This window comes from Edaphobacter sp. FHG110511_03 (genome assembly GCF_059115365.1).
The window spans coordinates 288,358-346,028 of the sequence record NZ_JBZYWL010000001.1 but is presented as its reverse complement, the minus strand read 5'-3'; the positions used below and the strand labels follow the sequence as shown (position 1 = coordinate 346,028).

At 58.4% G+C, this 57,671-nt stretch carries 49 protein-coding genes (2 of these 49 only partly in view); 29 read left to right on the top strand and 20 right to left on the bottom strand.

Annotated features, from left to right (window positions below):
- A protein-coding gene (gene amaB / locus AC5S26_RS01285; RefSeq protein ID WP_494183033.1) for an L-piperidine-6-carboxylate dehydrogenase crosses the window boundary here: on the bottom strand, positions 1-244 show its beginning. It extends 1,265 nt beyond the left edge of the window; only the first 244 of its 1,509 coding nucleotides appear in the window; its start codon is at positions 242-244; the stop codon falls past the left edge of the window.
- A 61-nt stretch (positions 245-305) separates the two neighbouring features.
- On the bottom strand, positions 306-986 hold the full coding sequence (locus AC5S26_RS01280) for an NAD-dependent epimerase/dehydratase family protein (protein WP_494183032.1): 681 nt from the start codon (positions 984-986) through the stop codon (positions 306-308).
- A gap of 144 nt (positions 987-1,130) precedes the next feature.
- Between AC5S26_RS01280 and frr the strand changes: the two genes are divergently transcribed.
- Both frr and AC5S26_RS01270 read left to right on the top strand, forming a co-directional pair.
- A complete protein-coding gene (gene frr / locus AC5S26_RS01275) occupies positions 1,131-1,715 on the top strand; it encodes a ribosome recycling factor (RefSeq protein WP_494183031.1) in 585 nt (194 codons plus the stop codon).
- 99 nt (positions 1,716-1,814) lie between these two features.
- Positions 1,815-2,219 (top strand): PilZ domain-containing protein, encoded by a 405-nt coding sequence (locus AC5S26_RS01270; RefSeq protein WP_494183030.1) that lies wholly within the window; start codon positions 1,815-1,817, stop codon positions 2,217-2,219.
- A gap of 12 nt (positions 2,220-2,231) precedes the next feature.
- Here the strand turns inward: AC5S26_RS01270 and AC5S26_RS01265 are convergent, their stop codons facing one another.
- Positions 2,232-2,696, bottom strand: a complete 465-nt coding sequence (locus AC5S26_RS01265) for a YybH family protein (protein WP_494183029.1) — start codon at positions 2,694-2,696, stop codon at positions 2,232-2,234.
- Between the two features lie 47 nt (positions 2,697-2,743).
- A complete protein-coding gene (locus tag AC5S26_RS01260) occupies positions 2,744-3,361 on the bottom strand; it encodes a TMEM175 family protein (protein ID WP_494183028.1) in 618 nt (205 codons plus the stop codon).
- A gap of 53 nt (positions 3,362-3,414) precedes the next feature.
- Here AC5S26_RS01260 and AC5S26_RS01255 point away from each other — a divergent pair, with 53 nt between their 5' ends.
- The 3 genes from AC5S26_RS01255 to bamA all read left to right on the top strand — a co-directional run bounded on the left by AC5S26_RS01255 (position 3,415) and on the right by bamA (position 9,707).
- Positions 3,415-5,541, top strand: coding sequence for a molybdopterin-containing oxidoreductase family protein (locus AC5S26_RS01255; protein ID WP_494183027.1), 2,127 nt, complete (start codon positions 3,415-3,417; stop codon positions 5,539-5,541).
- Positions 5,542-5,633: 92 nt separating this feature from the next.
- A complete protein-coding gene (locus AC5S26_RS01250) occupies positions 5,634-6,602 on the top strand; it encodes a threonine dehydratase (RefSeq protein ID WP_494183026.1) in 969 nt (322 codons plus the stop codon).
- 225 nt (positions 6,603-6,827) lie between these two features.
- Positions 6,828-9,707 (top strand): outer membrane protein assembly factor BamA, encoded by a 2,880-nt coding sequence (gene bamA / locus AC5S26_RS01245; RefSeq protein WP_494183025.1) that lies wholly within the window; start codon positions 6,828-6,830, stop codon positions 9,705-9,707.
- 123 nt (positions 9,708-9,830) lie between these two features.
- Here the strand turns inward: bamA and AC5S26_RS01240 are convergent, their stop codons facing one another.
- Both AC5S26_RS01240 and AC5S26_RS01235 read right to left on the bottom strand, forming a co-directional pair.
- Positions 9,831-11,138, bottom strand: a complete 1,308-nt coding sequence (locus AC5S26_RS01240; RefSeq protein WP_494183024.1) for a glycosyltransferase — start codon at positions 11,136-11,138, stop codon at positions 9,831-9,833.
- A 264-nt stretch (positions 11,139-11,402) separates the two neighbouring features.
- A complete protein-coding gene (locus tag AC5S26_RS01235) occupies positions 11,403-12,890 on the bottom strand; it encodes an RDD family protein (protein WP_494183023.1) in 1,488 nt (495 codons plus the stop codon).
- 215 nt (positions 12,891-13,105) lie between these two features.
- Here AC5S26_RS01235 and AC5S26_RS01230 point away from each other — a divergent pair, with 215 nt between their 5' ends.
- From AC5S26_RS01230 to AC5S26_RS01215, 4 genes are all read left to right on the top strand, one after another.
- The gene (locus AC5S26_RS01230; RefSeq protein WP_494183022.1) at positions 13,106-15,613 is read left to right on the top strand and encodes an LPS-assembly protein LptD; all 2,508 of its coding nucleotides are present in this window, start codon (positions 13,106-13,108) and stop codon (positions 15,611-15,613) included.
- Between the two features lie 40 nt (positions 15,614-15,653).
- On the top strand, positions 15,654-16,658 hold the full coding sequence (locus AC5S26_RS01225; RefSeq protein ID WP_494183021.1) for a DsbA family protein: 1,005 nt from the start codon (positions 15,654-15,656) through the stop codon (positions 16,656-16,658).
- A gap of 27 nt (positions 16,659-16,685) precedes the next feature.
- Positions 16,686-17,780 carry a SurA N-terminal domain-containing protein gene (locus AC5S26_RS01220; protein WP_494183020.1) on the top strand — a complete coding sequence of 365 codons (1,095 nt, stop codon included), beginning with the start codon at positions 16,686-16,688 and terminating at the stop codon, positions 17,778-17,780.
- Positions 17,781-17,886: 106 nt separating this feature from the next.
- On the top strand, positions 17,887-18,885 hold the full coding sequence (locus AC5S26_RS01215; protein ID WP_494183019.1) for a Gfo/Idh/MocA family protein: 999 nt from the start codon (positions 17,887-17,889) through the stop codon (positions 18,883-18,885).
- A 174-nt stretch (positions 18,886-19,059) separates the two neighbouring features.
- Here AC5S26_RS01215 and AC5S26_RS01210 read toward each other — a convergent pair whose 3' ends face one another.
- A complete protein-coding gene (locus tag AC5S26_RS01210; RefSeq protein ID WP_494183018.1) occupies positions 19,060-20,157 on the bottom strand; it encodes a DUF5715 family protein in 1,098 nt (365 codons plus the stop codon).
- A gap of 137 nt (positions 20,158-20,294) precedes the next feature.
- On the opposite strand from AC5S26_RS01210, the gene AC5S26_RS01205 reads away from it, so the two are divergent.
- Both AC5S26_RS01205 and AC5S26_RS01200 read left to right on the top strand, forming a co-directional pair.
- Positions 20,295-20,708, top strand: a complete 414-nt coding sequence (locus AC5S26_RS01205) for a c-type cytochrome domain-containing protein (RefSeq protein WP_494183017.1) — start codon at positions 20,295-20,297, stop codon at positions 20,706-20,708.
- A gap of 244 nt (positions 20,709-20,952) precedes the next feature.
- Complete coding sequence (locus tag AC5S26_RS01200; RefSeq protein WP_494183016.1) at positions 20,953-21,246, top strand: PGPGW domain-containing protein; 294 nt, start codon at positions 20,953-20,955, stop codon at positions 21,244-21,246.
- A gap of 4 nt (positions 21,247-21,250) precedes the next feature.
- Here the strand turns inward: AC5S26_RS01200 and AC5S26_RS01195 are convergent, their stop codons facing one another.
- Positions 21,251-22,075 carry a CHAD domain-containing protein gene (locus AC5S26_RS01195; protein ID WP_494183015.1) on the bottom strand — a complete coding sequence of 275 codons (825 nt, stop codon included), beginning with the start codon at positions 22,073-22,075 and terminating at the stop codon, positions 21,251-21,253.
- Between the two features lie 315 nt (positions 22,076-22,390).
- Between AC5S26_RS01195 and AC5S26_RS01190 the strand changes: the two genes are divergently transcribed.
- The 4 genes from AC5S26_RS01190 to AC5S26_RS01175 all read left to right on the top strand — a co-directional run bounded on the left by AC5S26_RS01190 (position 22,391) and on the right by AC5S26_RS01175 (position 25,629).
- Entirely contained in the window at positions 22,391-23,044 is a 654-nt protein-coding gene (locus AC5S26_RS01190) for a hypothetical protein (RefSeq protein ID WP_494183014.1), read from the top strand.
- Positions 23,045-23,166: 122 nt separating this feature from the next.
- On the top strand, positions 23,167-23,496 hold the full coding sequence (locus AC5S26_RS01185) for a CsbD family protein (RefSeq protein ID WP_494183013.1): 330 nt from the start codon (positions 23,167-23,169) through the stop codon (positions 23,494-23,496).
- A gap of 237 nt (positions 23,497-23,733) precedes the next feature.
- On the top strand, positions 23,734-24,669 hold the full coding sequence (locus AC5S26_RS01180) for a PDZ domain-containing protein (protein ID WP_494183012.1): 936 nt from the start codon (positions 23,734-23,736) through the stop codon (positions 24,667-24,669).
- A 36-nt stretch (positions 24,670-24,705) separates the two neighbouring features.
- Positions 24,706-25,629 (top strand): creatininase family protein, encoded by a 924-nt coding sequence (locus AC5S26_RS01175; protein ID WP_494183011.1) that lies wholly within the window; start codon positions 24,706-24,708, stop codon positions 25,627-25,629.
- Between the two features lie 87 nt (positions 25,630-25,716).
- Here the strand turns inward: AC5S26_RS01175 and AC5S26_RS01170 are convergent, their stop codons facing one another.
- On the bottom strand, positions 25,717-26,184 hold the full coding sequence (locus tag AC5S26_RS01170) for a hypothetical protein (protein WP_494183010.1): 468 nt from the start codon (positions 26,182-26,184) through the stop codon (positions 25,717-25,719).
- A gap of 138 nt (positions 26,185-26,322) precedes the next feature.
- Positions 26,323-26,694, bottom strand: coding sequence for a hypothetical protein (locus AC5S26_RS01165; protein ID WP_494183009.1), 372 nt, complete (start codon positions 26,692-26,694; stop codon positions 26,323-26,325).
- Positions 26,695-26,917: 223 nt separating this feature from the next.
- On the opposite strand from AC5S26_RS01165, the gene AC5S26_RS01160 reads away from it, so the two are divergent.
- The 5 genes from AC5S26_RS01160 (at position 26,918) to AC5S26_RS01140 (ending at position 33,631) form a co-directional block, all read left to right on the top strand.
- Entirely contained in the window at positions 26,918-27,583 is a 666-nt protein-coding gene (locus AC5S26_RS01160; protein WP_494183008.1) for a Pr6Pr family membrane protein, read from the top strand.
- Positions 27,584-27,630: 47 nt separating this feature from the next.
- The gene (gene gyrA / locus AC5S26_RS01155) at positions 27,631-30,531 is read left to right on the top strand and encodes a DNA gyrase subunit A (protein ID WP_494183007.1); all 2,901 of its coding nucleotides are present in this window, start codon (positions 27,631-27,633) and stop codon (positions 30,529-30,531) included.
- A gap of 160 nt (positions 30,532-30,691) precedes the next feature.
- Entirely contained in the window at positions 30,692-31,558 is an 867-nt protein-coding gene (locus AC5S26_RS01150) for a hypothetical protein (RefSeq protein ID WP_494183006.1), read from the top strand.
- The gene (locus tag AC5S26_RS01145) at positions 31,524-32,498 is read left to right on the top strand and encodes a DNA-processing protein DprA (RefSeq protein ID WP_494183005.1); all 975 of its coding nucleotides are present in this window, start codon (positions 31,524-31,526) and stop codon (positions 32,496-32,498) included. Before AC5S26_RS01150 ends, AC5S26_RS01145 begins: the two co-directional genes overlap by 35 nt.
- 224 nt (positions 32,499-32,722) lie before the next feature.
- Positions 32,723-33,631, top strand: a complete 909-nt coding sequence (locus tag AC5S26_RS01140; protein ID WP_494183004.1) for a hypothetical protein — start codon at positions 32,723-32,725, stop codon at positions 33,629-33,631.
- Positions 33,632-33,708: 77 nt separating this feature from the next.
- Here AC5S26_RS01140 and AC5S26_RS01135 read toward each other — a convergent pair whose 3' ends face one another.
- The 3 genes from AC5S26_RS01135 to AC5S26_RS01125 form a co-directional block, all read right to left on the bottom strand.
- Positions 33,709-34,170: a hypothetical protein gene (locus AC5S26_RS01135; RefSeq protein ID WP_494183003.1), complete on the bottom strand. Its 462-nt coding sequence runs from the start codon at positions 34,168-34,170 to the stop codon at positions 33,709-33,711.
- A gap of 61 nt (positions 34,171-34,231) precedes the next feature.
- Positions 34,232-34,918, bottom strand: a complete 687-nt coding sequence (locus AC5S26_RS01130; protein WP_494183002.1) for an Ig-like domain-containing protein — start codon at positions 34,916-34,918, stop codon at positions 34,232-34,234.
- Positions 34,911-35,195, bottom strand: coding sequence for a PadR family transcriptional regulator (locus tag AC5S26_RS01125; RefSeq protein ID WP_494184591.1), 285 nt, complete (start codon positions 35,193-35,195; stop codon positions 34,911-34,913). The genes AC5S26_RS01130 and AC5S26_RS01125 overlap by 8 nt, the downstream gene beginning before the upstream one ends.
- A 444-nt stretch (positions 35,196-35,639) precedes the next feature.
- Here AC5S26_RS01125 and AC5S26_RS01120 point away from each other — a divergent pair, with 444 nt between their 5' ends.
- Positions 35,640-36,140 (top strand): hypothetical protein, encoded by a 501-nt coding sequence (locus AC5S26_RS01120; protein ID WP_494183001.1) that lies wholly within the window; start codon positions 35,640-35,642, stop codon positions 36,138-36,140.
- Between the two features lie 3 nt (positions 36,141-36,143).
- Here AC5S26_RS01120 and AC5S26_RS01115 read toward each other — a convergent pair whose 3' ends face one another.
- Positions 36,144-36,680 (bottom strand): DoxX family protein, encoded by a 537-nt coding sequence (locus tag AC5S26_RS01115; protein WP_494183000.1) that lies wholly within the window; start codon positions 36,678-36,680, stop codon positions 36,144-36,146.
- 109 nt (positions 36,681-36,789) lie between these two features.
- On the bottom strand, positions 36,790-37,461 hold the full coding sequence (locus AC5S26_RS01110) for a YdeI/OmpD-associated family protein (RefSeq protein WP_494184590.1): 672 nt from the start codon (positions 37,459-37,461) through the stop codon (positions 36,790-36,792).
- On the opposite strand from AC5S26_RS01110, the gene lpxB reads away from it, so the two are divergent.
- The 3 genes from lpxB (at position 37,450) to AC5S26_RS01095 (ending at position 44,899) form a co-directional block, all read left to right on the top strand.
- A complete protein-coding gene (gene lpxB, locus AC5S26_RS01105) occupies positions 37,450-38,796 on the top strand; it encodes a lipid-A-disaccharide synthase (RefSeq protein ID WP_494184589.1) in 1,347 nt (448 codons plus the stop codon). The genes AC5S26_RS01110 and lpxB overlap by 12 nt on opposite strands.
- A 64-nt stretch (positions 38,797-38,860) precedes the next feature.
- Entirely contained in the window at positions 38,861-40,852 is a 1,992-nt protein-coding gene (locus AC5S26_RS01100) for a M1 family aminopeptidase (protein ID WP_494182999.1), read from the top strand.
- Between the two features lie 435 nt (positions 40,853-41,287).
- Positions 41,288-44,899: a TonB-dependent receptor gene (locus tag AC5S26_RS01095; RefSeq protein ID WP_494182998.1), complete on the top strand. Its 3,612-nt coding sequence runs from the start codon at positions 41,288-41,290 to the stop codon at positions 44,897-44,899.
- A gap of 72 nt (positions 44,900-44,971) precedes the next feature.
- Here AC5S26_RS01095 and AC5S26_RS01090 read toward each other — a convergent pair whose 3' ends face one another.
- Both AC5S26_RS01090 and AC5S26_RS01085 read right to left on the bottom strand, forming a co-directional pair.
- Positions 44,972-46,291, bottom strand: coding sequence for a TROVE domain-containing protein (locus tag AC5S26_RS01090; protein ID WP_494182997.1), 1,320 nt, complete (start codon positions 46,289-46,291; stop codon positions 44,972-44,974).
- A 184-nt stretch (positions 46,292-46,475) separates the two neighbouring features.
- Positions 46,476-46,781, bottom strand: a complete 306-nt coding sequence (locus tag AC5S26_RS01085; RefSeq protein WP_494182996.1) for a hypothetical protein — start codon at positions 46,779-46,781, stop codon at positions 46,476-46,478.
- Positions 46,782-48,511: 1,730 nt separating this feature from the next.
- Here AC5S26_RS01085 and AC5S26_RS01080 point away from each other — a divergent pair.
- Both AC5S26_RS01080 and AC5S26_RS01075 read left to right on the top strand, forming a co-directional pair.
- Positions 48,512-51,106, top strand: a complete 2,595-nt coding sequence (locus tag AC5S26_RS01080) for a TonB-dependent receptor domain-containing protein (protein WP_494182995.1) — start codon at positions 48,512-48,514, stop codon at positions 51,104-51,106.
- Positions 51,107-51,179: 73 nt separating this feature from the next.
- Positions 51,180-51,860, top strand: a complete 681-nt coding sequence (locus tag AC5S26_RS01075; RefSeq protein ID WP_494182994.1) for a Fe2+-dependent dioxygenase — start codon at positions 51,180-51,182, stop codon at positions 51,858-51,860.
- 48 nt (positions 51,861-51,908) lie between these two features.
- Here the strand turns inward: AC5S26_RS01075 and AC5S26_RS01070 are convergent, their stop codons facing one another.
- A complete protein-coding gene (locus AC5S26_RS01070) occupies positions 51,909-54,197 on the bottom strand; it encodes a PAS domain-containing protein (protein ID WP_494182993.1) in 2,289 nt (762 codons plus the stop codon).
- A 57-nt stretch (positions 54,198-54,254) separates the two neighbouring features.
- A complete protein-coding gene (locus tag AC5S26_RS01065) occupies positions 54,255-54,938 on the bottom strand; it encodes a YceH family protein (protein WP_494182992.1) in 684 nt (227 codons plus the stop codon).
- Between the two features lie 203 nt (positions 54,939-55,141).
- Here AC5S26_RS01065 and AC5S26_RS01060 point away from each other — a divergent pair, with 203 nt between their 5' ends.
- The 3 genes from AC5S26_RS01060 (at position 55,142) to AC5S26_RS01050 (ending at position 57,175) form a co-directional block, all read left to right on the top strand.
- Positions 55,142-55,804 (top strand): peptidoglycan L,D-endopeptidase MepK, encoded by a 663-nt coding sequence (locus AC5S26_RS01060; RefSeq protein WP_494182991.1) that lies wholly within the window; start codon positions 55,142-55,144, stop codon positions 55,802-55,804.
- Between the two features lie 99 nt (positions 55,805-55,903).
- Positions 55,904-56,275, top strand: a complete 372-nt coding sequence (locus AC5S26_RS01055) for a RidA family protein (protein WP_494182990.1) — start codon at positions 55,904-55,906, stop codon at positions 56,273-56,275.
- Between the two features lie 123 nt (positions 56,276-56,398).
- Positions 56,399-57,175 (top strand): DoxX-related protein, encoded by a 777-nt coding sequence (locus AC5S26_RS01050; protein ID WP_494182989.1) that lies wholly within the window; start codon positions 56,399-56,401, stop codon positions 57,173-57,175.
- A gap of 257 nt (positions 57,176-57,432) precedes the next feature.
- Here AC5S26_RS01050 and AC5S26_RS01045 read toward each other — a convergent pair whose 3' ends face one another.
- Positions 57,433-57,671: the final stretch of a radical SAM protein gene (locus tag AC5S26_RS01045; RefSeq protein WP_494182988.1), read on the bottom strand. Its footprint extends 1,855 nt past the window's final position; only the last 239 of its 2,094 coding nucleotides appear in the window; its start codon lies beyond the right edge, outside the window — the gene reads right to left on this strand; it ends in the stop codon at positions 57,433-57,435.

The following is a 57,671-nucleotide window of genomic DNA, read 5'->3' as shown; positions in this document are numbered from 1 at the left end:
CGGCGCGAAGCTCTTCGCCGAGCTGCCGTACCAGCTCTCCACGGCGAGGCGCGGGCACGCTGCGCCATTCCAGAAAGGCCTGGTGCGCGGTTGCAATTGCCTTTGACGGATCCTCAATGACTCGAACGTTCGCGATGAGCTCTCCGGTGATGGGTGAGGTAACGGAGAGCGAGCCTCCTGTGAAGGCTTCGACGGGAACATCCAGAGCAGCGAGCAGTTTGTGGACTTCCTGCTGAATCGTCATAGGTGCGGCTAGCCTAGAGCTTCGAGGATCGCTCTGGCAACCGCCGATCGCCGGGCCAGTGCTAGACGGCTCGCGCCAGGGCGTGAATGTCGCTTATCTCCAACACCGATTTGGGATATCCCCTGAGCGCGCTGTTGATCATCGACAGGCCCACCTCGCGCATGGTGCTTACGTGGTTCGGGAACAAGGCATGCAGGATGGGATAGAGCCCACCGATCGCCCTGTAGTAACCCTTGACGTTCTTCTGGCCTGGCGTCGGTTTCATAAACCCGGGGCGGAAGTTGTAAACCTTCCTGAAGCCGCATCTCATAAGGGCATTTTCCGCGTTGCCCTTCACGCGGGCCCACATAATGCGCCCTTTTTCCGAGCTGTCGGTATGGCTACCGGATACATGGCCGAAGATCATCTGCGGGCTGAGCTTTACCAGCGTGTCGGCGAAGTGGAGGGGAATGTCGTAGGTGATGCGGGTGTACTCCGCCTCGCTCATGCCGCTGGAGCTGATTCCAGCGCAGTAAAAACAGGCATCGTAGCCGGCCAGTTGATCGACAACTCCTTCCAACTGGAGGAAGTCAGGCACAATGCACTCCTTCAGTTTGGAATGCTTTACGGGCGATGGCCTGCGGCTTACGCTAAGAACCTGCTCGATCGCCGGGTGCTCCAGGCATTCCAGCAGGACGCCTTCGCCCACCATGCCGGTGGCGCCGGTAAGGATGACCCTGATCTTTCTATCGTCGATAGCCATCGTCGCTCCTCATTCTTTCACGGCCGGGCAAATCCCGAATTTCCTCGAAGAAGACCGTCGCGCGACTTTTGAACAATCTTCGGCCTTCAGCAGTTTTCCGATAGAATTTTCGTTGGCGCAACAGCGCATGAGGGCAGAAGCGTTATGGCATCGGCGATGGCAGGCATTGAAGCTTTAAAAGGAACCCACCAGGAGTTGAAGTCCAGAATGGAAAAGTCGGTGGAGGACTTTCGTGGGCATCTGAGCTCGACCCGTACAGGCCGCGCAAACGTCCACATGCTCGACCAGGTGAAGGTGGATTATTACGGGACCGACACACCAGTCTCCCAGCTGGGCCAGATCAGCACGCCTGAGCCTACGCTGATCCTGGTGCAGCCCTACGACAAGGCGATGGTCTCGGCCATCGAGAAGGCCATCCGCACCTCGAGCATCGGTCTTAACCCGATGACGGATGGAACCGTGGTGCGCGTCCCCGTGCCTCCCATGACCGAAGAGCGTCGCCGCGATGTGGTCAAGCAACTGAACAAGACCCTGGAAGACCACAAGACCGCGATCAGGAACATTCGCCGCGACGGCAACGATCAGATCAAGAAGGCCGCGAAGGACAAGCTGATCTCCGCCGACGACGAGAAACGCGCCAACGAAGAGGTACAGCAGCTTACCGACGCCGAGATCAAGCGGATCGAGGAGCTCTTCAAGTCCAAAGAAAAAGAAGTCATGACCGTCTGAGCTGCGATAAGAAGCTCAAGATCTGTGGAGGGGCCGCCGATAAATCTATTTGGCGGCCCTTTTTCTTCGTAAATGGAGGTCCGCGGCCGAAGGGGAGACGTGAGCGACCTCAGACAGCATTCACACGGTTTCGAATCCGAAGTTCGCGGGCACGGAAGCATCCCTTCAGCGGAACGTCGAGGCCACGAGCGTTTTCTTGTCGAGGGCGATGCCGAAGTTCTGGTCGCGGAAGGATCGCAGCTGTTTCGCGGCAGAGTTCAGGATATTAGTCTCTCAGGCTGCTTCATCGAGACCCGAGCGCGTCTTCGTTCGGTGATCGGTGCCCCGGTCGAGATGGTCTTTCGCGCCAATGGAGTGATGCTGCGCCTCTCGGCGAATGTGCGCACGGTACGTTTTGGCGTGGGGGCCGGCTTTCTCTTTGAGGAGCTCAGCCCGCACATGCGTCAGGAACTTGAAAGGCTTATCGAAACTTTAAAGAGATCCCCATCCGGATCAGGCCAGTGATGCGCAGTTTTATCAGCCCGTCGTGTGGTCGACGATGATCTTCCAACCCTTGTCTGTCTTCTCCAGCACCAGCGAGAAGATTCCCTCGGCGTTGCCGCCGTCTTTTTTGCCGCGCTCGAGGTTGTACCGTCCTATGACGACAGCGAAACGTTCGTCGAGGGGGTGGACCTCGAGCCCGGAGTAGGCCAGGGTTCCCATCGCCGCCCGGTTCGGATAGTTGTGGCGGTAAGCGTCCAGCAAGCCGGCAAAGCCCCGGTTGACTGTATTCGTAATAAATAGCGTATCGGGTGAATCCTTATAAGACTGAGCAAAGGCTTCAAGGTTGCCGCGGTTCCACGCCTCTTCCTGCGCCAGCAGGACCTTGATGACATCGAGCTGCTGTTGCGGAACGGTCGTCAGGGGCTGCTGCGATCGCGCAGGCATCGCGATCAGCAAAGCGGCGAGCAGGGCAGATGCGAAGCGGAGACGAAGCAGCACAGGATCACCTCAAAGGGAGAAGTCGGTTCAACTTTAGCAAACCATCCTCAAAAACCGTGTGGCTCGGAGGGGTCTTCCGGGAGATAACGGTCCGTCCGTACTGTCGGAATGATCCAAACGAGCGCGACTGCGGTGATCGCTCCGAGAGCAATATGCGAGTGAAAGTGCGCCAGTGGAATGGCCGCGACGTAAAGCGCGAGACTTAAAATGTGTTTGCGCTGTGTCGCCGTGTCCTCGGGGCTCAGCTCGTCTGCCTGCTGCAGCAGCCTGCCGATGGCCAACCTGAGCAGGAAGAAGCAGAATCCCGTAAAGATCATCGCGGACGCATAGAGCGCGACCGAGAAGGAGTCCGCGTGTTTTTCGATGACATAAGAGGTGAAAAAGGGAAGCAAGGAAATGGAGAAGAGAAAGCTCAGGTTGGCATAGAGCACTCTGTGGTTGCTACGCTCCACCCGCCGGATCAGGAAGTGATGATTGACCCAGTAGATCGCGGTGAGCGTAAACGAGAGCAGGTAGACGAACAGGATGGGCGCGATCGATAGCAGCCCGGGGAGTCCATCTTCGTGCGGCACCTTCAACTCGAGCACCATGATGGTGATGATGACGGCCAGAACACCGTCGGAGAAGGCCTCTAGGCGGGTTGTAGGAAACAGTTTTTCTGGCATGGGCGTGTGACGAAGCGCACTGCAGCGAATCCTGGCAAGCATAGAATAGACGTATGGTTGAGAATCCTGCTACCCGCGTGGTTCATGCAGTCTGTTCGCACGACTGTCCTGATTCCTGCGGGGTCCTGGTGACGGTCGATGAACTCTCCGGACGAGCCATTAAAATGCAGGGCGATCCTTCTCACCCGGTCACGCGCGGATTCCTGTGCGGCAAAGTTGCGAAGTATCTGGATCGTGTCTACTCCCCGGACCGCCTCTTGTACCCCATGCGCCGCCGGGCCGGGATCCCAAAGGGGCAGTTGCCACAGGGGCGCGAGACGGAGGCTTTCGAGCGAATCACTTGGGACGAAGCCCTCGACGAGATTGCCTCTCGGTTGAAGTCCATCGCCGCAGACCACGGACCGGAGAGCATTCTTCCGTATAGCTATGCCGGGACGATCGGCCAGCTTGGATATGGCTCGATGGATCGCCGGTTCTTTCATCGGCTCGGAGCCTCGCAGCTCGACCGGACGATCTGCTCTACAGCCGGGGGCGTCGCTCTTTCCAGCGTCTACGGCGTGCGGCTGGGCACGGCGCCCGAGGATTTCGTCCATGCAGGGCTCATTCTTGCGTGGGGCGCGAACATTCACGGCAACAATATTCACCTGTGGCCCTTCATTGAAGAGGCCCGGCGCCACGGTGCTCGTCTTGTCGTCATCGATCCCTACAAGACCCGCACGGCGGCTCTTGCCGACGAGCATCTCGCCATCTATCCCGGCACCGATGCCGCGCTGGCCCTGGGGCTGATCCATGTCATCCTGCGCGACGGCCTAGAAGATCGCGACTACGTGGGACGTTGCACGCATGGCTTCGACGAGCTGAAGGTGCATGCTCTCCGGCCTGAGTATGCGCCCGACGCGGTTTCCAGGGTTACCGGCATCGATGCGGCGACGATTGAGCGACTGGCGCGCAGCTATGCGACTGCGGGACGAAGAGGGAGCAGGCCCGCAGCCATCCGGCTGAACTATGGGATTCAGCGCAGCGAAAATGGCGGCACGGCTGTACGTGCGGTCGCCATGCTCCCCCTGCTCACAGGTGCATGGCAGCATGTCGGAGGCGGATTGCAGCTTTCCACCTCAGGCACCTTCCCATTCCAGTCGGAGGCGCTGCAGATGCCGGAGCTGATGCGGGCGAGTCCGCTGGGACGCCCTGCGCGCGTCGTCAATATGAGCCTGCTGGGCGAGGCTCTGACCGCAGCGGATGCTGGGGTAGGCGGGCCGCCGGTGAAAGCCCTCTTCGTCTATAACTCCAATCCTGGTGCCATCGCTCCGAATCAGAACGATGTTCTCGAAGGTATGCGGCGCGAGGATCTGTTCACCGTAGTGCATGAGCAGTTCTTCACCGATACCTGCGACTATGCGGATATCGTGCTTCCGGCCCCAAGTTTTCTCGAGACCAAAGACGTGCAGGGAGCCTATGGCCACCACTTCGTGCAGATCTCGCAACAGGCGATCGCTCCCCTGGGCGAGGCGCGGAACAACGTCCGGCTCTTTGGGGAGCTGGGCCGAAAGATGGGCTTCCCTGAAGCCTGCTTCGACGATCGCGAAGACGAGTTGATCGATCAGGCTCTGGCAACGGACGATCCCCGCTTTCAGGGCATCACGCGCGAGCGCCTGGAACACGAGGGCCATATTCGCATCGTGATGCCGACGAACAGCGAAGGCGCGGTGCTCCCGTTCTCGACGCCGGAGTGGTTCCGCACCTCCTCCGGGCGCGGCGAGCTCACGCCGGTACCTGTGTTTCAGGCGCCCCAGGAATCGCGCGCCCACGCAAGCGAGTATCCGCTGGAGTTCCTTCCCCGCAAGGCGGACAACTACATGAACTCAACCTTCGCCAATATTCCTGTCCACCAGCGCATGGAGGCGAAGACTGCGGGCCTGCTGGAGATGCATGCCACCGATGCGACTCCGCGCGGCATCGTGAATGGCGATGAGGTCGAGGTCTTCAATGCGCGTGGAAGCGTGAAGTTGCGCGCCCACGTGAATGGCCATGTCGGCGCGGGCGTAGTCGCAGCACGGCTGGAGTGGAACAAGCTGAGTCGTGATGGCGGCAATATCAATGCGCTCACCAGCGAGCGCCTTACCGACATCGGCGGTGGGCCGACCTTCTATTCCACGCTGGTCGAGGTTCGCAAGATTTAGACCGCTGTTTGAGCTCGGAAGACATTTCGAAGCGATCCCTCGATCTCTGCATTCCATCGTCATAACGCATCCTTGTCTGGAGTAAAGCTGTCATGAATCACGGACTGCCCAGTCTCGAAGAGATCCGCAATGCCGCCGTTCTTGTTTACGGAACCATGCCGCCGACGCCCCAGTATCGTTGGCCTCTGTTGAGCCAGCGCGCTGGTGCGGAGGTGTGGGTCAAGCACGAGAACCACTCTCCCGTTGGAGCCTTCAAGATTCGCGGAGGGCTGGTCTATATGGACTGGCTAAAGCGAGAGCACCCCGAAGTTACGACCGTGGTTACCGCAACGCGCGGAAACCATGGGCAATCGATCGCGCTGGCTGCCGCGACCAGCGGTCTGCGCTCGGTCGTTGTCGTCCCTCGCGGGAACAGCATTGAAAAAAATCGCGCGATGCGCGAGCTCGGCGCCGAGCTGGTGGAAGAGGGCGACGATTTTCAGGCGGCCCTGGAGCATGCCGTAAAGCTCGAGCGCGAAAACGGCTGGCACTGGGTTCCGAGCTATCACCGGCTGCTGGTCGCGGGAGTCGCGACGGCGGCGTTTGAATTTCTCTCTGCTGTCCCGGAGCTCGATACGGTATACGTTCCCATCGGAATGGGCTCGGGCATCAGCGGCATGATCGCCGTAAGGGATGCTCTTGGTCTTAAAACCCGAATTGTCGGCGTCGTCTCGAAGCACGCACCGGCCTTTGCCTTGTCTTTCGCAGCCGGGTACGTCGTCGAGCAGACCGCTGCCACGCGGATCGCCGACGGCGTCGCTTGCAGAAAGCCGGATGCGTCGGCTCTCGAGATCGTCCGCGCAGGTGCGGACCGCGTCCTCGAGGTCACGGACGACGAAGTCGAGGCGGCGATGAAATTTTATTTTTCCGATACCCATAACGTCGCCGAAGGAGCAGGAGCGGTCGGTCTGGCCGGATTGCTGCAGGACAGACCCGGAGGCGGAACCCGGGTGGGTACGGTTCTGGGGGGAGGCAACGTGGACAGCGATATTTTCGCGCAGGTGCTCGGCCGTGCCGAATGACCCCATGGCGCGGGTTTTCGATGGCCGGTTCCCGGCGGCGGGGCGAAGTGAATGAGAAAACGGATGGTTCGCGTCCTCGAAACCCAGACCGGAACTCGCTAAGGCGCCTTGTGCTCCCATATAATCGAGACTCCCCCTTCAGGAACCGTCGGGGCATGATTTCCAAGCAGTGAGGGTGTGCGTATCTTTACCGTAGATCGAGAGAGCGGAAGCTCCCTGAAGAGTATGTCAAGGCCTGTGTGCACGCGCTCCAGCTGCTCCCGCATCGCTTATGCCGTGTCGTTGATCGCCCTTGCGCTTGCGATGGTTCCCTCGCTTCAAGCTCAGGCCGTCAGTTCCGAAGCCCAGACGCTCTGCCAACCGCAGGTCGTCGGCAACCGCAGAATTCCGAAAGAGTCCGTGCTCGCCCGGCTGTTTTCCCATCAGGGCGATCTGTACGACGCTCAGGTAATCGAGCGCGATTTCAACTCCCTGTGGAACACCGGGTACTTCGACGACGTCCGGATCGAGCGCGTCGAGTCCGCCAAGTGCGTTCAGTTGGTGATCTACGTCCGTGAGAAGCCCACCATCCGCGAGATCAACTACAAGGGCGTCAGCACTGTCTCGCAGTCCGACATTATGGATGCCCTCAAAAAGGCGAAGGTCGGACTCTCCGTCGAAAGCCAGTACGACCCCACCAAGATCAAGCGCGCCGAGGTTGTCCTTAAAGAGCTGCTGTCCGCGCACGGACACCAGTTCGCGACGGTCAAGGAAGACGTGAAGACGATTCCTCCCGCCGCAGTCGCGCTGACGTTCACGGTGAAGGAAGGACCTACGGTCAAGGTCGGCAAGATTGAATTCGACGGCAATAACAGCGTCTCCGACCGGACCCTGCGCGCCGCGATGAAGAACCTCAAGCCGATCGGAATCCCTCACTCGATCATCCTTGAGAATCTCTTCGCCCGTACCTTCGACGCCAGCAAGCTCGACGAAGACACCGAGCGCGTTCGTCAGGCCTACCGGGATCGAGGTTACTTCAAGGCCCTGACCAGCGAGCCGTCGACCAGCGTGCGCGATGCGGGCGGTCTCAACCCCTTAACCCTGCGGCCCTCGAAGGGCAAGCGCATCGATATCCTCATGCCTGTCGAGGAAGGGGAGCGCTACCGTCTCGGAGGCATCACCTTTAAAGGCAACACGCACTACACGAACGTCAAGGCGCTGCGCGCACAGTTTGCTCTGAAGGACGGCGAATACTTCAACGCCACCCTGTTCGGCAAGGGACTCGAGCAGCTTCGCAAGGCCTACGGCGAAGGTGGCTATATTAACTTCGTCGGAACCCCGGTGCCACGGGTCGACGAGGCCCAGAAGCTGATCTACCTCGATATCGACATCGACGAGGGCAAGCCCTTCTACGTCTCACGCATCGAGTTTCAGGGCAACAGCATCACCCGCGACAAGGTCATCCGCCGCGAGCTCCTCCTCGAAGAGGGCCAGGTCTACAACTCCCGCCTGTGGGAGCTGTCGATCATGCGCCTGAACCAGCTGAACTACTTCGAGCCCCTGAAGGCCGAGCAGGACTCAGAGAGCCGTCAGAATACCGACGACGCCACCGTCGACCTGCTGCTCAAGCTCAAGGAGAAGGGCAAGAACTCCATCGGCCTCAACGGCGGTATCAGCGGGCTTTCAGGATCGTTCATCGGCCTGAACTACGAGACCAACAACTTCCTCGGTCTCGGCGAGACGCTCTCGGTGCAGGCGAACATCGGCGACCTGTCCCGTAATCTCAGCTTCGGATTCACCGAGCCCTACTTCCGCAACAAGCCCATCTCGCTGGGCGTCCAGGTCTTCACCAGCAAGTACGACTTCAATCCGGCGAAGGGCTATTCGGCAGCAGGTAATCTGAGCCAGAACCTGAGCTCGGCGCAGCAGTCGCTGCTGACCAACTATAACCAGTCGTCGACCGGTCTGACGGTCTCGATTGGCGAGCCGCTGCGACATCTGTTCGCGCGCTCCGGCGTCACCCGTGTCGGTCTCTCCTACGCGTTGTCCCGTTCCTCGGTGACCACCTTCAACGACAACACCCGCAACGTCTTCCAGACCCTGGCTTTCCGCTCCGGCGTACAGGGGCAGAATCAGCTCAACGGCATTATCTCGTCGGTTGTCACGCCCAGCTTCACCTTCTCGAGTCTCGACCGTGCTGTGGGGCCGCACTCCGGCAAGGACCTCAACGCCGCGGTATCGGTCGCGGGCGTAGGCGGAAACGTGAAGTACGTGCAGCCGATCGTCAGCTGGCGACAGTTCTTCCCCATGCATAACCTGAAGGTGAGCAAAGAGGGACACAACGTTCTTGGGTATCGCGTCCAGTTCTCCCATATCTCCGGCTTTGCCGGCGAAGTCGCTCCCCCCACCAACCGTATCTACTCCGGTGGAGAGTCCGACGTACGCGGCTTCGACGTTCGTTCCTCGTCCCCTTATACCTTTATTCCGAACAAGGTGCTGTTCAACCTGACGAACCCGGACGGAAACACGGTTCCCCGCGATCCTTCGAACCCGCTTCTGGGAAGCGTGCAGATTCCTCTGCCGCTCTATCGCCTCGTCTCCATCGGCGGCGACACCAGCGTGACCGCGAACCTCGAGTATCGAATCCCGATCATCAACCAGGTCACGTTCGCGTTCTTCACCGACTTCAACATGACCTTCGACGTCCGGAAAGACCAGCTTCGTCAGAGCGTCGCCGGTCAGCAGGAGATCTCGAGCCCGATGTATGGCTGCCCGACGTTCATCAACGGCGCCTGCTTCGGTGGCAAGCAGCTCTTCTTCCCGAATCCGCTGAAGGTGGTTCCCGGAACCAACTATGTTCCGCGCATGTCGAACGGCGCCGAGCTTCAGGTGATCCTGCCGATCGTCAACGCCCCGTTCCGCATCTTCTACGCCTACAACTCGCTTCGTCTCTACAAGGACGTCCCGCAGGAGCTGGCAACCGACAACGCCACATTCCGGACCTTCTTCCCCAACTCCGGAGCTGGCCAGTTCACCTACCTGCAGGCCCTGCAGCTCTACGGATCGCCGTACACGCTGCGTGAGCCCAGAAAAACTTTCCGCCTGACGGTGAGCACAACCTTCTAACCGGCTCCCTCGAATTACCGGGAAAAGCCGGGAAGCCGGACTACCGTGGCACAAGACGCACAAAGAAAGACCCCGATTCGATCGGGGTCTTTCTTTGGGAGGGCCGGGCTGCAGTTTGATGCTTTAGAGCAAGGAGTAGATGTTGTTACTCTCTTCAAGGACTACTTCTTCAGGGATGCTGTTCGCGAAGGCTTCTTCGATCACATCCGCCGCAATATCCAGCCCGCGAATCCCCGAAATGATCTTTTGAGTCGATCGGGCTTTCTCACGGTAGCTCGGATTGTCCTTCACCTTCCGGATCAGCTCTGTAAGCCTTTCCGTTGTGAGATCCTCCACGGTCACATACTCTCCCACGCCGTGATAAGCGATTCGGCCCGCTGCTCCGGGTTGGTCGTAGGAGATGGGAATCGCAATCATCGGAACTCCCTGGGCAATCGACTCAAGAGTGGTATTCATACCGGCGTGCGTGATGCAGAGCGATGCGCGCTTCAGCAACTCGAGCTGAGGAGCTCTCTTGACCACGATCACATTGGAAGGGATCGTCCCGAGATCCTCGAGATTGACGTTCTGTCCAATCGAGAGCACAACTTGAAACGTCGGAAACTTCGAGACCGACTCAAGGATGGTCTTGTAGATAAAGTCGAGACCATTGACCAGCGTTCCCAGCGACGCGTACATCAGCGGTCGGCCATCCAGCTTCTCCCACGGGAAGTCAACCGGTGCCCGGCCCGCCCCATCGTGAAAAGGGCCCGCAAAATGGAACTGAGGAGCTGTAGGCATGCCTGGATAGTCAAACGCTTTCGGGGTTTGAGTAATCACCGCCAGGGGGGAAACAGTCGCCGCCGGATTGGCCCAGTCGATATCAAGCCCCATCCTCGTGGCATAGGCGCTTGCAACCGACACGATTGGCGCAAAAAAGCTTCCGAACGATATGACGGCTTCCCTGTAAGTAGCGCGTGCTTCCTCTGTATCTTCGTACGGAAGGTCCATGAGGCAGAGAGGGGTCTCTCCTGAGAAATCGATATGAAGCACATTCCAGATGTGAACATAGGGAAGGTCCAGGCTTATCGGAACAAGCTCGGCGTAGAAGTAGATCGTATCGATCACGACAGCTTCGATGCCGTCCTCCAGCATCTTCTGCGGAAGGTAGGCAAGAGCCACTTCAGTCAGGATGGGCGATATATTCATCGAGGTGTACTGCATCACCTCGATGCCGTGAAGCTTTGCCACGGGATCGTAGACACCGGTGCCTTTAGGCAATTCCTTTTCCCCATAGGATACGTATTTCAGACCGGCCGCGCGGACCGGGGCTTCGGCGTCTGGAGTTCCATAAAACACAATCTCATGGCCGCGCGATTGCAACTTGCGTGCAAGCGCGGTCATAGGGTTCAGGTGACCTGTAAGGGGTACGCTTAAAAAGCCAATTTTCATGGTGCCGAGGATCCCTTCCTGGTCGCCGTCGCCGTCTCATCAGCCGAAAAAAAATCTGCCGATAAACGAACAGCGCGGTGACTCGGAGGGAATAACCGACACCTACGGGTTTTATTCCAGCAATGGAGGATAAAATTTGATTAAAAACGCTCTTTGAAAGCTGTTGTCATGCGGCCCAGCGTCGTAAATGACAGAGAAGAAAGTCATCTCCTCCATTCGAGCGCACAGATCCTAAGGTCGTCCCGGATCCATCTCGTCGATCTTTTAGTAGCTGCGTTGGTACATGCGCGAGATGCGATCATGCCAGCCCAGCCGCTCGTCATCCAGCAGCGCCCACAACACTCCCAGACCGAGCGATGCCGAGGACAACGCCAGCGCAAAGATGCGCCGCCGCATCGCCGCACGGCTGGGATTCTCATCCGAGAAGGTACACAGTCCGATGCGTGCGTACCGCATTCCCGGAGTTGCATTTGAATAGGTGAAGCAGAGCAGCAGGTACAGCAGCCCGAGAAGGACGATCGTTCCGGCAGCCGAGATCGCGGCAGTCGGAAGGGCCATGTGCACGCCGCCCGGATTGAAGTGGGAGATGGTCATCACGGTAACGGAGGTAAAGACGAGGAACGCAGCGAGAACGATGCAGACATCGACCGTCGTCGACATGACGCGAAGACTCAGCGGCGCCACCTGGAGCGGGGCGGCATAGAGATGCTGTGTCTCCGGAGAGAGCTGCAGGTGCTGCGCGGCGTAGCGCTGCTCCGTGGGCGTCGGCACGGATTCAGCAGAGTAGGCCGCAGGCTCCGCGCGATGTGAGGGGTAGGAGGCTGCACGATCTCGCGGGTGCGCATCGAGAAGAATCGATGTCCACTCCGGTGCGGAGGTCTCCTGAGCCGGTTCCGGCGAGATCTGCTCTACCTCGACCTCGAAGATGCGGAGCTGGGAAGGATCGGCGTGAAGCTCGGCCTCCTCCCGCAACGGGCCCTCCGCCAGGCGCGGCCGGGCACGTCGAGCCGCGATCAGCTGGCGCGGAAATTCGATAAGATTCCCCGGAATCTCTACGGGCGGTTCGACCGGTTCGAAGACAGGGGACTGGCGGAAAGCGATCTCCTCGTCGAGAAAGAAAGACTCGGACGGGTCGGCCATGCCCAGCCTGTTCGCCGCATCGTCTTCCTCTCGAGCCCATCTTGCACGAAGCGCCGCCGCCGCAGCCGGATCTGCGCCGGGAAGCCGAAGATCTTCCGCATGCCGGACGGTATAGGAGGGTGCAGGCAAATCCGCGGGGGCATCGAATACCAGCTGTTCCGCCGTCTCTTCTGCGTGACGCGGACGAGGAGCAGGGGCCGAACGCTCCGGGCTTGCGGCTGGCGGAGCTTCGGCATACTGGTCGAGTTCGGTCAGCAGGTCGTACTGCACCTGTGCGAGAGCCTCTGCATTCCGGGCTGCGATCTCTGCGGCGGCCTCGGCCTGTCGCGCTGCTTCTTCCGCTTCGCGAACCGCGCGATCTGCCTCCTCGGCAAGAAATGCGCGATAGCTCTTGGACTGCGCATACCGCTCGGCCACGGCAGCTGCGATGCGGGAGTTTTTTGCTCGCGGATTTGTGTCTTGCGGCTGCTCGAGGTCGGAGGTTCGGGGACGCCGCGAGCGATGCGCCGCGAGCCGCTCCGCCACCTGCTGACGCAGTGCGAAGGGCTCGAGCGGAGCCTCATTTGCGATATCGGCTTCCTCTGCGGTCTCTCTCTTTCGCTCGGCGCTCATGATCCTTTGAAAAACCTCAAACCCGCACAGGGTGAAATTCGGTTAGCCTCAATAGAGTGGTGGTAAGTCTGATACGTTGCGATCCAAACGAATCGGTTGTAAGGGCCCAGAGACCGTACAGCCAGTCCCATGACGGCAAAGCCGATGTCGAAGCTGGCGTCCGCGGAGACCGGCGGCCCGGGATTCTGCGCCGGGTTTATCTTCTGATAACTATCATGGCGATGGCTTGCAGTCATCCACAGTTGCAGGCGCAGGAGGTGTCGAATCAGGAACCTGCGACACCGGCACAGTCCTCATCGCAGCTTCCGGAAGGCCCGGATGCGAATGCTCAGCCCTATCCCGATGCGATTGTGCTTCCGTCGGCGGACGATAGCTCCACGGTGGTGATCGAAAGCTCGGGGCCGCAGACCAAGACGGGGAGTCGGTACACGCTCGATGGAGATGTGGTCATCACGTATCGCGATCGCCGCGTGGAGGCCGACCACATCGACTACGACAGCGATTCCCAGGATTTGAACGCAAGCGGTCACCTGAAGGTGACTGGTGGCCAGAATAACGAGAGCCTCTCCGCCAGCCACGGAAGCATGAACCTGAAGACCCAGACCGGAAGGTTCTTCGACGTGAAGGGAACCGTCGGCCTTCGCCCTCCCGGACAAAAACCGGTCTACGACAACGGCCAGCCCTTCCTGTTTGAGGGCAAGGTGGTGGTGAAGACGGGGCCGCAGTCCTACGACGTCTACGGAGGATCGGTCACCTCCTGCCAGCTTCCCAACCCGGACTGGCAGTTGTTCGCAGGAAAATTCAGCGTGACGGCGACCAAGGCGACCGCACGAAACACCGTCTTCCGCGTCATCAACGTGCCCCTCGTCTATCTGCCGTATGTTACCCATCCAGTCGGCGGCGAAGAGAGGCAGAGCGGCTTCCTGATTCCTGTCATCGGTCAGTCCTCCACTCGCGGACTGGTGCTCGGGGAGCAGATCTACGTCGTCCTCGGCCGCAGCGCCGACATGACCGTGGGAGCGGAGTACTTTTCCAAGCGCGGGTGGGAGCAGTCAGCCACCTTCCGGTATCGTGGCCTCGGTAACAACTTCGTGCTGGCGCATTACAGCGGACTTCTCGATCGCGGCTACGTAACCGGTGGCCAGTACGTCAATCAGGGCGGACAGGATGCGGTCGTCTCCGGACGCTACGATCTCAGCCAGCAGACGCGGTTCGTTACCGATCTCGAGTATCTGAGCTCCTATCCCTATCGCGAGGCGTTTACCGAGAACTTCAACCAGGCCGTCTCGAGCGACATCCTCTCCATCGGCTATGCCGTCCATCAGTCCGGCGGATACTCCTGGGGGATGCGCTTCGACCGCTACCAGGGGCTGAAGCAGGCTGCAACCGCCACTCAGCCCGAAGAGCAGGTTCGTATCTTTCACTCGCCGTCAGCGGACCTGTCCACGACAGAGCACAAGTTAGGAGTCTCCGGAGCCCTCTGGAATATCGAGAGCTCCATGGCGGCCTTGAAGCGTGTGCAGCCTAACTTCGCGACCACCGGCCTGACGGAGCGGTTCGACATCCATCCCGAGGTTGTCTTTCCTCTGAAGGCTGGGGGATGGAATTTTCGGCCCTCGATCGCGGTCCGCGACACGATCTATACCAGGAGCCGCGAGCATTCCTCCAGCTCTCTTGTTCCGCAGGAGAGCGGCGAGGCGGTCAATCGCGGCGATGTGGAGCTGGGTGTGGAGGCGCGGGCTCCTGTCCTGGAGAGAACCTTCTCCTCGCCTTTCGTGCACAAGCTCTTTGCGTCCGATGTAAAGCATACGGTCGAACCGATGGTCGCCTATCACCTGGTGAGAGGAGTGGACAACTTCCGCCAGTTGCTTCGCTTTGACGATACCGACGTGGTCAGCAACACCAACGAGGTGGAGTACGGGGTCACGCAGCGCCTGTTTATGAGGCCAAAGTCGGGTGAACCCTGTCCCGAACCGAACGACAGCGCCGCAGGCACTGCGGCCTGGACCGGCGCAGCCGCGGCAGGTGTAATGGGAGGCGTGGGAAGCGGTGCAGCCTCGGATGCGGGCTATGTCGGAGCCTCGTCGGGATGTGGCAGCCGGGAGCTGCTCAGCTGGAGGCTGACTCAGAAATACTTCTTCGACCCTCACTTCGGCGGTGCAGTTGTAACCGGTACCCGTAATATCTTCACGACCACGCTCGATCTCTCCGGGGTTGCCTTCCTCACCGAACCCAGGGAGATCTCACCGCTGATCTCCCGTCTGCGCTGGAGGACCTCCGATCACTTCGACGTCGAGTGGGACTTTGACGTCGATACCGGAGCCAGGAAGTTCACCTCCAACAACGTGCTGGTGAACTTCCACGAGGGACAGGTCTTCTCCGGCCTGAGCTATGCGCGGCTTAACGCCCCGGGGCGGTTCAACATCGCCGGATTCTCCTCCGCCGTCTCGGACTTTACTCAGCTGCGAATTCTCCTTGGGTATGGCGGTCCTACCAAGAGGGGATTCGGCGTCGCGGCCAATGCCGGGCTCGACCTCAACCTGGACGCGGTGCAGTATGCCGCGCTGCAGGTGCAGTACAACTGGGACTGCTGCGGCCTCAGCGTCGAATACCGGAAATATGAGCTGGGATCGGTCCGCAACGAGAACGCATACCGCTTCAACTTCACCCTCGCGAACATCGGGACCGCCGGAAATCTGCGTCGTGCCGAGCGGCTGTTCTAACCTGCGTGGGCGCACGGGGTGTCCCGGCCTGCGTGAGATAATGAAAGACATTGTGTTGACCGCAGGCCGTCTGTTTCGCCCCTTCTTATTCGTTCTGATGTTGGCCGCGGCTGGCTGCCACGCGCAGAATCCCGCGGCGGGGGGAGGGAAGCTTCCTCCGGAGCTTGCTCGACGAGTTGAAATCCTCATCCGGTCCAGGGCAAATCTGCCCCCCAACTACGACATGATTCTCGGCCCCCGAACGAAGAGCGACATTCCCGGCTTCGATGAGATCGTAGTGGTCTTCTCCTCCGAAGGGAAGAACTCCAAACCGATGACCTTTCTGTTGTCGACCGACGGCAAGACGTTGGCGCAGTTCAACAAGTTCGACATCAGCAAAGACCCCAAGACCATGGTCAGCGCCGACGGCAGGCCCGCGCGCGGTGGCCCGGCAAACGCTCCCGTGGTGATTGTGGGCTTCGACGATCTTGAGTGCCCCTACTGCTCCAAGATGCACACCCAGCTCTTCCCCGCGCTGATGCAGCGATACAAGGATCAGGTGCGGATCGTCTATCGCGACTTCCCGCTCGATCAGCATCCCTGGGCGATGCGCGCCGCGGTCGACGCCAACTGTCTCGCCGCAGAGAGCCCCGAAGGCTACTGGAACGCCGTCGACTACATCCATGCCCACGCCTCCGACATGGGCGGCTCCGAGAAGACGCTGGCCAAGGCGAACGAAACTCTCGACACTATCACTCGCGACGAGGGCAAGAAGCAGAAGGTAAACGAGACGACCCTGAACTCCTGCATCGAGAAGCAGGACGACGCACCGATCCGGGCGTCCATGAAGATGGGCTCCGACCTGGGCGTGGAAGCGACCCCGGCTCTGTTCATCAACGGTGAACGGCTTGAAGGGGCATTGCCGATTGAATATGTCTACAAGATGATCGACAATGCGCTTGTCGCCGCAGGGCAGACACCGCCGCCACCTGTTCCGCTGCCATCGTTGAATGGGCCCCCCGCTCCCGCCCCCGGACAGCCTTCTGCCCATACAACCAGCGAGTAACCAAGAACTCTTGAGGAGATTTTGCGAGTGAGGAATGTGTTGACTGCAACAGGGAATAAGAACTCGGCGCGCCGCTGGTCCCGTGCATCGGGCTCCGCCGCGCTGGTGGTAGTGGCCGCACTTGCGGGCTGCAACCACACCCATAACGCCGACGTCATGGCGACCGTCAACGGCAAGGCCATCATGAAGACCGAGCTCGAGAAGGCCTACCAGGTGCAGCTTGGCGATGCCCAGCAGCAACCGCAGAAGCCTACGCGGGAACAGGCCGACTCCCTGCGGCTCAATGTCCTGCGTCAGTTGATCGATGAGGAGATCGTCGAGCAGCGCGCAGCCAAGATGAACCTGACCGCCAGCAATGAAGAGGTGGACGCGAAGCTGGCCGAGATGAAGGCCCCCTACACCGAGGATCAGTTCAACGAGAAACTCAAGGCCAGCAACCATACGCTGGACGACGTCCGGCACGACATCCGGCGCTCGCTGACCTTCAATAAGCTTCTCTCCAAAGAGATCGACTCGAAGATCACCGTGACCGATGCGGATGTAGCCAACTACTACAACGCTCACAAGTCGGAGTACAACCTGGTCGAGGCCCAATATCATCTCGCCCAGATCCAGGTGACGGGCGTACCGTCCAATCAGCCCGGCAACCTGCAGAACAGCAAGGCGATGAACGAGGCTGATGCGAAGAAAAAGATCCAGGCTCTGAAGAATCGCCTCGATAGCGGAGAGGACTTCGCCGCGCTGGCGATGAACTTCTCCGAACGTCCGGATACCTCCTCGAGCGGCGGCGATATCGGATTCGTCTCTGAGTCGCAGATGAAGGCTGACCCCATGATCTTTGGCGCGATCACGAAGCTGAAGGCCGGCCAGGTCACTGACATCTTGCCCCTGCTCGATGCACAGACGCGAAAGATCGCCGGGTACGCCATCTACAAACTGATCTCTCGGGAACCCGCGGGCCAGCGTCAGCTGAGCGATCCTCCCGTACAGCAGTCCATCCGGCAGCAGCTTCACGATGGTCGTTCCCAGTTGCTCAAGAGCGCCTATCTGGAGATGCTTCGCGATCAGGCCAAGGTAGAGAACTTTTACGCCGAGCAGATCTTCAAGAACGAAACTCACTGAAATCGGCTCTCCGCTTAAATCGAGTGCCCCACCTTCGGCCCTAAGTACGTAAGGTGGGCATTCGAGCGAAGCTCGAACCTCCCAAACCATCTTCAGGAGACACCGCATGACCTCCCCCGTACGTTTTGCGATTCTCGGCTTTGGACTGCACGCGGTTCGGCGTTTGCTCCCGGCGTTTGCAGAATCGGAAAAGACTCAGCTTGTTGGGATGTGGCGTCGCGATCAGGCTGCCGCGAAGCAGAACTGCGCCGATCACAAGATCGCCCATTGCTTTGCCTCTGCGGAAGAGCTCTGCGCCTCCCCCGATGTGGACGCGGTCTTCATTACCTCACCCGACGCGATGCATTACGCCGATACTCTTCTGGCGCTCCGCAACGGCAAAGCGGTGCTGTGCGAAAAGCCGGTGGCGATGAACGCAACCCAGGCGCGCGAGATGGAGCAAGCCGCAAACGCTGCAGGCGTCCTTTACGGCGTCGCGCAGAACTTCCGCTACAACCGCAGCCTGGAATGGATTCGCGAGCAGCTTCAGGCTGGAAAGATCGGCACTCTACAGTTCGCCCATGCGGAATTCGATTATCCCGCCGATCGCGCTCCCCGTAAATGGATCAAGGACCCGGCCCTTGCCTGCGGAGGTCCCATCGGCGATGTCGGCGTGCACTGCATCGATGCGTTGCGCTATGTGCTGGGCGAAGAGGTGGAGAGCATAAGCACCCTCGCCACCAAATCACAGCCGCAGGACCAGGTAGAAGCCACCGCCGCCCTGCAGATGCAGATGACCGGCGGCATTCTTGTAAACGTCACCGTAAGCGCGCGCACCCCCTATCGCACTTTGATTGAGATCACCGGAAGCGAAGGTATCCTGATTGCCGAAAATGGTCTCACCGTGGATCGCCCCATCGAGATCGTGCTGCGGCGCGGTGGCGACGTCGTCGAAACCGCGACCGTGAACAACGCCGACAGCTACACCCGAATGCTCAACGCCTTCGCAGAGGCCATGCACGGCGGAAAACCGTTCGCTGCGACAGGAGCGGACGCCATAAGGAATATGGCTGCTCTCGACGCCGCATTCCGCAGCTGGAAGACCGGACAGCGCGAGACCCTCTAATTTTGGGAAACAGCAATCTCTGAATGCCCGCGCCTCTGGCGATCATGGAGCGATAGCGCTTCACACGGCTTCGAGAACCATGCGTTTGGCTTCGCGGTTACCTGTCTTCGTGATCCAACCGTGACGAAGACAGGTTCATTGAGCGCAAGGGGCTTCCGCTCCTGAGGAGACTTTCTACTCTACGGCCGCTGCGAGAGCAGATGCTCCACTCTGATGATGGCCCGCGATCTCCCGGCGCGGAGTGTTGCCGGACGGAGCGTACTTCCTATAGACGCTGATGTGGAAGCAGGATTGTTGGAACTCCTCTTCGACATCGATTCTGCCCTGTTGAATCAGCGGAAGCAGATAACCTCGCAGCCACGCGATCTCGGTTCGCGAAAGCCCATGCTTGGCGATATCGACGGCCTGACCGGTAAGGTGCGGCGATGCGGTCTCACCTTCGGCAGGCGCCGCGTTTCCGTTTGTGCGCAACAGCCTCTGCTGGAACTCCACCGTGCGGACTGCGGAGTTCACCTGGATTGAGCTGTGGAAACGGGCGTAGTGCGCCCGCGCCAGCGTCTCCAGAAACTGCGCCGTCCATGGACGGGAGTAACGGCGGTTCGAAGGCAGGTGCTCGTCCACCTCCAGCGCCCGGCTCACCGGCAACGCGACGAGCAGATGCTGATCGCGCATGCGCAGCAGATCGTTGTCGTCCTGAATGCGATCCAGTCCGTCGCGATCGGCGACGACGTTCTGCCGTACCAGGATCTCGTGGGATCCTTTGAGCGGCGGGGGAATGACGAGGCGCCCACGCTTGTTGTAGAGTGCCGGCAGGATGATCGGCGTTGCCGCCTCTTCCGCTACGCTCTCTTCCTCTGATTTGCGTGGTGTCTGGGCGCGGGTCACGCTGACAACGGAATCGGTCTTGATCACCTCAGCCTTCGCGTGTGCGTTGCGGCGCCTGGAGGCGTTCGGGGAGCTCTCGGCAGCCTTTAGAAAGTCGGCAGAAGTTGCCTTGCGGTGTGTGCCTGGCGAGGCAGCGATAGCTAAACTCCGCGTTGCAGCTCTCCTGCCCGTGCTTCGTACATGCTTCGCTGGGGTCGAATGAGCTTTGGAAGATACTGCGGTCTCGCTGGAGACAGACCTCTTTCCGGAATGCGCCTTGGCGCTCGCAGTGGAGATCTTGGACTTATGGGCAGCAGCAGGATGTGTCTTCCGCGCCACTGCAGCGAACGCAGCGGGTGCCGGAAACACCAATGCCAAAGCAAGGAGAGCCGAAATGGGGGCGTTCAAACGCATCCTGAAAAACTTGGAGGCGCGGGATCGCCAGAGCATCTTCTACGCTATCGGCAGTTCGATCCACATGGAAGTAATCAGCAGGGTTCCGTATACTCTTCAGTTAACGGGGGATGGATGTTGACGGAGAGTGGATGCGCAGAGCGCCGTGGATTCTAGGCATCGCGGCGAGTGCGATTCTGATCGGGGCTGTAAAGGTGGGTCCGGTTCGTGCCGCTGGAGATGATGAAGCGGCGCGGCCCCAGTTTTACACCGCCAGGGTGCGCCCGATCTTTCAGGCCAACTGCTTCCGATGCCATGCAGGAATGAATCGCCGCGGTGGGCTGAGCATGTCGACTCGCGCCGGTCTGATGAAGGGTGGGAAGGATGGAGCGGTCATCCTCTCCGGAGATCCGGCGAAGAGTCTTCTGGTGAACGGAATCCGCCACGAGGGGGCCGCGAAGCCTATGCCCTCGAAAGGCAACAAGCTGTCGGACGCGGATATCGCCACCATCGAACGATGGATACGCGCAGGCGCGATCATGCCGGCTGACGTACCTGTGAACTAAATCCATTCCGAGAAGCTCTAAACCACGTCATTCCGACCGGAGCGCAGCGAATGTGGAGAGCCTGCCCTGAGCGAAGTCGAATGGGAATCCCTGTATTTCGCCTGTACCGTCACAAATGCCAAAAAGAATCGACATCCTCCGACTGTCGGAACCCCTTTCCTGAGAACCGCTCCGCACCCTGGGGACAGAAACACCTGTTCCGCTATCAGAATATTTAAGTGTCTCCTCCATCCCTTTGCGTCTAATGGGAATGGATGCGGCGGCTCCAGGTCGAAGCAGCTGGGCGCGGAAGATAGGCGGATGGAGCCTGCTTTTTGTCGGCATTGCTGGCTGCGTACTCCCCATCCTTCCCGGAATTCCGCTCGCTCTCGCCGGATTGCTCATACTGGCGCGTGACTATGCCTGGGCGCGAACTGCCCTGCGAAAAGCGAAGCGCAAGATAGTCTCCATGCGGCGGCGCGCTCGGGCCAAACGCTCCAGCCCAACCGTCGTTCCCACAACAAGACCTGCCGCAAGTAGTGAGGCAGGAGAATCCTGAGGATCTAGCCGGAGATCTCGTGCAGGTGTTGGCGATAGGCGGCCAGGGCCACGCGGCTCCGATCCTCGAGAGCACCCGTCACGGGTGACGACCCGCCAAGCTTATCCCCGGCGATCTCAGACAACACCAGCCAGTCATGCCACTCTCCTCCGCTCTGCTGCAATCTCTCGAAGGATTCGGCGAGACGGCGGGGCCGCTTCGCCTTCTTCGGAGCGTTCTCCGCGATGTAGCGGGTCAGCTTCGCCACCTTGCGGATCGAGTGGAGATAATCCGGATCGTCGGCTCCCTGCTGCGGTTCAGGCGGAGTATTCTCGGCGAACCAGCGCTGGGCCAGTGAAACAAGCTCCGTCGCCGAAAGAGAGAGGCTCTCAACCGGCTCCAGCGCATCGAGAAGATCCTCGAGCGCCAGCACAAGTTCGGACTGCCGCCGTCGAAGGATCTTCACCAGCTCTTGGGAGTGACCGTTACGCTCTGCCTCCAGCTCCTTCTTGAGTTTGCCGGCGTTGCTCTTCATGGCGCGCGGCGGATCGTCCGGAACGATGGAATCGATCAGGCCGAGCTGAACGTCGATATCGCGGACCACGCCCGCGGCCCGGCGAACCTTCTTCAGCATCCGCCGTGCCTTGCGCTCCGGTCTGCTTTGATCCGGCAATTGAGCCAAAGTCGTCAGCATGGCAAGCTGGGCTTCGATTCTCCGGGTCGTCGTGCGCAGTCTGTGGACAGGCTTTACCTCCGGGGTGGCGAGGCAGAGCGTGATCGCCGCCTCAAGCGCAGTCACCTGCTCCCGGAGAGAGCGGATCGGATATGCCGATGTCGTGGAAGCCGCCATAAATCTTTGGACGCCGAAAGAGCTCGGTCCTCTCTTTGAGCCTAGCTGGATGGACAGGAACGTCCGCAGCGAATTCTAAACCGCCGGCTGTCCTTCGTGCCGAACCATCCTCCGTGCCTGCAATTCAAGACACTTGACAAGTATCCGCCAACGTTGGAGCGTGGTAAGAGAGCCGTTCCAAGCGGCCGCATGCCGGTTCCCCTCCCGGGGGAGGTCTTCCGCCGGATCGGATGCTGACCGGCGTCCCGTTGTGATTCAATTGCGCCCAGTCTGCCTTCCTGCCAGTTTCCACTTCAAGCTTTGGAGCCGAAGTCGATGAAGATAGGTCTATTCCTTTCCATGTCCGTCCTTGCGAGTACAGCCTTTGCAGGCCAGGCCCCCCCCGCTCCGAAGCCGACGCCTCATAAGGCATCCAAAACGGCAGCGGCCGCCAAGGCAGGGACCAGCGCATGGACGCCTGAGGTCGAGCAGTATCTCGGGGTCCAGCAGGGAAGCTTCACCTTGGTGGGGTTGAACCGGCTGTCGAAGGCTCAACTGGATGCGCTGGTGAGCGCAGCCAAGAATAACGTCACCGGCGATCCCCGGAAGCACGTCCTGACCTGCGGACCGGAGGCACCGGCGCAGCCCGGTAAGGTGCGGGTTTTCATCACCGTCTCCGGGGACGATGCCTCGGGTCAAAGGGCGACCGAGATCCGCCAGGCAGTCGGCGCCATAGACGGGGTCGAGCTCGCCGACTCGCAGCCGAATGCCGATCGAGCGTTGCATGTCGTCATTCAGGAGCAGACCCTGGGCAAGCGAACCATCGGCTACACCGCTTCCTACGTCACCGCCACCCCCTGTACCGACACCTCCCGCAAGACCGATGCGGAGCTGAAGGGCCAGCTGGGAACCTATACCGATCCCAAGGGAGTGGACCTAGCGGCAGACCTCGCCCGCATGTTGGGCCGGGACATCCAGGAGACGCATTGAGGGGAATTCGGCGCCCATCCTATCCCTCAAAGAAAAGAACTTAGACCTCAATGACGATGGACAGAACTTCCTCGGCGAAGAGTGAGGTGCAAATCGCATCTTACGATTCTGAGGTGGTGAACATGAGAGCTCTTCCATGGTTACTGGCAGGAACGGCGATTGGCGCAGGCATAGCGGTACTGGTCTTGAACGATTGGGAGCCGGAGTACGATACCGGCTACGACAGCGTAGAAGGCGCGGCAAGGAAGACCTTCGGATGGGGGACCCGGCAGAGGGCCGAAGGCAAGGTTGGCTCAGTCGTTGGGGCGGTGAAAGAGGGAGTCGGTCGATTCACCGGAGACCCCGATCTGGCCGCTGAAGGCACTGTCCAGAAGGTGGCAGGCGAAGTAAAGGACAAGGCAGGCGAAGTCGGGCATGCCGTCGCGCAGACCATCCATGATCTGAATAAATAGGACCTGAACAAGTAAGCGGAAATTCGGGAAGGTAAGTTTGTCGCCTTTCCCAAAAAGAGCAAACAGCGGGGAGTATCCAGCTTCGATACTCCCCGCGCCTGTCCGCGTTCGGACAGGCAAATGCGATCCCGGACACCTTTTCGGAATCTTCTCTTCCCTAAATCACAGATTCTGTTCGCGCCGCATTTGGGAATCGAAGTGCAACCTCTCCTGAGAGAGAAATCCTAGGGAGGAACCATGCAGCGGAGAAGTCCTGCACGGAAGCTATGGGCCACTTTGTGCCTCGGTGCATCTCTTGCAGCCATCGCGCAAGCGCCCTCGCCTGAGCCGGGAACCCTTGGTATCGCCGTCAATCAGCTCTACAGCGAACAGCAACCCACAAAACAGGGAGCGCTTATCGTGCGCCGGGTGCAGGCGCACTCCTCCGCGTCCGACGCCGGAATCGTGGCGGGCGACGTCATTCTTGCGACGGACGACAACTCTGTCTTCAACGCGACGATGGCCGACCTGCTGCTAAGACTGGAGGGGCCGGTTGGAACTTCGGTTCAGCTCTCCGTCGTGAAGGCCGATGGCAACCTCAAGAAGCTGACGCTGGTCAGAAAGCCCTATCCGCCGCATCTGAACCCAGCCACCGATCCCTTCGCTTACAGCATTCCCGGCAAATGGCAGATGGACCTTCGCTACAACTTCCCGCTGCCGTGGTCTCCTTCCATCGCGCATCACGGATTCGAGGACTTATTTTTTGCGCCAGGCTTCGACGATGTTGCTTCGCCTGAATACCACAGCTACCTGATCCTGTGGTGGCTGGATGGCAAGGTCTCGATGACCGCTGCGGAGCTACAGCAAGAGATGGTGACGTACTTCCGCGGCCTGGCCGGCCAGCGTGGCCGCAACAACCACTTCACGCCAGACCTCTCCGTAGTCGCGGCAAGCTATGCCGCAACCCAATCCGGCCCTTCGTCTCTGGGAGGAGTCAGCGCAACGAACTTTACGGGCAAGGTTACGCTGATCGACCGGCACGGTAATCCAATCTCGCTCTACTCCGAAGTCATCTCTGCGCCATGCAGCGCCGACCATACGGCGGTTTACTTTGCGATGTCGAAGGAACCGCGGCCGGCTGCACTGTGGAAGACCCTGGATCATGTGCGGGACACGTTTCAATGCCGGAGATAAATGATCTAGAATTCGCGCAGTGAGGATAATGACCCGGTGATCGATCGGATAGACTGCAAGCGTTTCAAGGGCTGCTGTACAGCGACTCTCCTTCTTCTTTCCGCCCTCCTGATCCAGGGAGGATTCGCTGAAGCTCAGACGGAATCTTCGCAGGCGAAGCTATCTGTCCATTGGGAAGAGCTGACGGGCCCCGACTTCGTAAAGGCCATCAAGGCATCTCAGGGAACCTGCCTGCTCCCTATCGGGATTCTGGAGAAGCATGGGCCGCATCTTCCCATCGGCTCCGATCTTCTGAATGCGCGATACGTTGCAGAGCATGCCGCTCAGCAGCAATACACCGTGGTCTTTCCCGCCTACTACTTCGGGCAGATCGCAGAGGCGCGGCAGGAGCCCGGCACGGTCTCCTATAGCCGCGAGATGCAGTTAGCTTTGCTGCAGGCAACCACCGACGAGATGGGCCGCAACGGCTGCAAAAAGATCCTGATCATCAATGGGCACGGAGGCAACAATCATCTGCTGCCCTACTTCGCGCAGACCCAGCTGGAGAAGCCCCACGATTACGTGGTCTATGTCTTCGACCAGCGCACCCCGGCGACGGGCGGTCCTGCGAAAAAGACGACCAACGATCAGCACGCGGGCGAAAGCGAGACCTCGAAGCTGATGATCGTTCGCCCCGACCTCGTTCACCCGGATCGCGCCAAAGACGAATCCGGCGCCGACCAGCATCACCTGAGCCTGCCGGAGGGCGTCTACACCGGCATCTGGTGGTACGCGCGCTTTCCCGATCACTACGCAGGCGACGGCTCGGCAGCTACCCATGAGCTTGGCGAATACCAGATCAACTGGTGGGTCGACTCCGTGAGCAAGGTTCTCGCCGCCATCAAGGCAGACGATACAAGTCTGAAGCTCCAGAAAGAGTTCTTCGAGAAGGCGGAGCATCCGATCGATACGCCGCAGTAACAAAGGTCTTCAGGTAATCTCCAGCTTCACTCAACAGCCTTGAGATGGGGGCTTGCAGCCAAAGACCTGCAAGCCCCCATCGTCGCTTCACTCCTTCGGTGCCGCAGCAGGCGCAGCAGTCGCAACCTTCCGTACCGCTGCGTCCACGACTGCGTACAGCAACTGCCCACGATCCTCCCTGGCCTGGGCCTTGATGTATTCTCCGGCTTTCTGGCCAGCCTCTTCGCTCTCCGGCAGAACAAGGTGTCGGTGGTCAGCCGAAAGAACGGCCAGTTGTTGGATGATGTCGAAATACTTGTCTTCGTTTTTCCCTGCCAGCTGCCAGCACTTCGAGACTGTGCAGGTAAGAATCTCGTCGGTGTTATAAGGCTGTCCTGCTTTGTCACCAGGCGAAGGCGTGATCGACGTTGCCGCCTGGGGCTCCGTCGCCGGGGAGACGGCGTCGCTCTTCGGAGTCGGGGTGGGGGAGGGCTTCGGTGTAGGCGTCGGGTTACAGCCGAGACATGCGGCCAATGACGCCGAGACAATGAAGGAACTCAATCGCAAGTTGTTCATAGGGAATCATCCTCTTTTTCATTCGTGGTCTTCTTCCAGCGAAACCGAAGGGGAAGAATCTCGGTGTTTGTTCTTGCTGTTGCCTGTTCTTTCTCATCGGAGATTGGGCCGGGAGCCTCTTCTCCAACACAGAGACTCTTAGCGATGATGGTGGTAACGATCATCGTTGTTGTTGCGATTGTTCTGGCTTATCTGACCTGCAATTGCGCCGACGCCTGCGCCCGCGGCTCCGCCGATCAGAGTGCCCTTCAGGCTTTTGCCGAAGATGGCTCCCAGGGCCGCGCCTCCGGCACCGCCGATCAGGGCACCCTTGCCGGGTCCGATTCCGCCGCCGTTCCTGTGGTCGTCATGGTGGTCATCGTGGCGGGAGTCATAGTAATTCCCCCCGCGCCCGCCATTGCGGACACCGTTGTTGAACTGTCCGTGATTGCCGTTGTTATAGCGTTGTGCGCTCAGGGGAAACGCGCCAAGTGAGAAAGCAAGGGAAAGGGCGAGAAATCGATTCTTCATGAGTGTTCGGTCCCGTGTCCTACGATCCGTTGGATGCGGAAAATCCGCGAAAACTCTCGTCTTATGTGAAAGATACATTTTACGATTCGAGGAAAAGGTTGCTCGCTGAGACCCCGAAAGTCTTTATCTTGCTCCGGGAGAACAGCCGGGAGTAATCTGCATTCGAAGATAAAAAGAGCTTCCCGGGAACTCGAATCTGATTCTGTACAAAGGACTTGACTGGATGGATCGCTCCGCGGCGCAACCGCCCGTTGTTCGGCTGACGGCAGCTCTGCTGGCGTTCATTGGTTGGGCACTCCTCGCGCTCCAGCTCTGGCTCACGCTTACAAACGGCTTTGGCGATGCTCGGCCCACCTCGCAAATCATCGCCAACTTCTTTAGTTTCTTTACTATCCTCATCAATCTTCTGGTCACAACGGTCTTCATCTGGGTTGCCATCGCCCCACCTGGTCCGCCGGCAACCTTTCAGGCCGCCGTCGCCGCCTACATCACCGTCGTCGCCGTCGGGTACAGCCTCCTTCTTCGTTCCATATGGGAGCCCGAAGGCCTGCAGAAGATCCTCGATGTCATGCTCCACGACATCATGCCTCTTCTCTATGTCGTCTTCTGGATCGCCTTCTGTCGACAGCTCCGCGTCCTCGCTCGCCGGGACGCTTACCTCTGGCTCATCGGTCCCTTCACCTACCTCGTCTACACCATGGTTCGAGGCCGCAGAGTCGGCTGGTATCCGTACCATTTTCTCAATCCGGGCATGGTCGGTTACCCTATTGTTATCTGTGCGATAGTAGGATTTTTGATCGCCTTCCTCCTCACCGGTCTCGGCGCCGTCCGGCTTACGCGACGGCCCGCCCTTAAGGACTCGAAGACGGTACCTCCGTCCTGGCGATGAGGGGGAGCGGAGGCCCACAAAACCCTCTATAATAGAGGGTAGAAACTATGGCAGACGATCAGAATCCCCAGCTCCCGCTCGGCTCCAACTCCGACAACCCAAACGGCTCAGACAGCACCATCAAGGGCCCCGGTGCGGCGCTGCTCCTCCCCATCAATATTGAAGACGAGATGCGCCGGTCGTATCTCGACTACTCCATGTCCGTCATTATCGGACGTGCGCTGCCCGATGTCCGTGACGGCCTCAAGCCCGTCCACCGCCGCATCCTCTACGGCATGCAGGAGATGGGCCTCCAGTACAACAAGAAGTACACCAAGTCCGCCAAGGTCGTCGGCCATGTCATGGGTAACTACCATCCCCACGGCGACTCTGCCATCTACGACACCATGGTCCGCCTCGCGCAGCCCTTCTCGCTCCGCTACATCCTCGTAGACGGCCAGGGAAACTTCGGCTCCATCGACGGCGACCCGCCCGCGGCCATGCGTTACACCGAGTCCCGCCTCACCCGCATCGCCGGTGAGATGCTCGCCGACATCGACTCCGACACCGTAGACTTCGCCCCCAACTACGACGAGTCCACCCTCGAGCCCACCGTCCTCCCTGCCCGCATCCCCAACCTCATCGTGAACGGTGGAGGCGGTATCGCCGTCGGCATGGCGACCAACATCCCGCCGCACAACCTCACTGAGGTCGTGAACGCCTGCATCGCTCTTCTCAGTAAAGAAAAAGGCGACATCCGCCCCGACATCCAGATCGTCCTCGAGCACGTCAAAGGTCCCGACTTTCCCACCGGCGGCTATCTCTACGGACGGGCCGGAATCGCCCAGACCTACAACACCGGCCGCGGACGCTTCATCATGCGCTCCAAGGTCGCCACCGAGAACATCTCCGGCGGCCGCCAGGCGATCATCGTCACCGAGATCCCCTACCAGGTCAACAAGTCGAACCTGATCAAGCGCATCGCCGAGCTCGCCAACGAAAAGATCATCGACGACATCTCCGACGTCCGCGACGAGTCCGACCGCGACGGCATGCGCATCGTCATCGAGCTCAAGCGCGGCGCCGAGCAGCAGATCGTCCTCAACCAGCTCTTCAAGCACACCCCCATGCAGGAGAGCTTCTCCATGATCTTCCTCGCCGTCCACAACGGCCAGCCGAAGGTCCTCCCGCTCGACCACGCCATCCGCGCCTTCCTCGAGCACCGCATCGAAGTCGTGCGCCGCCGCACCGCCTTCCTCCTCAACAAGGCCCGCGACCGCGAGCACCTCCTGCTCGGCTACCAGATCGCGCTCGACCATCTCGACAACGTCATCAAGATCATTCGCCAGTCCGCCTCCCGCGCCGACGCCCGCGAAAACCTCTTCAGCTACTTCTCCAACAAGCGCATCAACCTGCGCGGCACCGAGCTCGCCGGAGTCAAACTCGACCCCTCCAAGTACTCGATCGACATGACGTTCTCGCAGACCGGCACGCTGATCCTCAGCTATCGCCAGGTCGACGCCATCCTCGAGCTGCAGCTCTACCGCCTCACCCAGCTCTCCATCGACGAGCTCCTCAAAGAGCTCTCCGAGGTCCGCGACAACATCAACGAGTTCGAGTCCATCCTCGCCTCCGAGAAAAAGCTCCGCCGCGTCATCGTCAAGGAGCTCGAAGAGGTCCGCGACAAGTACGGCGACGAGCGCAAGACGCAAATCGTCGACGAGACCACCGAGATCCAGCTCGAAGACCTCATCGCCGACGAGCAGGTCGCCGTCACCATCTCCAACACCGGCTACCTCAAGCGCACGCCCATCTCCACCTACCGCCAGCAGCGTCGCGGTGGCACCGGACGCCTCGGCATGAAGACCCGCGAAGAGGACTTCGTCGCCCAGCTCATCGTCGACTCCACCCACGCCTTCCTGCTCTGCTTCACCAACAGCGGCCGCGTCTACTGGCTCAAGATCTACGAGATCCCCGACGTTGGAGCCGCAGGCAAGGGCAAGGCCATGGCCTCTCTCCTCGCCCTCCAGCCCGGCGAAAAGGTCATCACCATCCTCGGCATCCGCGACCTCACCGAAGTCGGCCGCTTCATCCTCTTCGCCACCCGCAACGGCACCGTCAAAAAGACCCCGCTGCCCGACTTCTCGAACGTCATGGCTCGCGGCATCATCGCCATCAACATCGATAAGGACGACGAGCTCATCGGAGTCCGCGTCACCGGTGGCGACGACGTCGTCTTCCTCGGAACCCACGACGGCATGGCCGTCCGCTTCTCCGAAGCCTACGACGCTGACAAGTCCGGTGGCCTCCGCCCCATGGGCCGCAACGCCGCCGGAAACAAGGGAATCACCCTCCGCAAGGGCGACTACGTCATCGGCGTCGCCGTCACTCCCTCCGCCGAGTACCGCGCCAAGCGCCGCGACGAGCTCGCCCAGGAAAAGAACCTCGTCAAAGATCTCGCCAAGGTCCGCTCCGAGATCGACTCCGCCAACGACGCCCTCCTCAAGGCCCGCGAGGCCAACGGTGGCGAAAAGGAAGACGACAAGGTCAAGGCCGCACGCCGCAAGCGCGACGACGCCTACGAGAAGCGCGACGCCCTCGACGAAAAGCTCGGCCTCAGCCCCTGCCTCATCCTCTCCGTCACCGAGAACGGATTCGGCAAGCGCACCAACGTCGAGGAGTACCGCCTCCAGTCCCGCGGAGGCTCCGGCGTCATCAACATGAAGACCACCACCAAGACCGGCAAGGTCTCCTCAGTCCAGCTCGTCGACGACACCAGCGAGCTGATGGCCATCTCCCAGTTCGGAAAGATCATCCGCATCGACACCGGCAGCATCCGAGCCGCAGGCCGCTCCACCCAGGGAGTCAAACTCCTGAACCTGGAAGCCGATGACAAGGTAGCCGCAGCCGTAGTCATCCCACCCGATGAATCGAAGTCAGAACCAGAGACTGGAATGCTGCTGCAGTAGCCAGGAATTAAATTCGTTAGTCTAAAGGCGCGGCTTGGCTGCGCCTTATTTTTTTAGTCTTTGTGGTATCAAATAGGCGTTAAAGGTAACGCCTAAGACTGGTACGATGTTGCTACAAATAAAGGACTAGTCCTTAAAACGTGAGGAACCGCAGCCGAGTATGATGCAGGTTTCGATCTCCGATGATGATCTCTCTGCCCTGAAAATTGGCCGTAGACAACTGAGTACTGAATGGCCAGACACTGTGAAACCACGTTCACTCAGGGAAAATTTTTGTTTACTACTCCCATTCACTCAGACCTACAAGAATGCTTTTGAGAGTATGTATGAAGGGGAATACCCCTATCATGCGCGAAATGCGGCAGGGGGGCGCCTTCAGGTATTCATAAACGAGACCGAGCTCGAAGAAGAGCTACCCGAAAAGGTTCAGCATTGGGTATCGACCGTTGGAAAGTATGTAGCTATTCAAGACCTACTCGCCGTCTCCTTTGCGATTGACTACACTCACGTAGCGGGTAACCCAGACAAGCCTCGTAGTTCTATCGCCGAATTGAGAGGTCAGGCAAAACCTTACGATACAGCGGCCACTGATGCCCATAAAAAGGCGGCTAAAGAGCTTGCCAAAGCATCTGTTAAATTTCTAAACGAGATGACTTGCTACGATGGAGCCGATTGTGTCGTCGCTATTCCCCCATCAGATCCCGAAAAGCTCTACAGCTTGCCTAAAATTCTTGCTTCAGCGATCGCTGAAGCAAGAGAAATACCCGATTTCAGCGAATTTGTATCGACTACCGTCAAAAGAGCGTCTATTAAGAATGTAACTGTGGACAAGAAGATAAGTACGCTTCGGGGCACCATCAAAGTCAAACCAAAGGTTTTTGAGGGAATGACTGTACTGCTCATTGATGATCTATACCAATCCGGGGCGACGATGAATTGCTGTGCACAACTCCTTCTTGAAGCCGGCGCCGAATGCATTCTAGGGCTAGCCTGTGAAAAGACTTGCAGAAATGACGACAATGTTTAAAGGGGACAATCCGATGTCACTTAGTGCGGTGGACCTAATGACTCTCCTTGACCTTCCTGGAATCGGGCCGGCAAAAGTTCGAAAGATTCGAAATTTACTCTGTCATGCTGTCGTCGAGGATCTAGAGAGCGCTTTAGTATCGGTGCTCACCCCTGAACAGCTTGAAAAGCTTCCGGAGGTTCGTGCTCGCGCTAAGGAAGAATACGAAAAACTTCAAAAGTCCGGGACGGCAGTTCTAGCTATTGGAGATAATCGCTATCCGATTTCGCTTCTGGAAAAACTTGGCGAGTTGGCTCCGCTTCTACTCTTGTGTCGGGGCAATTTAGATATTCTGAAATCTCCGTCAGTCGGATTTTGCGGTTCCAGAAGCGCCTCTGAAAAAGGTATTGCTGCGGCCCGCGATTCTGCGGCGTCGCTAGCACATGCCAATGTTAATGTCGTTTCCGGATACGCTGCTGGAGTTGATTTGACAGCGCATGAAGCTGCTCTAGATGCTGGCGGCACAACAACAGTCGTTCTAGCTGAAGGCTTGTTGAGATTCCGAATCAAAAAAGATATCAAGCATGTTTGGGATGAGTCGCGCACGCTCGTAGTCTCTGAGTTTGGGGCGAAAGGAGCTTGGAGTGTTGGAAATGCGATGCAACGAAACAAAACCATATGCGCCTTGTCTCAAGCGTTAATTCTCATTGAGGCTCGCGAACAAGGTGGAAGTATCGAGGCTGGTAAGGAATGTCTCAAATTACATATGCCGCTCTTCGCAGCCGTCTATGAAGGTTCTCCTGAGAGTTCCAAGGGAAATGAAGCTGTTTTAGGAATCGGCGCAAAGCGTCTTATGAAAAGCAAGACGACAAATCTTCCGAACATTCGCCCCGTCTTGGATGTGGTCTTTCATCGAACCGAAAAAATATCGATCGATGCACGAGTAGTTCAGGCTTCATAAGGACGGGTGGCCCACATCTGACCGAACCACTACCCTCGGGTGCCTTATTCCTGGGCGGGTGGCCCATCAAAAATCACGCATCACGACTGTGCCGAACGCCAGAGTGAAGACGCAGCCGGAACGACTGAATCGGACGACGTGGCCCCATTAAATCGAATCTTCACGGTCAGTATTTATTTCGGGTGTACTCTGTCCAGGATTTATCAACGAAACCTGGAGTACGCGTGCAAAACACCAGCAACCTTCGTCTCCGAATCTTCGATGGCACTCGCCAGATCTTCGCAGCTCCTGCGAATTTTCTCGTCACCATCACCGACGGGAATCAGACGCAGCACTTTCGCGATTACATCAAAACGCCCGACACAACCTTTAAAGTCCCCTTCTTTGACAATCTGGGCGACAACTACACGGTGCTGGTCTGGGCAAAAGGCTTTCAGCAGGTAGGCTTTTCTCCCGTCAAGCTCTCGAACGCCTACACTCGCGTCCTCGATCTCATGCTCATCCGTGAAGATCCGGGCTTCAGTTTCGTCAACGCACGCTTTCCCGCGGCAAATTCGAAATACCCATTCATTGGTGCCGGACTCGATAACGCCACCGGCGAAGCCAACTACGACAGTCTTGTCGAAAAGGAAAAGCCTCTTGCCTGTCTCCTTAACATCTGCGAGGCAATGAGCCAGATCGCCCTTCCCAACCAGACCCCACTCACCTACATGAAGCAGCTCATCTGGGAAGGGAACTTCGCGCCCGCTCAGGACCGCTTCTTCGCATGGTGCGATCCTGAGCTGATCCAGCAGATCCAGGCCGCGACCGACGACGGAAAATTCTCAGTGGAACAGAATCCTGGTCTCTTCCACCCCGGCGGAACCCGCAGCTGGAAGCAGATTCAGTTCGGCGAAGCGAACGTCCAGTTGACATTCCATGAGAACGAGAAGTCTCCAGCCGGTACCAACTGGGTCATGGTGGAACCCGACATCGACTACTACCAGGACCTCGCGGCTCACGCTCTGCTTGAAGTGGTCTACAACGCCGTGACCAAATCCCTCACAGATCCGGTCCAGGTCTACGTCCTCCGCTGGATCGACGGTCAAACCTCCGGCATCCCCGAGTTCAAACCGCTCTACACCATTACCTGAGGCTGAATTGTTGGGCTCCACTCTGCCCTGAGCGCAGTCGAATGGGCCGGAGTGAAGGCGCAGCCGGAACGACCGATTCACACCTTCACTGGGGCCCGCCTGAACCCCTGCAACGCCACCCAAAAAACCGGCCCCAGAAAGATCGCCACATAAATCAGATAAATCCACGGAGCCTGCCCTACATAAAAATCATGCGGGCTGAGCGACAGCGGATTCGGAATCAGCACGAACCCCACATAGTCCACCACCACCGCAGCCGCCAGCCAGAACGCTCCCAGCCCATACGCCTCCCCGCGCAGCCCCGCCGCATCGCCACGCCCCCGAAAGTAAATCCCTGCAAAGATCCCCCACACCACCAGGTTCATTCCCGGCAGAAACCTCTCCGAAAGCAGATACGCCTGGTTCTGCATCGGCTCCGGCGTCGGAGGCATGTGTCCGATCATCCCGATCGCCACCGACAACCCAATCGCCAGCACCGTCACCACAACATAGGCCACGCAGAAGATCCACGTCGCCCTTCCATACCGCAGTCGAGCCATGCCACTCTCCAGGGATCGCACCCCTGACTACGGCCCAACGCACTCGAAAGTTCCCGGCAGCCTAACGAGTCTTCTCAAGCGAAGTAATCGACCGGTAATTCGAATCGCCAAGATAAAGCGCATTCAAAGGCAGCCTCTTGCCTTGGGGCAGCTTCGCCTCCATCGTCACCGAGCCATTCACCAAAGTTCCCGTCACCAGACCATTCCAGCCGTAAAGAAAACTCACCTTGCCTGTAGGGACAGGCTCGCCTCCATCACCGCTCACCACCGCGTGCAGCCGAACCTCTGCGCCTGCGCCCGGTCCGTTCGGCTCATACGAGAACACAATCCTTGGCGTCGTCTTCGCGCTCACAACGAAGGCATTCGACGGAAACATCGAAGGCGGCAGATGGCCTCCCCCATGTTCCAGCGCAAACAGAGCCGCGCCGCAGAGAATCGCCGACAGAACCCCACCCCAAAACACAAACCGAAACTCCAGCGCGCTTCTCTCCAGGCTCGCAAACGAAGGCGCTCTCCCCGAACCGCCCTGCGCCGAAGCTGCCGCGGGAACGACAGCAGCCTCACGATACCCACGAAGACGAAGCGAGCCGAGATCGAGCAGCAGGTCGAGCCACAGCCGCGAGTGCCGGAAGAATCCCGTCTCGTCCCGCATCCGGTCTTGAAACAGTTGGATTGCCTCCTCGCCGTAGCTCTCGCGAAACTGGCTGGGATAAAGATGCAGCAGCAGACGATAGATCCTCTCAGACATACTCGCCCTCCAGAAGCTTCTTCGATCGAGCCACCCGCAACAGCTCCTCCAGCCGCTCCACCTCGTCGCGAACCCGTGTGCGGCCCGCCGCGGTCAGCCGGTAGCAGCGGCGCCGGTCCGAACTCTCGCACTCGACCTCTTCAATGCATCCCGCCTCCAAAAGACTTTGGATGGAGCTGTACAGAGTTCCGGGACCAAGCCGCATGCGCCCCGAGGTCTGCTCCGCAACATGCCGCATAATCCCATAGCCATGCGAATCGCCGTCCGCAAGCGCCAGCAGGATCTGAAAAGCAGCCGAAGGTAAGGGATCCAGTAATTTTTTAGGAATAGTCGATGATAGGTATATCGATTAACGACTATAGGCCCACTCTCACCTTTCTTGCAAGAGGGGAGATGGACAAAACACCACAATCGTAAGAACAGACCAAAAATCGTAAAAACAGACAAACAAAAAGAGACTTCAGCTTCTGAAGTCATCGGCATCTCCCAAGCTAAACAAAAGCCTAGGCTTATCCTCCTTATCCCGTTCGAAACCTTGACACCCCTGCTATCCTTAAATGAGGGTCCGGCCAAAAACGCCGGGCCCTCGACCTTTAACTGGCTGAACACGAGGTCCAGATTCAAGTCTTTTATTTAGAAGACTTTGCGCAAAAAAGTACGGGGGAGGGGGGACTGGCGTAGAATTCCGACACACCGCAGGCCACCCAAAAGGAAGCCTCCTATGACCACGGATGCAGCCGCACCTGGTTTCAAGCAGCGAGCCGCGCGCGAGCTGAAAGACTACGCCATCATCTCCGCCTATCTCGCCGTCCTCTTCTGCGCCATCAGCACCTACACCGCCCTGTTGCTGCGGAAATACGACGTAGACACCTGGAACTACGCCTTCGCCATCATCAACGCCCTCGTCATCGGCAAAGTAATCCTCATCGGCGAGATGGTGCGCCTCGGCCGCCGCACCGAAACCCTTCCTCTCTACCAAGCCGTCCTTCTCAAATCCTTCCTCTTCGGCCTGCTCATCTTCCTCTTCCACCTCATCGAGGAGTTCGTAAAGCGCCTCATCCACCACCAGCCCTTCGGAACCGTCCTCCACAATCTTGATTACGAAGAACTGCTCGCCCGCACCATCATCGTCCTCTGCGCTCTCGTCCCCCTCTTCGCCTTCCGAGAGCTTGGCCGAGTGCTCGGCAAGGAAAAACTCCACTCTCTCCTCTTCAACCGCTAAGCCTCACGCGGGCGGAGGACCTTTGGGCAGGGAAACGAACGCCAGGATCAGCAGCCCTGCGAGAATCAGGGCGGGAACAATCCACGAACGGGGGCGCGTATCCAGTGGAGAAGCCGTGTTGGAAATCTGCTGCTGCGGCGGGCGCAAAGCCCACGATGCAACGGTGAACCCTGCAAGAACCAGCGGCATGATCCACTTGCCGGCGGGGTCCCCGGCTGAGAAGTGCGAAGCCGCAGCCCCGGTGTAGAGGAAGAACGCTCCGGCGTAGGCCCACTCCTTGAGCCGCGGAAGCCCCGGCGCAAGCAGGGCCATGGCGCAAGGAAGCTTCCAGACACCCATAATCGTGAGCAGGTACATCGGGTATCCGAGGTGGGTGAGGACCACGCGGACGTACTCGATCCGCAGCAGATCCCACAGGCTTCCGGCGGTCATCTCGTAGACCACAAGCAGGGTGAAGATCCAGTACGCGATGGAGCGGATCCTGCTCGAAATTCCGGCGGAGGATGAGGTGGCGGGAAAAATCTTAGCCGAACCGTGCATTCGTGCTTCTCCTTGTCACAAGGCCCGAAATCAGCCTATCCACGTGACGAAGAAGCGCAGCGAAGTGTGACAGGGCCGATCCGTCGGAGAGATCTTTTGTGAGAGGCTCCTACTTCTTCGCTTCGACCACGCGCAGGCAGTCCTCGACGACCTTGCCTGCACGCTTTTCCCGCGCCTCCGGGCTCTGGTAGTAGAAGACGCCCAGGAGATGACCACGACGCTGCACCTCGGTCATCTGCTCCCAGCCCGCGCGAGCCGCGGGACGCTTGCGAAATGCGACATCGAGAATCGGCGGAAGCGTTTTTTCGCCTTCCATGGCCAACAGCATTCGCTCCGCCATCTGCTCGACGCGGCGTGCCCGCGTCTCCGGATTCTTCACGTCCGTGATCGTCCGAGCAATGTCGCGGCGGATCGAATCGCTCAGCTTCGCGTACCACTTCGCCAGCGCCTTCTCTTTTTTGAAGAGCTTCTCAAGCTCTGACGGAGCCTCGGTCTCGCGCTCGTCCAGATCCGGCTCGACCGCAAGATCGATCATCCCGCCCAGCCGGACCCCTGCGGCCTTCTGCATCTTCTTGTTCACGAGCACGAAGTGACCGCCGTGGGTCGAATCGGCGAAGAGCGAGGTGCGGAAGATCTCGTCGCCGGTCTCCACCTTCACTCGTAGCCGCACCATCTTCTTCCATGCCTTCGAAATGTCAAAGGGGACGCGCGCCACGACCCAGCCTAGTCCACCCGGCAGCGGCTCCAACACCGCCCGGAACCGCTTCACCTGTCCCGCCATGCAAGCACCTCCAGAAAAATCTACACTGAAGGCATTGCGACGACCTCCAACCCGACCATCTTTCTCTCCGCCGGTGAGGCCTCGGGCGATCACTACGGGGCCCAGATCATCGCCGAGCTTCACCGCCGCCATCCTGCTGCGAGCTTCTTCGGTCTCGGCGGCCGGGAGATGGAGGCCGCAGGCCAGCACCGGATCGTCCGCGCCGAGGACGTGGCCCACATGGGAATCACCGAGGTGCTCCGGCACGCACCGCGCGTTTACGGCTCCTATAGAAAACTGGTCGCATCTATTAAAGATAAAGAGCGCCGCCCGCAGGCCGCCGTTCTCATCGATTTTCCCGACGTCAACTTTCGCCTCGCCCGTGAGCTGAAGGCATTGCAGATTCCGGTCGTCTACTTTGTCAGTCCGCAGCTTTGGGCCTGGAAGCGCCGCCGCCTGCGCTGGGTACAGCAGCGGGTCGATCGCATGATGGTGATCTTTCCCTTCGAAGAACCCTTCTATCGCAACCGCAATGTCGATGCGAAGTTTACCGGCCATCCCCTGGCCGAGCTTCCGCTGCCGACCATCTCGCGTGAACAATTCGCGGCCACCTATATGTTTGCCAAGGGGGAAGATCCTCAATCGAGTTCACAGTTTGGCAGGCCCTGGATTGCTCTGTTACCAGGCAGCCGATGGAAGGAGGTCGAATCTAACCTGCCCACCATGCTGGAAGCCGCCGCTCTTCTCGGCCCGCGCTACGATTTTTTGATCCCTGTGGCAAGCACGCTCGACACACAGAAGTTCAGTGATTTCGTCTTTCAGCAACAGATACCTCAAATCCAATGGCCCAAGAGCTCGATCACACTCGTACCCGATGCACGAGAAGCACTCCGTCACGCACGAGCGTCGGTTGTTGCCAGCGGAACGGCTACCGTGCAGGCAGCTGTGATCGGGAATCCGTTTGTCGTGGTTTATCGAGTTTCACCGTTGACGTTCAAGCTGGCGAAACGATTGGTACGGTATCCTCCGGAGGTCTGGCCTGCGGCCTCTGTCGATGTTCACGGAAATCTTCCCATCGCGATGGTGAACCTTATTGCCGGCCGGTCGATCGTCCCTGAGCTTATCCAGGATCAGTTCACTGCGGCCAATGTTGCTGCGGCACTTCGCCCGCTACTGGATGAAACCCCTGAACGCGCCCGCATAATCTCGGATCTCGCGGAGGTTCGGGAGAAACTGGTGGCTCCCGGAGGAACCGGCTCGATTGGGCAGGTGGCTGATGCTGTAGATTCCTTACTTGGACCGTTGACCGGGAGGCAGCTCTCTGAACGAGGCCGAATCTCACCTGCAAGCGTCTAAACAAAGGACGCCTGCCTTATAACGGGACTACGGCAGTACCATGTTGTTGAGGAACTTCGCCTTCATGCGCGCTTTTGCTCGGAAATTTCGTTCTCCGCTTGTATTTCTGATCCCTTTCCTCTTTCTCGCGAGCGCCATCTGGGCTGCCCCGGCGCGTACGCAGCTGGAAGTGACCGGCTACGTGATTAACGCCGACCTTTTTCCCGCAGACAACAGGCTTGCGGCTACTGCCGTGGTCACGTTTACCGCGCTTGAGGACCTGACCGCTCCTGTCTTTGAGCTGAACAACGGCCTGCAACTCGCCAAAGTTACGGACGCGAACAAGAAGCCGCTGGAGGCCGAACGCATCACCACCAACTCGACCGTCCGGTTCAATCTGGCATCGCCGATTCCTAAGGGGACCTCTACGACGTGGACCTTCGAGTATGGCGGTACCCTGAAAGGCGCGGAGACAAGCCCGGTGGAAGGCATCAATTTCGCCTCGGTCCAGGACCCCATCAGCGTTCTGCTCTATCCGGGGCGCTGGTTCCCGATGACCGGCCTCTATACCGATCGTTTTACCGCGGAGATGCATATCCGGGTTCCCGGGGACGAGCGCGTCGTAGGGTCGGGCTCCGGTGTGGCGGCTCCGAAGAGCCTTCCCGGCAACCGGACGGAGTACACCTTCAAGTGGAGCAGGCCAGGCTTTCCCGGAACGATTATCGCGGGCAAGTTTTTGCCGCCGATTACGGCGCCTGGCATCAACAACGTCCACGTCTACGTCACCGAACCACGCAAGTCCGTCGCTGTCGCCTTCGCTCAGGACGCCGCCAAACAGTTCGAGTTTATGTCGACCACCTTCGGCCAGCCGGAGAGCAGCCAGATCAATCTTGTAGAGATGCCCGAGGACGCTGTCTCGTCCACGTGGGCTCCGGAGATCGCCGCCATTGCGGGGGGGCGGGTCGCAGGAAAGACCTATTCGCGCCTGCTTGCCAATACGCTGGCTCACCAGTGGTGGGGGTCGGAGATCTCGCCCGCCACGTTGAACGATGCCTGGATTACGAACGGCATGTCGCGCTATGGCGAGCTGATGTACGTGGAAGACTCGGCAGGGAAGAGCGCCTTCGAGTCCGCCATTACCGACGTACAGGCCGGAGCCCTTGCCTACGACACCCAGCCGCTTGCGAGCATGGGGCGCCTCGATCCCTTCTCGCCTCAGTTCCAATCGATGACGCTGGAAAAGGGCGCCATGGTCTTTCATATGCTCAGGTGGGAGATGGGAGACGATGCCTTCCTCAAATTTCTTCGTGGCTTGCTCTCGCAATACACGGATAAATCAGTCACTACCTCCAATGTCCAGAGCGTCGCCGAAGCTCAGTCTCAACTGCAGCTCACGCCCTTCTTCGCGCAATGGTGCGACGGCACGGGAGCGCCTACCTTTACCAATAAGTACACGGTCTTCCGATTGGGGAACAATAAGGGCTTCCGCACTATGGGCTCGATCGCTCAAGATTTGGATCTCTTCCGTATGCCCATCGAGCTGCGTATCGAAACGGATGGCAAGACTGAGGTTCGGCGCGTCGATGTCTCCGGGACAGAGAGCAATTTCTCGGTCGAGACCTTTGGCAGACCCCGTCGAGTCTCGATCGACCCACAGAACTGGGTTTTGAAGAGCACTCCCGACCTCGCCGTACGGGTTGCCGTGCTGCGAGGGCAGCAGCAGGTGGCTCAAGGAGACCTGACGGCCGGATTGATTGAGTATCAGAAGGCCCTGGATGCCAATCGCAACAGCTCGCTGGCGAATTATCGGATCGGCGAAGTCTTCTTTATGCAGCGCAACTACCAGTCCGCCGCAAACTCTTTCCGGGACGCGCTACGGGGCGATGGGGACCCCAAGTGGGTGGAGGTCTGGAGTCACATTGAGCTGGGAAGGATCTTTGATGTCACGGGGCAGCGCGATCGTGCCGTCAACGAGTACCGGCTCGCCGTTCAGACGAACGACAATACGCAGGGAGCGATCAACGAAGCTCGGGCGCTGATGCAGAAACCTTACAAGCGGGAGAACGCCAGCAACTGAGACTGAATTTGTGGATTTCTCCCCTTTCTCGGCCCCTCGTCCTGCCCACAAACAGTATTTTTTAAGATTCATCTGAGACAGGCTTCCCCGAGAGCGCTTCATCTCCCAAAAGCGCAATTTTTGTGACCGAAATGCGCCTTGTTGGAGGCAAACGATGGAGTAGCGTTAGTTACCGCTGACTGTCAAGTGCCTATGTTTTTCTGTATCTTGCCAAATTTTTACATTAATAAAACATATCGATCGTTCATCCAGAACCTCCGCTCAAAATCCATAACCATTTAGAAACAAACAATTTTTCATCAATGTGACCAGTCGTCAAAAATGGCCCTCGAAATGCCCTAGGGGTTGTATGAATTGCTTTCAGCACCAGGGCACTCGCCGCTTTATGGGGAATGAGGAGCGATCGGTGACTTTGAGGGCGAACGGGAGTTTTTGATGAAAAGATTATTTGGACTTGTGCTGGTGCTGATCTCGATGACTGCGCTGAGCTTCGGTCAAGCCATTTCGGTAAATGGCGGAGCGATTCAGGGTTCGATTACTGATTCCACCGGAGCCGTGGTGCCAAATGCATCGGTAACGATCAAAGGCACTGAGACCGGATCCACGCGCTCTCTTACGACCGATTCGTCGGGATACTACAGCATCGGTCCGCTGAACCCAGGCGACTACGCGGTCACCGTCACGCACCCCGGTTTTCAGACCCTGACCGTAAACACGGTTGTAAAGACCGGAACGGTGACTACCGGTTCGTTCAAACTGTCGATTGGCGAGTCGAATGTGACGGTGGAGGTCACTGCCGGTGCGGTTCAGATCAACACGGACCAGCCTGGCGTTTCGGACGTTATCACGCGCGAACAGATTGCGGCTCTTCCGGTGAACGGGCGCAACATTCTCGACGCGGCTCAGTTGCAGCCGGGCGTAATTCTGCAGAGCGGCGACAACTTTGACCCGACCAAAGCGGGCTACTCGGCTCTCTCTGTTGGAGGCGTTTCCGGCCGTACCACCCGTATTCTTCTTGACGGTCAGGACGTGACCGACGAGAACGTAGGAACGACGCTCTTCAATATTCCGACGGGCGCTGTGGACGAACTTCAATTGAATCGCTCGACCCAGGACGTCTCGGGTGAGGTGACCTCAACTGGACAGGTTCTGATTTCAACGCGCTCGGGCACGAATGCGTACCATGGGCAGCTTTTTTACAACTTCCAAGATCACGGTCTCGGTTTTGCGAGAACGACGGGCGGCTTCGATGCGCCGTTCCAGCGCAACCAATTTGGCGGTAGCGTCGGTGGTCCGATCCTGAGGGACAAGCTGTTCTTCTTTGGTGCCGTTGAGCGTGTCAAACAGGACCAGCAAGCTGCTGCGACGACGAGCCCCACCTTTGCGGCCATCCAGAGTGCTTTTCCCTCCAGTCCGGCTCCTTTCCGGGACACCTATAGCACCGCCCGCCTCGACTGGAATGGACCGAAGGGGGCACACTTCTTCGTCCGTGGTATTTACAACGTCAACGCGACGACCTCGAACTACAACCAGCTTTACTCGCTGTATAAGACCCGCAATAACACGCCAGCGCTTTCGGCTGGTGTCGACTTCGTGACGGGCCGATTTACCCACTCCATTCGTGGTGGCTATGAGAAGTTCCACAACATTCTGGAGGATGGTACTGGTGGTCTTTCGTCGATCTACAATCCTCTGCCGAATGTTGGCGGTGGTGTAACGCTTTACGATACGGTGGAAGGCTTCTATGCCGGTCCTAACTATCTGGCTCCCCAAGGAACTTTCCAGTCGGACAAGCAGCTTCGTTATGACGGTACCTGGACCAAGGGCTCACACACTCTGAAGTTTGGCGCCAGCATGAACCGGCTTCTGGGCGGTGGCTTCGCTGAGTTTTACGGCGCCTCGTTGTTTACTCGCTTCAGCTCGGCTAACCTTCTCGATAATTGCGGTGGCGTTACGGGCGAGGCTCCCTGCCCAGGCGACCCCATCAACGGTTATTCTGTCCGCTACTTCCTACTCGGCAACGGAAACGGCTTCTTTACAGAAAAGCATGGGTTTGGTCTTAACGGAGGCGGTCAAGAGGCCTGGCGTACGGGCGCTTACATCGCCGATACTTGGAAGGCGACTTCCTACCTGACACTGACGGCTGGTCTCCGTTGGAGTGCAGATACGGGACGTGGAAACCAGGACCTTGCGACGCCGCTTTGCTCCAGTGTCGATCCTTCAATGCAGTTCCCCGGCTGCACCGGCGATACGCCTCTGTGGGATCAATATCAGCCCGGACTAGGAAAGAGGACACATCAGCCTTGGGCTAACTTTGGACCGCAGGTGGGCTTTGTCTTCAGCCCCGGAGACCACAAGACTGCAATTCGTGGTGGAATCGGTATCTTTTACGAGAACGACGTCTTCAATAACACCTCCAACGCACGTAGCTATGTGGTGAATAGCAATGGAAACTACTTCAACAATGCCCAGGTCTGTGGAGGCGCGAACCGTCTGGCTCTGCCAGATGGCAGTGTTGTCACTTCGGTCAACGGTGTACCCTTGTCCACCATCTGCAGTCAGCCGATCGCTCAGGCTGCACCGCAGATCGCTCAACTGAAGGCGCAGTATCAGGCTGCCTCTCAAACGGGTGGACCCAATCCAGCGTATATTGGTTCGCCGAATGGCGGTCTTTACGCCAATGGCGTTTATGCTGCTCCCTTCCTCAGTCCCTATTCGATCCAGTTCAACTTCGGCGTCCAGCGTGAGATTGCACGAGGGACGATCGTCAGCGTGGATTATGTTCACAGTGCAACGATTAAGGTTCCGATCTTGATCGATGTGAACCATGTCGGTGCAGCTCGTTTCCTGAATGCAGACGGCGCGAGAACGGCGATTGCGGCAACCGCCAGTTCTCTTAATGATCCCAACGATCCGACCCAGGGATATGTCTTTCCCACCTGCGTGGGAAGGACAGGATCTGACGCGGTCAATTGCGTAATCGCAAGCGGCGGATCGATTACGGATTTTGCGTCGAACGGTCTCGATTCCATCAACCAGGTAACGAGCGGTTACTCGGCGTCGAACTTTGGTATTCCTCAAGTTGCGTTTGGCGGAAGGAATCCGAATGTCGGTGTCGGCCAGTTCATCCTGCCAGTGGGGCGCTCAGGCTACGACGCTCTGCAGGTGGTCTTCAAGCAACAGGTTCAGCACCCTGTACCGGGAATCAACAACTCGGTCTTCCAGATCTCATACTCGCTGTCGAAGATTGTCAATCCGATCAGCGGCACGTCTTCGGGAGATCAGTTCTTCAACTCGCTTCCGTTCGATAACGACGATCCGAACCAGTACATGGGGCGTTCGGAGCTGGATCACTCGAACCAGATCAGCTTCGGCGGCACCCTTGCTGTGAAGTACGGCGTGAACGTCGGTATGGCAGGCCATTTCTTCTCGGCGTCACCCACAGCTCTGACGCTGGATAATCAGTCGGGTGCGCCGGGCGAGATCTTCCGCACGGATGTGACCGGCGACGGCACGACGGGCGATCTGCTTCCCGGAACTCTGCCGGGTGATTATATGCACGCGGTGAAGGGATCAGGTCTGAACAAGGTGATCGGCAACTACAACGCGACTCATGCGGGACAGCTCACACCTGCCGGTCAGGCTCTGGTTACTGCAGGCATTATGACCCCGCAGCAGCTATCGGCGTTGAATGCAGTACAGCAGAAGATTGCCACTGCGCCGACGACGCCTCTGAACAATCCTGCATTTCGTTCCTTCGATGCAACGGTCTCTTATCCGATCAAGCTTAGCCGCTTACGTGAGGGAATGAGCATTGAACCGACGGTTGCGATGTACAACGTCTTCAACATGTCGAACTTTGGTACCTTGACAGGCATTCTTGCCAATACCAATACCGCGGGCGGCGATGTCGGATCGAGCGCAAGCTTCCTGAATGGACCGAACAACAATGCGGTTCAGGATGGAAATCGGACGCAGCGTGGTTCGGGTACCTTTTCGCAGGGAGCTCCCCGTACGACGGAGTTCCAGTTGAAGTTCAACTTCTAACCTATCCTCTGCTTTTAGAGGACGGCGGAGAGCTTATGCTCTCCGCCGTTTTATTTTCTGTAACGGTCTTCGTTACGTGTTGTTTTGGGTTTGCTCGACTGCACGGATGTAGTCGAGGACGGCTTCGCTGAAGCCGTCGATGTGCGACCAGGGGCCGTAGCCTACTCCGTTGCGGGCGCTGGCTACGTTGATGATGCAGCCCCGTCCACGGGGAGCAGGGACGCGATCGTGCGACTGTTCGTCCGTGATGATGACGATGCGGTCGTACGGTTCGCGCACGGAGTCGAGTGCGGCGCCGAGCCGGGTTCCTCCGTGCCGCTGGCTGCTCTCCATGGCGTCGCGCAGGGCGAATCCGCGCCGGGGCGGGATTCGGACGCAGGCATCGGAGAAGGTGTAGAGGCTGACCTTCTCGGCGACCTCGCTGAGCAAGACGGCGAGACCGTATGCAGCGTCGGTGCGCAGCATGGTGGAGCGGCCGGAAAGCGGAGCGACCATGCTTCCGGAGACGTCGACGAGCAGGACAGTGTGTCCGACCAGGCGAGCGGCTTCCTCGAGCGAGCGGAACATGGCGCGCTCGAGCATTGGCTCCCACTGCGGAGCGTGACGCGCCGCGGCGAGGAAGCGGAAGGGCAGCACACGGTCGGTGCGCATGGTATCGAGGGCAGCCGCGACGTACTCCTCGCTGACCCCGGCAGACTCCATGTTGCGGAGGTTACGGAGCAGGGCGAGGGCGCCGAGGCGGCCTTCGACGAGCAGGCGCTCCCAGTGCGTGCGCTTGTCGCCACCGGAGGAGAGTGCGACCTCCCAGGTGTCGGGAGTGGCAAGCTCACCGTTGACGAGACGCTTCCACAGCTCGGCCTGCGCAGCGTCGCGAGGACGTGCGTGGCAGAGGAGGAGGACGTCGCGCAGACGCACGGCGCCGGCGCGATCGTACTTCGCCAGAGCGTACTCGTCGAAGCTGGTGAACGCTGCCGCCAGACCCTTCTTGACCTGCGCGGAGAGCGGCACTCGGCCTTCGGCCCAGTAGATGGCGACGAACTCGGCGAGCTCGTCGGCACGCTGGATGACGCGCACGAGCGTCTCGGCGACGAGAGCGCGGTGCGAGGCGTAACGTGCCATCTCACGGACCAGAAGCAGAGGTGCGTGACGCAGCTTCATGGCAGTGCGGGCTTCGACGGCGAGTGCGGCGACGGCTTCGGGCGTGACGCGCGGAACAAGCTCGCGGATACGAGCGGCGATGGTCTGGCCGCTCTCGTAGAACTCGTCCTCCCAGAGCATGCAGGCGAGAACGCTGCGCCGCAGTGCGGCCTCCGGAGGGATGGCGATGGCGGGCGCTCCCTCATACGTGCGAGGACGCGCCAGCAGGCTCAGTTTCAGGACGTTCAGTTTCATCACGCACCTCCTTGGTGTGCGTTGCTGTTTTTGTGTGCTGCGAATCGCCGGGGAATGGGCGACGGCGGCATAGAAGCGACACGAGCTGAGCTCATGGCAGGATTCGAACCTGCAACCCGTCTTGTTGCGGCGGGCGCTTCGGACCATCGATGTAGCCGCCGTCTTTCGCCACCGGCGAAGGGGTTCAATCTTCCGAATCGATGACCTCCGCCAGGAAGCCGGACCCGACCTTGAAGCCGACCGGTTTGATGGGAGAGGGCGTGACGTCGATCGCGAGCTTGGTCATCTGCTCCCACGACGGACGGTTCTTGTCGTAGAAGCCGGAGCAGTCGTAGACCTTGAAGGGCATGACCACGTTCGGGACCACATTGGTGCAAATGGTGATCTGCTCGGACTCACGATAGCCGGTCATGATCTGCGCGTTGGCACAGGTGCGACAGAGCGACTCGGAGCCGATGGGAGTGCCTCCCTTGATGTAAGTGTTGCTCATAAGAACGAGTCCCTTTCTTGACCTTTCGGTGAAGCTATGGAGTTATTGCCTGACCGGGGAACGAACGAAAGCAGACAGACGAATGTTCTGACCACAGAACTTCGTGACCTAAGTCACGGCAGGAATCGAACCTGCGCTCTTCGTGCCGAAGTAACTGCTCTCTACACCACCGGCCAAACGAGTTAGTAAGAGATGCGTCGCCAGGGAACACTCAAGAAGAGTTTCGGAGTAAGTGCTGCATGGATGTTTGTAAGTCGAGGCTACGCCTCTCTCCCATGCTGTCTTTGCTCCGGCAGGGCTTTCCTTACCCTGCTTACGTGTCAAGCGGTGGAAGTAACTCTTCTCTACACCACTGGCGAATCTCCTTTGCAGGCGCAGGTTTGCGGCTGCGCGAGAGAGCGCATCGTGCCTACGCGATTAACGCGAAGGCAAGGAGTTACTGAGGGAATCGGCGAGGACAGTGTAGCGATGGACAGTCGAAGGAACTGTGCTCTTCACCACTCAGTAAGTTGTAATTTGGAAGTACGTTTCGCGTAGGAGGCTATATGGAGTTATAGCCAGGTAAGAGGGAGCGCCCGGCGATCGCCCATGACGAATTGAATCGTCTCTGGCGACCTACGCATCGTGTTGTGCGATGTGACTTTCATCGGGGTAACTCCTACGCTTGGGTTAGAGTGACACGGTAAATCTTTAAAAGCAAGGTGTATTCGTCAAATTTATTCAATTATCCGGCAGTTCTGATACGCGATGTGAGTTGTGAAGCTATTGGGTCTTACCAGGATTTCTGGCTAAGCAAAACGAGCGAAGAGGAATCAACTCTTCGCTCGTTTGCCCGAATTAGAAAGACCTACGGAAAGTTCACAACGCTCGTGCTGGTTTGAGTAACGAAAGAGTTTGGGGATCAATCAAGATGCGGTTCGGATCCAAAGCTCGCACTGACGATTTTGGATGGTAAGCAACACCGCATATGAAACCCGGGGGACAATCTGGAGGGCCACCTGACTGACAGTCGATATAGTCCTGTTTTGCATCATCTTCGCATTGCACATGTTGTGCGGTGCATGCAGAGGTGGTTCCACAACTCTTCCATTCGTTAAAACAACCTTGAAGTTCCTGTTGATAGAGGTAAGAGCAGTAGTTGGCAGCGTGTGCTGGAAGGTTTAAGACTGCGAACATTCCAGCAAAGAGGAGCAGCAAGTAAATACTTCTCTGCGATCGCATCGAAGCTCCTGTTGATTGGATTTCAATTCATCGTTCGCGAAACTGACCCGCGGCGACGCAGCGAGGGTAGCACAGACATCGAAAGTAATTTGAAGGCGATTTTTGCAGAAAATTCGATTTACGACCAAAGATGTCGCATATTTTTCTTGAATGTAGGACTGAATGTGTCTTATATTGCAGATATCGAGTAGTGAAGCAGGGGTTCAGGAGCCAGTTGAGCGGAATCGAAGACTGGGCTGAAGAGAAGTGGAAAAGCGGCAGATCCCCGCGGGTGAATCTCCTGACAGAGACCGCGAGGACCTGGAGATCTGACTGTCGATTAGGACAGCAGATTGGTGTGATTATAGGAGCGCGTTCGGTGGTAATCAACGAAGCTCCAGTCCATTTCCCTTCCAAATTCTGATGGGTTGCGTGATGCCGGTCGGCGCACCGCGCTGAACCGGTATGAGCGGTTGTTGCCCCTTCGTGCGCCTTTTTTCGGCCTCGGAGGGCGTTTCGCAAGGAGAGGGATGATGAAGAAGGACGCGAGAAGGAAGAATCACAAGCGCAGATTTGCAGGATCGAAGAGCTTGCTGGCGGTGGGGACCCTGGCGGCTACAGTGATGGGCAGCGGCCGGCTGGCGCAGGCGGCGGTAAGTGCTGCGGGTTCTGCAGGTAGTGCGGGACAGGCCGCGTCGAATCTCCCGGTAAAGCGGTTCAGTATCGTCGCGGGGAGCCTGGAGGACGGCATCAAGGCGTACGAGCAGGCGACCGGGCTGAAGGTTAAGATCGATCTTCCCCAGGGAACCCTTGCGGGCTTTCAGACAAAGGGTGTGAGCGGAGTGTACTCGGTTGAGGACGGTCTTCGTCTGCTGCTGGAGGGCACTGGACTGAGCTATGCGGCGCAGGGCACGACGACGATGGTGGTGGGTCTGAAGCGTTCGGACTCGGTGGACGTAACGGCTTCGATGCCGGATACGGTCTCGTTGAACAAGTTTACGCAGCCCCTGATCGATACTCCGCAGACGGTGGCAGTGGTCCCGCAGTTTATTTTGCGCGAGCAGCAGAACACGACTCTGCGCGATGCCCTGAGGAATGTTCCGGGTATCAGCATGGCAGCGGGCGAGGCGGGGGCGCAGGGAGACAACCTGACGATCCGCGGCTTTACGGCTCGCAACGATATCTTTCTGGATGGAATTCGTGACTTTGGAAGCTACTACCGCGACAGCTTCAACTTTGAGCAGGTGGAAGTTCTCGAGGGTCCTGCGGGTGTGCAGTTCGGACGTGGATCGACGGGTGGAATCATTAACCAGGACAGCAAAGTTCCGGCGGCCGATGAGTTTGTGAAGGTCGGTGCGCAGTTTGGAACGGATGCGACGCGGAGAATCACGGCGGATGTGAACGAGCCGCTGGATGACTTCATGAATGGATCGGCTGTACGCGTGAACGCGGTGGGGGTTGCAGGAGGCGTTGCAGGTCGTCCTTTTGCGGCCAATAGCCATTATGGCGTTGCCCCTTCACTGACGGTGGGATTGAACTCGCAGACGAGGGGGACGATTAGCTACTTCCATCTGACAGAGAGCGACACGCCGGACTATGGTCTGCCGTGGCTGTTCAACAAGCTGTCCCCGGCGAATCGGCATGCTTACTTCGGCTTCCCGGACACGAACAATCTACGAGCGGATGTAGATGTGCTGTCGGGCAGGCTGGTCCATAACTTCAGCGAGCATGCACAGATTCACAGTATCGCGCGCTGGGCGAATTACGGACGCAAGGCTCAGATCACTGAGCCGCAGATCTGTTCGAATGCTTCGCAGGCGATTCCGGTAGGTGGATTTGTAAGCGCGCTTCCGACAAGCTCGGTGACTGGAGCGGTCTGTACCTATACTCCGACGACGCCGGCGGATCAGATCATGGTGAATCGCAACCAGATTACGGTCAAGAGCGTCGAGGGAGACCTGTGGGATCAGACGGAGTTTACGACGCGCTTCAAGGTTCTGCATCTTCGCAATGACTTTGTAGGAGGCGTCGAGGGCGGACAAGAGATCTCGAACCCGATCCGCACGACGTTCAAGGGCGTGACGCCGACGAATCTGGCGAATCCGAATCCGCAGGACCCGTTTGCGGGTACGGGTACGATCTCTTCGATCACGCACGTGAAGTCACAAAGCGTTGGACTGTACTTTGTGGACACGGTGCATCTGAGCCGGATGTTCGATTTGAGCGGAGGCGTTCGCTGGGATTACTTCGATACGAGGTTCAGCCAATATGTTCCGAACAGTTCGGCGGCTCCGACGCTGGCGTCGCAGGAGGTGAGCCAGCCGAGCTACAGGGCGGCGTTTGTCTTCAAGCCAAACTCGCACGGCAGTGTGTACTTCGACTATGGAACGAGCTTCAATCCCTCGGCTGAGTCGTTGAGCCTGAGTGTTTCGACGAGCATTCTGCCGCCGGAGCAGAACGAGACGTTCGAGGCGGGTGCGAAGTACAGCCTGATGAACGAGCGTCTGTTGCTGGATGGAGCGTGGTTCCGGACGACGAAGCAGAATGCGCGTGAGACGGATCCGACGAACTCGAACAATATTGTTCTGGCGGGTAATCAGAGGGTTCAGGGCGTGCAGGCGAGCGTGATCGGAAGGCTGCAGCAGGGAATGGACCTGGTGCTGGGATATGCATATCTGAACAGTGAAGTGTTAAGCTCACAGTTCTTCCCGACCTCGGTTGGATACCAACTGGCGAACGTGCCGAAGCAGACGTTCAATGCGTTCCTGACGCGGAACATCTTTGCGCGAGTGAAGGGAGGCTTCGGAGCGAACTATGTAGCTTCGAGGACGGCGAGCTCGACGGTTCCCTTTATGCCACTGACGTTTGGACCGTTGACGAGCTACACGGATCCCGTGACGGGAGCGCAGAAAAAGGGCTACGAGGTATTGTCGACCGGGATGAAGCAGAACCCTGGGTACTGGGTGTTCAACCTGATGGTCAGCCGACCGGTGACGGACAGGCTGGAGCTTCAGGCGAATATCTACAATCTGGCGAACCGGTTCTATATCGACCAGCCGCATCCGAGCCACCTGATTCCCGGGGCAGGCCTGAGCGCGCTGATCGGAGCCAATTTCCGGTTCTAGTTGTACAGGCATTGACGCAGCGAGCGACTTTCTGGTCGTTCGCTGCGTATTCTTTTGGGATGGAGATTCATTCATGCTGATTACGATTCCCGACGTGCTGACCCAGGAGCAGGTGCAGCAGATGCGCGCGAAGCTGGATGCAGCGGACTGGACAGACGGCAAGGCTACAGCTGGGTACCAGGCACGCGGCGTGAAGGAGAACGAGCAGCTTGCCGAGGGCTCGCCGCTAGCACTGGAGCTTGGCGAGGTGGTGCTGAAGGGGTTGGCACGGTCTCCGCGATTCATGTCGGCGGCACTTCCGCTGAGGGTATTTCCGCCGATGTTCAATCGGTATCGGGGCGGCGGGAAGTTTGGAACGCATGTGGATACGGCTATCCGGCAGCAAGTGACGACGGGGCAGAGGATTCGCACGGATGTTTCGGCGACACTGTTTCTGACTTCGCCGGAGGAGTATGACGGCGGCGAACTGATTGTGGAGGACACCTACGGCTCGCACAGCGTGAAGCTGCCGATGGGGCATATGGTGCTGTATCCGGCGACGAGCCTGCACAGGGTGGAACCGGTAACGCGAGGGGCCAGGACGTCGAGCTTCTTCTGGATTCAGAGCATGATTCGCAGCGATTCCGACCGGACGATGCTGTTCGAGCTGGACCAGACCATTCAAAAGCTGGCGGTAGATCTGCCTGGAAGCCCAAACGGCGTCAAGCTAACGGGGATCTATCACAACCTGCTGCGGCGATGGGCAGAGATGTAAACCTGACGGAGCCACAGGTCATTCACAAGAATTTTCCCGGGGGAAAACTCAGCTCAGATCTTCGCCTTCCGACGATTGCTGAAATTCTACGAGCGTGGGAAGGAAGAGGGCGAAGACGGTACCGTGGTGGACCGGATGATCGGTGCTTCGCAGCGTGAGTTTGCCTTGGTGACGATCGACAATGCCGGAGGAAATCCAGAGACCCAGGCCGGTTCCGTTAAGCTCCTTCGTGGAATAAAAGGGCTCGAAGATTCGTGCACGAACCGCAGGCGACATGCCATGGCCGGCATCAGCGATAGTGATGCGAACGCCTTCGCGAATGTCATCCCCGTTGGAGCGATCTGTTGCCTCGTGGGCGCGAACGATGAGACGGCCTCCCTGGCGCATGGCATCGATGGCGTTGGCGATCAGGTTATTGAGCACCTGCCGGATGTCGTTTTCAAAGCAGAGAATCGGACGAGAGATTAAAAAGTCGGTTTCTACTTGAATGCCGGAGTTGAGAAGGCGTCCCTGATAGAGATTGAGAACGGCATCAACGAGATCTTTCGCGGTCACGCGGGTAGCGCTGACGGCCTGGCGATGGAATCGAAGGGTCTGGGTTGCGATCTGGCAGACACGCGAAAGCTCACTCTGGGCAATTTGAACGTATTCTGCGACCTCGGGAGGCAATCCTTTTGAGGTGTGAATGAGATAGAAGAGGTTGGTGATGGCTTCGAGCGGGTTGTTGATCTCGTGGGAGATCGAACTGGCCAGTCGGCCGACGGCCGCGAGCTTCTCGCTCTGAATCAAGGCGTCCTCAGCCTTCTTCCGGTTAGTAATCTCCTGGACGACAGCGGCGATCGCCTCAACCCTGCCGTCCGAACTGAAGACCGGGGAATAGTTGACGTTCCAGAATCGATGCTCACCCGGACGCGTTGGAAGCTCGCCTTCGAAGACATGGTTGCGGATGGTCCTGCCGGCTGCGACCTGGCGAAAGATCTCTTCAATACCCTTCAGCGGCGCAATCTCCGTGATGCGGCGGCCCAGGATCTTTTCGATGGGCAGGCCTAAGGTTTCAGCCTGACGATCATTCACACGCAGGTAGCGGAACTCGACGGAGTCAAAGAGCGCCAGGCCGATGGGAGCGGTTCGATAGATGCTTTCAAGCTCGGCTCGTTGCCGCTCAGTCTCTTCCTGACGTTGCTGAAGAGCGGCAGAAGAGTGTTTACGGTCGGTGATGTCGATGGACAAGCCCCGCAGCCGAGTGGCGACTCCATCGACGATGAGAGCCTGGCAGCGACACTCGATCCAAAGCAAGGAGCCATTCGCAGCTCGAATGGGAAAGTCCGTTACGATCATCTCCCCGGTCTGCCGTGTCTGACGCAGGAGGTCGCCAATCGTGGAAAGATACTCCTGCGGGACGTAGTTTCTAAAGGCCCGCAGGTCAGGAAGCTCCTCGAAAGAGCGCCCGAAGACCGGATAAGATCCGATCCCGTAGGTAACTTTGCCGGTGGAAAGATTGACGTCCCAGGTGGCGACACGAGCGGTCTGCTGCACGACAGAGAGCAGGTCACTCTGTTTCTGAAGGGCTAGATCGGATTCCCGGCGGGCGGTGATATCGCGAAAGAAGATAACGACGCCTTCGTCGGAAGGTCGAATCTGGATGGAGAGCCAGAGATCCAGGGGTTCGGGATAGAACTCTTCGAAGTCGCTGGCGATTCCTTCCTTCATCGCGCGCGTAAAGTAATGCTGATACTGCCCGTTGTGTTTTACGAAGGGGAATTCCTGCCAGATATTTTTCCCGAGCAGATCTCCCTTGACGGCAAGCAGTTGGCGCGCGCGACGGTTGAGGAAGGTCAGCCTGCCGTCGCGATTGACGCTGAGGACCGCGTCGGTCGTAGCTTCGAGGACTTGCAATAGCTGCCGGGAGGCGGATTCACGAAGGAGCTCTGCGCCCTTGTGATCGGTGATATCCCGCACAATAACAGCGATACCTTTTTCTACCGGAAGGATGCAAAGATCGAGCCAGAGATCGCGATGTTTGCTGAAGTATTCCAGATGCGACTGAACGCCGGCCTGCATTGCGGAGCGGCAATGAAGCTCGAGCTCAGTGCCGGGCATCTGCGGAAACATCTCCCAGATGGAACCCGTTTCAATGTGATGGGGCTCAATCTGAAAGATCCGCATGCCTTCTGGATTGACGAAGGTAATCTTCCAGTCTCGATTGATACAGAGAACTCCATCCGGAATCTGGAGGAGAAGACGTGAATGCTGTTCACTCAGCAGATCTTCGTGCCGCCGTGCGAGGTTTCGCCTCTCGGAAAGAACATCGGACGGGATCACATACGGGTTCGACATCACAAATCTCGCGGGTACTCGATCATCTGATAGACGAATGAAGCGGACAGAAGACGTTCATGAGCCAGACTCGAGGTCGGCGACTCGCGCCTGGAGAATGGCAAAGGCTTCAGTAAGGCTGGCAACTTCGGATTCCAAATGTGCGATGCGATCGACGTGTTGCGAGGGGGCTTCGAGGGCAACCGTTGAAGAATGTGGTGATGTTGAAGTGAGCTCCGGAGTACCGTTGAGCAGGTGGGCGTAACGAGACTCGCGCGACCCGAGCTGGCGCGGGAGTACGAGGACCAGAGGACCGGTAGCGTTCGAATTGACCTCCGTTGGGTTCGAAGGAATTTCACGAGATGCAAGACGATCAAGAGTGGACTGAACCGAAGCAGTGTCCTCGAATGCGTAAAGGCGCTCGGAGCGACCGCGAAGCTCGCCCAGCGTCTGCGGTCCGCGCAGCATTAGCAGGCAAAGAACTGCTGTCTCATCGCGGCGCAGGTTGAGCACGGTGCGGATGCGGTGCTCGTACTTGGGAACGCGAGAGTCATGTGCGGTCGTGATGAGGTTTTGATCGTCGAGCAAATGAAGGGCCTGACGGACCTCGTCATCGCTTAGCTGGAGAACCGGGTCGCGGCTGGAACGCTGATTGCACGCGTTGACAAGAGCGTTCAGCGAGAGGGGATAGCCTTCCGGGGTGGTGATCTCTTTTTCAATAAGAGATCCGAGCACCCGTATCTGAATCGGATCGAGCACCATAGATAACAGTCTACAATGGCCCGCTGCAAAGCAAGTTGAAGCAGAGACTAAACTTAGGAAGCATCTCCTTGCCTTACATAAAAATTACAGTTATGAGGGACAGGAGGGGGTAAGGTTTTATAAACTGGAAGAAGTAAATGGCGCACGGTGAATCGCATTTGCGATTGTCATTACTATTTCGGCAAATTATCCCGGGAGTGCGAATGCGGACAGCGACCAGGCTGGCGTCTACTGTGGCTTTAGCGGCAACCGTTTTTATTGGGTTGAGCGGTCTGGCCAGGGCTATAGACGCTGCGACGAATACGGAGATGGCGGAACAATACCACCTTCGCCTGCATCACCTGCATACCGGAGAAGACATCGATGTGGTGTACCGTATCGGCGATACCTATTTGCCGGATGCCATTGCGAAGCTCAACTACTTCCTTCGCGACCACCGCACGCAGGCAGAGAGCCACTACGACCCTGCCGAGTTCGACCTGCTCCACACGTTGATGGCGAAGCTGGGGAGGCCGGATGGAGAGATCGATATCGTCTGCGGCTATCGCACTCCGTGGAGCAACCGTCTGCTGCGATCGCGCTCGGCGAACTCCGGCGTAGCGGAACATAGCCAACACATGCAGGCCAAGGCGATTGATATTCGGGTCCCGGGCGTTAAGACGACGACTTTGCGTGATACAGCGCTAAGCCTGCATGCAGGCGGTGTAGGGTACTATCCGGTAAACCAGTTTGTGCACGTGGATGTTGGTCCGGTGCGTGAGTGGTCGTATGGCCATGCTGCACGTCGACGTGTGAAGATGCGTTCTGTCGCCAGGACGACAAGACGTCCGTTGCACCACACAGCGGCGGCGGTCTCAGGCGAGTAAAGTTTTCCCCTATTCATGCAAGACTCAAAGGTCGCGGTTATCGCGACCCTTTCTCTTTAGGTTCGCCGAGCCGGCTGCGGTAAACTTACGATCACAGCTATGAGCCGAGAATACTTTTCCAGCAATCCCGCAATGCCTTTTTCCGATGCCGTCCTGGTGGATGGTAAGACGCTCTATCTCTCAGGCCGCATAGGGCTGATCGCGGGAACGACGAAGGTTCCCGAGACGGCGGAGGATGAGGCACACCTGGTGATGCAGGAGATCCGGCGTGTGTTGGAGATGGCGGGAATGACGATGGAGAACCTGGTGTCGCTGCAGATCTTCTGCAGCGATGTGTCGTTGTTCGACCGGTTCAATGCGGTCTATCGCACCTACTTCACGGGCAAGCTTCCGGCGCGGGCGTTTCTGGGCTCAGGGCCGCTGCTGTTTGGGGCTCGTTTTGAGCTAATGGGGATTGCGGTCAGAGACTAACCATGTCGACGGAGCTTGTGTGTTCCCGGGAGCAGGGCGAAGGCTTGAGAAGGCGCGCAAGCTGGCTAGAGATTTGGGATGAAAAGTTGTGGCGGGAAGCGGAATTTCCGCTAGACTCGCCGCATGCAAAAATGGCTTGTTCCAGCGGGACGTGTCCTGTATGCAATCGGTTTGGGTTCGATTGGCCTGATGCACTTTTTCTACCGGAACTTTCCCTGGGTCGTGATCCCGAATTTTCCAGCCTGGCTGCCGTTCCGGTTGCTATGGGCGCTCGTCTCGGGAACTGCTTTTACGATCGCGGGAATCTGTATTCTCTTCAATCTTAAGGGAAGAAAGGTAGCCGAATGGGCTGGGGCAGGAATGCTGGCGCTGGTGCTGATTGCACATATTCCTAACCAGCTTGTAGGACAGTACGCCATGGTGCTGGGTGCGTGGACGAACGCTCTGAAAGAGATGGCGCTGGCAGGCGGTGCCTGGATCGCTGCGCTCTCGATTGCTGGAGACAGTAAGTTACCAACTTGGCTGGAACGGGTTCTGGCTGCGGGGCGGTACATGTTCGGAGCGATGCTGGCTATCTTCGGGTTCGACCACTTTCTTTACCCGCAGTTTGTGGCATCACTGGTTCCGGCATGGATCGGCCATCAGATGTTCTGGACATACTTTGCCGGAGTGGCATTGATGGCGGGTGGTGTGGGGATGATGGTGAAGCGTGTGGCGCGCATGGCTTCGCTGCTGACGGGAGTAATGATCTTCCTTTGGGTGCTGATGCTGCATATTCCGCGGGCGATCGCCGATCCATACACGAATGTGGGGAATGAATGGGCGAGCGTGTTTGAGGCATTGGCGTTCAGCGGAATGGCGTTTATGCTGACGACTATCTCAAATGATGGGAAGTCATAACAATTTAGCGCCCTTTTGGATATTGTGCCTCATGCATAGTTTAATGTTCGCTTATATGGTGCTCGGAAAGACAGAACAATTGAGTGAGCCTGCGCTGCGTTGAAGTTCCGCGTTGTAAAGATAGATTCTCTCGAGAACACATATCCCGATAAGAAATAACCTCGTTCGTCCGCATGGATATCAATAATAAAGGCCGCCATTGCTGGCGGCCTTTGTAGTGTTGGGCTTTTGCGCCGAAGGCGCGTCTGCCTGGACGGCTAGTCCCCGGCCACGGTCTCTTCTGACTCGACCTTTGCAGGAGCGGCTTTGATCTCGCCGAGGGAGATGAAGCCTGGCTGCTCGGCTTCCTTGAGGATCTCCTTGCGGTAGAGCTTGGCCATCTTGGCGTTCTCTGCGTCCTGCTTGATCTTCGCGTCGCGTGCCCGGATCTTCTCCTCGCGGGCGTTCTTGGCGATGCCGCTCTTGTCGAAGGTGTCGTTGGCAGCGGAGTTGACGT

Coding starts and splice junctions, on each gene's coding strand:
- AC5S26_RS01200 (WP_494183016.1), top strand. CDS start 20,953: ATGGGAATGGATGCGGCGGCTCCAGGTCGAAGCAGCTGGGCGCGGAAG.
- AC5S26_RS01235 (WP_494183023.1), bottom strand. CDS start 12,890: ATGAGCGCCGAGCGAAAGAGAGAGACCGCAGAGGAAGCCGATATCGCA.
- AC5S26_RS01205 (WP_494183017.1), top strand. CDS start 20,295: ATGCGCAGAGCGCCGTGGATTCTAGGCATCGCGGCGAGTGCGATTCTG.
- AC5S26_RS01135 (WP_494183003.1), bottom strand. CDS start 34,170: ATGGCTCGACTGCGGTATGGAAGGGCGACGTGGATCTTCTGCGTGGCC.
- AC5S26_RS01065 (WP_494182992.1), bottom strand. CDS start 54,938: ATGGTGCTCGATCCGATTCAGATACGGGTGCTCGGATCTCTTATTGAA.
- AC5S26_RS01250 (WP_494183026.1), top strand. CDS start 5,634: ATGAATCACGGACTGCCCAGTCTCGAAGAGATCCGCAATGCCGCCGTT.
- AC5S26_RS01060 (WP_494182991.1), top strand. CDS start 55,142: ATGCGGACAGCGACCAGGCTGGCGTCTACTGTGGCTTTAGCGGCAACC.
- AC5S26_RS01050 (WP_494182989.1), top strand. CDS start 56,399: ATGCAAAAATGGCTTGTTCCAGCGGGACGTGTCCTGTATGCAATCGGT.
- AC5S26_RS01215 (WP_494183019.1), top strand. CDS start 17,887: ATGACCTCCCCCGTACGTTTTGCGATTCTCGGCTTTGGACTGCACGCG.
- AC5S26_RS01115 (WP_494183000.1), bottom strand. CDS start 36,680: ATGCACGGTTCGGCTAAGATTTTTCCCGCCACCTCATCCTCCGCCGGA.
- AC5S26_RS01100 (WP_494182999.1), top strand. CDS start 38,861: ATGCGCGCTTTTGCTCGGAAATTTCGTTCTCCGCTTGTATTTCTGATC.
- AC5S26_RS01240 (WP_494183024.1), bottom strand. CDS start 11,138: ATGAAAATTGGCTTTTTAAGCGTACCCCTTACAGGTCACCTGAACCCT.
- AC5S26_RS01185 (WP_494183013.1), top strand. CDS start 23,167: ATGAGAGCTCTTCCATGGTTACTGGCAGGAACGGCGATTGGCGCAGGC.
- AC5S26_RS01170 (WP_494183010.1), bottom strand. CDS start 26,184: ATGAACAACTTGCGATTGAGTTCCTTCATTGTCTCGGCGTCATTGGCC.
- AC5S26_RS01095 (WP_494182998.1), top strand. CDS start 41,288: ATGAAAAGATTATTTGGACTTGTGCTGGTGCTGATCTCGATGACTGCG.
- AC5S26_RS01280 (WP_494183032.1), bottom strand. CDS start 986: ATGGCTATCGACGATAGAAAGATCAGGGTCATCCTTACCGGCGCCACC.
- AC5S26_RS01080 (WP_494182995.1), top strand. CDS start 48,512: ATGATGAAGAAGGACGCGAGAAGGAAGAATCACAAGCGCAGATTTGCA.
- AC5S26_RS01085 (WP_494182996.1), bottom strand. CDS start 46,781: ATGAGCAACACTTACATCAAGGGAGGCACTCCCATCGGCTCCGAGTCG.
- AC5S26_RS01055 (WP_494182990.1), top strand. CDS start 55,904: ATGAGCCGAGAATACTTTTCCAGCAATCCCGCAATGCCTTTTTCCGAT.
- AC5S26_RS01180 (WP_494183012.1), top strand. CDS start 23,734: ATGCAGCGGAGAAGTCCTGCACGGAAGCTATGGGCCACTTTGTGCCTC.
- AC5S26_RS01130 (WP_494183002.1), bottom strand. CDS start 34,918: ATGTCTGAGAGGATCTATCGTCTGCTGCTGCATCTTTATCCCAGCCAG.
- AC5S26_RS01165 (WP_494183009.1), bottom strand. CDS start 26,694: ATGAAGAATCGATTTCTCGCCCTTTCCCTTGCTTTCTCACTTGGCGCG.
- AC5S26_RS01255 (WP_494183027.1), top strand. CDS start 3,415: ATGGTTGAGAATCCTGCTACCCGCGTGGTTCATGCAGTCTGTTCGCAC.
- AC5S26_RS01230 (WP_494183022.1), top strand. CDS start 13,106: ATGGCGATGGCTTGCAGTCATCCACAGTTGCAGGCGCAGGAGGTGTCG.
- AC5S26_RS01260 (WP_494183028.1), bottom strand. CDS start 3,361: ATGCCAGAAAAACTGTTTCCTACAACCCGCCTAGAGGCCTTCTCCGAC.
- gyrA (WP_494183007.1), top strand. CDS start 27,631: ATGGCAGACGATCAGAATCCCCAGCTCCCGCTCGGCTCCAACTCCGAC.
- AC5S26_RS01225 (WP_494183021.1), top strand. CDS start 15,654: ATGAAAGACATTGTGTTGACCGCAGGCCGTCTGTTTCGCCCCTTCTTA.
- AC5S26_RS01090 (WP_494182997.1), bottom strand. CDS start 46,291: ATGAAACTGAACGTCCTGAAACTGAGCCTGCTGGCGCGTCCTCGCACG.
- AC5S26_RS01150 (WP_494183006.1), top strand. CDS start 30,692: ATGATGCAGGTTTCGATCTCCGATGATGATCTCTCTGCCCTGAAAATT.
- AC5S26_RS01070 (WP_494182993.1), bottom strand. CDS start 54,197: ATGTCGAACCCGTATGTGATCCCGTCCGATGTTCTTTCCGAGAGGCGA.
- AC5S26_RS01075 (WP_494182994.1), top strand. CDS start 51,180: ATGCTGATTACGATTCCCGACGTGCTGACCCAGGAGCAGGTGCAGCAG.
- AC5S26_RS01195 (WP_494183015.1), bottom strand. CDS start 22,075: ATGGCGGCTTCCACGACATCGGCATATCCGATCCGCTCTCTCCGGGAG.
- AC5S26_RS01160 (WP_494183008.1), top strand. CDS start 26,918: ATGGATCGCTCCGCGGCGCAACCGCCCGTTGTTCGGCTGACGGCAGCT.
- AC5S26_RS01110 (WP_494184590.1), bottom strand. CDS start 37,461: ATGGCGGGACAGGTGAAGCGGTTCCGGGCGGTGTTGGAGCCGCTGCCG.
- bamA (WP_494183025.1), top strand. CDS start 6,828: ATGTCAAGGCCTGTGTGCACGCGCTCCAGCTGCTCCCGCATCGCTTAT.
- AC5S26_RS01190 (WP_494183014.1), top strand. CDS start 22,391: ATGAAGATAGGTCTATTCCTTTCCATGTCCGTCCTTGCGAGTACAGCC.
- frr (WP_494183031.1), top strand. CDS start 1,131: ATGGCATCGGCGATGGCAGGCATTGAAGCTTTAAAAGGAACCCACCAG.
- AC5S26_RS01120 (WP_494183001.1), top strand. CDS start 35,640: ATGACCACGGATGCAGCCGCACCTGGTTTCAAGCAGCGAGCCGCGCGC.